Raw genomic sequence first — 57,671 nt, forward strand, 5'->3', positions numbered from 1 at the left:
ATCAATTTACAAATGCAAAATATAAGCTTTGTTTTAATAATTGCTTTAGCAGTATGGTTAAAAACATATCTTATTACAAGATTCAGTTTTGATTTAAAAATTGAATCTTCTACACAAGAGCTTATTTTATTTATTAGCCCACTCGCTACATCATTAGCTTTTGTCGGATTAGCATTATTTGCAACTGGTGAAAAGCGAAATTATATAGCGCTATGTATTAATTTCTTATTAACAATCGTACTCGTTGGGAATGTCATGTTCTATGATTTTTATAGTGATTTCGTAACGTTACCAGTACTTGGGCAAACATCAAACTTTGGCCAATTAGGCGGCAGTATCATAGAAATATTGAACTACAAAATTATTCTCGCGTTCGTAGACATTATTTTCTTCTTTATTTTGTTAAAGAAGAAGGCACTAGTCTTCAAAACAGGACGTGTAACTCATCCGGCACGCTTGGGATATTTTCTCTTAACGATTGGCGTATTTTTTGCAAATCTACACCTTGCAGAAAAAGAACGACCTGAACTATTAACGAGATCATTCGACCGAGTCATGCTTGTTAAAAATTTAGGACTATATACACATCAAGTATATGATTTAACACTGCAAGTAAAAGCAGGATCACAAAAGGCACTTGCTGATAGCAGTAAATTACAAGAAACTGAAAACTACGTAAAAGCAAACCAAAGTGAGCCAAACCCTAATATGTTTGGTGCAGCAAAAGGAAAAAACGTAATTGTCGTTACTCTTGAATCCTTGCAAACCTTCTTAATAGGTGCATCAGTTAACGGTCAAGAAGTTACGCCATTCTTGAATGAATTCATAAATGAAAGCTATTACTTCAATAACTTTTTCCACCAAACTGGGCAAGGAAAAACATCCGATTCTGAATTTCTAATCGATACGTCGTTGTATCCATTAAATCGAGGAGCTGTATTTTTCACACACGGTAACAATGATTATACTGCGACTCCGGAAATTTTACGTCAGCAAGGCTATTTCACTTCTGTATTCCATGCGAATAACGCAACATTTTGGAATCGTAATATCATGTACTCTGCTCTTGGTTATGATCGTTACTATAACGAACTTGATTACAAAATTACGCCCGAAACACATTTAAATTGGGGATTAAAAGATATTGAATACTTCGATCAATCAGTAGATATGTTAAAAACTGTTGATCAACCATTTTACGCTCGTTTCCTTACTTTAACGAACCATTATCCATTTACGTATGATGAAGATACAAAATTCATTGAACCATATAACTCTGGTAATGGCGTATTTGATCGTTATATCGTAACAGCACGTTACTTAGACGAATCCATTAAAAGATTTATTGAGCGTTTAAAAGCCGAAGGAATGTATGATGATTCTATTATTGTGTTGTACGGTGATCATTATGGTATTTCTGAAAAACATAATCGTGCAATGGCACAGTTTTTAGAAAAAGATCAAATAACAGAATTTGATACTTTAAATTTACAACGCACACCTTTATATATTCATATGCCTGGACAAACAGAAGGTCAAACGATTTCAAAGCCTACGGGACAAATCGATATGAAACCTACAATTCTAAATTTATTAGGAATTGATACTACGAACGATATCCGCTTTGGCCATGATATGTTTTCAGATGAATATACCGGTTTTGTTGTTCTACGTGATGGTAGCTTTATTACAGACAAGTATGCATACACAAACAACACTTTCTATGACCGCATAACTGGTGAAATTGTAGATTTACCAAAAAAAGAAGCACAAGCACTCATTAACCGTGCACAAAATGAATTACGAATGTCTGACAAAATTATTGAAGGCGATTTATTACGTTTCTCAGAAAGTAATAAAATGAAAACTGGCGAAGTACAAACTAAAATTAAAGAGACTGAAAAATAATGTAAATATGAAAAGGGAGCAACCCATTATAGTTGCTCCCTTTTACTTTCTTATAACATATAATCCAATTTCATATATTTCCCTTTTATTCTACGGTTGTTTCTAAAGTTACATCTGTATATGTATAATCATCACCTATATTTAAAATTACTTCACATTGACGTAATCTCAATTCAAAGAGCATGATAGAATCATGGTAGACTTCAGGATTTGATTTCATTTTATGTAACATCTCTTGTTTTTCTTGTATTTCTAAATGAGTATTTTCTACAGCTTGTTTCAAGGAGTTAAATGGATTCCTAAAGAATATATGAATATCCCTCTCTTGCGTGTTTTCAAATAGCTCAAATTGCAAGAAAAATTTCTTCATAATAGAAGTTGTTACCTCTGTATAATCTTCATTTTCTACATACTGTTTATATTTGTTATATAGCATACCTTTGTTTTTAGGAAGAACTCCAAACAATTTACCGGCACTTTTCAGTAAAAATTGTGCTGGTGTAAATCGGCGTAAAATATTTACTTCATCCATTTGTATTCTAGTCGTCATTCTGTCAGCATCTCTGCGCCAGTCATCAAGCACTTTAAAATCACATGCTAACTGTATTCGATTTTCTCCAAATAAAGAATTAAGTCCTTCACTCAGTTCTTCAAGATATGATTGACTTTGAAGGAGCTCATGATTAGAAGTTTCAATCCAATTTTGCATAGAAAGAGCAAGTTTAGGTAATACCGTTTGTTCTAAATATTTGTGCACTCTTTCATTCATTGCTTTATTTAGTTCCGTATCCATGTGACCGAAATCGCTTTCTTCACTAATTAAATCTGAACAACTCTGTAATATCTTCGGAATATTTTCAGTAAGGTCGTTCGTAATTTCCGTTTTCATTGTGCGATATGACTGTGTAATGAAATGAATTTTTTCCTTCTCAAAAGCAGTAAGATTATTCATGCTACCATTTAGTTTCACGAGCATATCTTCATTCCAATTAATCGCATCAACTAAATTATTTTCTTTCTCAACGCGCTTATCCAACAGATATGTAATTGTTTTTCGAATGAAAAATAGTAGCTTTTCAGTACGTTCTGCATCGATATTTTTATGATTAAAGTTAAAATGAATAAACTCAGTTAACTCATTTAATTGTTGACTACTTGTATATAGCGAAGAGTAAGGGAAAATTCTCGCTTGCGGGAAATATGTGTTTATTCTTGCTTGCGTATCATATAATACTCTTTTCACTTCTGCTTCACTATATATGTTATCGATTTTATTTAATAAGAAATGAATTTGTAAATTTGGTGTATGTTCTTGAATGCTTAATAGAATGTCACGTTCTTTGTCAGTAAAAGGTGAATCCGCATTCAATACAAATAGTAATTCGTCTACAGAGTTTAAATATTCGAATATCTCATCTCTAGTGTCATTATTCCTATTAAAGCCAGGTGTAACTACAAATGTAAGTTTATTTTCACCTAAAAATTTGCATGGTAATTTAAATTCAACACATGCTCTATCTCTATATGTTTGATGGTGTTGAGACATCATATTATAGTAATCAGAGACATCTTCCGTTGTTGTAATTGCAGAGTCTGTTATGGCGTTAATTTCTGTATGAGCATCATTTTTTAAAACTACTACATTCGAAATTGATTTTTCTACTATATTTTCTCCTAATATAGAGTTAATAAATGTAGTTTTTCCGTTCCCTGAAGTTCCCGTTACTAAAATGCGATTTGTACTTAAATCTGCGAGCTCGCCAACTAACCATCTAAATCGGTGACCCATTTCTATACTATGCTCTTGTGCCCACTCTGTAATAGATTCAAAAAGATGTAAACTATACTCTAAGCCATTCACATGATTAATAGAATATAACAACAGGTTTTCCGCATGTTTTATATTTGCTGAATCTATTTTCGAAGGGAAAATCTCATCCCATGCCAATACAGCTGCTGATGGGAATACAGCATAAGATGGATTGACTACCTTTAACCAATTTGTTAACAAGTTTGGAATGATGTCGTGCAATTGTTTAAGCATATATTGACCTTCAATTAATTCAAAGTACGTTTCTTCGTAAAGAGAAGAAATCTTGTCCCATATATCGGACGAATGTATTTCAATATGTAAGAAAAATTCATTTATTGTGTTAAGCCATAATAAGTAATTTTGTTCATTTTTATAACTGTTCCAAAGTGTTGAAACCATTTGCGTAAATTGTACTTGATCTACATTATTTAACGTAACTAATGCTTCATAGAAATAATCTGGTGCAATATGTTTAGTAAATCTTTTATCGATATATCCTTTTAAAACCTCAAACCACGGATAAGATTCTGTTCGAATTAACTCATTCACAGCAAGCTCTACTGCACTATCAAAATCTTGCTGCTCCTCATAAAAGGAACGGGCGATTTTTGTGACATTTGGATAATCCGGATTTAAAGAAACTGCTTCTTTAATAACAGCGAAAGCTGAATCAACATTATTTTGCTCTATGTAAAGAGAAAGTAATTGTAGTCTAATTTCCGTCATCAATATTATATTATCAGTAGTAATGGAAGTATAAACATTTTCAGCAACTTGTAATTGATTAAGCTCGAAATAAGCATCCGCAATATTTTTTTGTGCCCATGGTGCTAATTCATTATTAACTTTCTCCCATTTAAAAATAGCTGCTTCAAAATCTTGATGCTGATAATAAAACTCACCTTGTGCAAAACGAATGTAAGATCCATCAGAAATCTCATTTCTTTCTTCGTTTACATAAACTTCTCCAAGTACGTCAAGAGGTGGTTTTGTTTCATTCTCCATTAGGAATGTTTCATAATACATCTTTTTTATTAATTGTTTTTCTACTCTCATCTTTTCCCCCACTATATCTTAAAAATACATTTTTAAGATATGTCAATACTTTTTGTATGTATGCTTTTTATCTTAACAAAGAATATCTTTTGGAAAATTTCATTTTCCTTTCATTTTTCAAGTAAGATTGAATTTTTATGAGAAAAGTTTCAGTTTTTTTTCAATTCCCTTTCAGTTATGAAACAGCATTAAATGTTCCTAATAACCTAATAACACTATAATCTCCTGCATTATATTATCAAGAAAAACCTATATAAACCATATTATAAAAACAATTTATAACGAATATATATGCAACATTCCCTTCACGAATAAATGAAAAAAATCATTATCATACACTTCTCACATTGTTTTCCTTTGAAATATTTCAGTAGTTAGGTAATTAATTTGTTCTAACCTATATAAATAACTAGTCCAAAAAAAATCTATATGCATATCATGTTATAGTAAAGAACTCAGGAAATACTAAAAGGAGGCATTTTCATGTTTGAAGATAAATCTAAAATAAACTACCCATATGAATTTACTGAAACTACAACAATCCCTCTAAAAAATCCCATTAATAAAAACTTCAAAAACGGCTCTGGTACACATACCTTCCCAATAAAAAAACACTATAAAGAACAGGTGTTATATACGGAAAAAATTAATAATAATAAAAACAAATAATCTGATAAGCTCTTAAGCAATTAATCAAATAAGTATCTATATTAGACCTTGCATAGTTATCGGTAATATATAAATCTTCCTTATACAACTCATGTACTTTTAAAAAGTGCTGATATACAGCGCTTTTTTATACATAGATAATAGAAGAACAAAAAAGGTATGGATATTTTCCACACCTTTTTTGTTCTTTACTATTTATAAATGGCGTACGTCCATGTTTATTTCACCTAATAGCACTTTAATGGCCCTTCTAGAAGTTATTGGATTGAATTTATACCCCTTCTGATCCCTAGTGTTCTATTATATATATTTTTAAATTTACCAAACGCAGTTTCAAAGCTATTTAATTTTCATAAAATATTTTTTGTATCCGCTGGAACGGATAAGCTTTAATCTCATCTGTATCTAAATTTTCATGAAATAAATGAATGGCTATAATTTGTCTACAATCGTAAGTATGATAATAATATGTTCCGGACTCCATACACATTACGCTTGTATAAATGGTATTATCTAATGCACCTTCTTCTGTTATTACTCCGCCTTTAGGAACCTCGCAATTTGATAAAATATGAAATAGGGCCGATACTCCCTCTTCTTCGCTATCTATACCTTGAATGTTTTGTTTGCCATATGCTGCCCTCACAAACCTTGATGGTGGGGTGAAATCCCCTGGAAGCCCCATTGAGCCTGATCCCTGACCAAAAGCACTTAATGGTAAGTTACTCCACTCAGTTGGCGCGAATGGCTGCGATGTAAGACCTATATATTGTCTTAAATTTTGTAAATGCCAATTAAACTCCGGGCTATTCGTCATCACTCCTAGTGGGTTATCATACAATTTCAATCCTTCGCTTGTCGGCTCCAGTACAATGCAATCTCCCCATTTATCAGCTAAAATCCAATGTAGTGGTGGCGTAAGTCCTAAATCCGGTAATGGTATATCCAAAAAGGTAAGGCTATCTACAGATTCCTTTAACTCTTTGACAGAATTGAATTGTGTCAGACTCCAAGTTACAAAATCAAATGGTGCCAAATTCGTTTTGTTATCATCTATGCTTTGACTATAAGTAGCGAATCCTGGAAAATAGAGTGTTGCACATGTCATACCTGCTTCATTTACTCCGTCCGCCATAATGATCCTTCCTTGATGATTAATTCCCATTCCGACCGTAGCATGTTTCGTATTAATGATTTCACCAGTTATATTACTCCACTGGTAATGTCGAGGAATAATTATTACTTCTTGATTCATATCTAATGTGAAATCCATCGTTCTTGCAAAAAGGTGCTGACCGTTTTTTGTCTGTAATGTCAAACTAGTACACATAAAGAACACCCCGTTTTATGGTTTTATCTACACTTTACATAATTCTGATAAGTCTGTAAATTAAAATCTCTTTCTATGGATTCATATGATTTTTCTACACTTAGTATAAATAAAGAATTTATTAACAAAATGAAAAACTTTTAGACTAAATGCAAACAAAAAAAAAGCGATTTATTTCATCGCTTCTTTTTTATTAAATCATATCCAAAATGACAGTATCCCTACATAACCCTCTTAAACATCTTCTCCAGCTCATAAGTAGAATGATGCACAAGAATCGGTCTTCCGTGTGGGCATGTGTATGGATTTGTTGTTGTACGTAGTTCTTCCAGTAAAGCAAATATTTGATCATTCGTTAAATATTGATTCGCTTTAATGGACGCTTTACAGCTCATCATGATGGCTGCTTCTTCACGTAATTTTTTAATATCAACTTTTTTTAGTTTGACGACTTGTTCCATCATTTCGTCGATAATTTCTGTTTCTTGTCCTTTTGGAAACCACGTTGGATGTGAGCGGACGATAAAGGATTGATGACCGAATTGTTCTAAGAACAGTCCAACTTTTTTCAGTTCTTCTAGTTGCTCTTCAACACGTAAAAATTCAGTAAGAGATAAGTCAATACGGTACGGTACAAGTAGTTCTTGTACTTCTTGCGTTACCCTTCCTACTTTATCACGGAAGTATTCATAATTAATACGTTCCTGCGCGGCATGCTGGTCAATCATATATAAGCCTTTATCATTTTGAGCGAAAATATATGTTCCATGCATTTGTCCAATTGGATAAAGTGGTGGTAAGTCATTACCGTTCATTTCAATATCTTCTATTTTCTGAACTTCTTCTTCCAATTCCTCTAATTCAAAGTCTTCATCGTTACTGTTCCACGATTTCTCTTCTTGAATTGGTTCTTCTATTATCGGCTTAGTAGATGATTGCCAACTTTGTTCTTCTCTTACGAGCGACTGAGGTGGTTGCCATTCTTGCTTCGGCGGTTGCCACAGTTGTGCTGGCTGTTTCACAGCCAGTGGTTCTTCTTGTTTTTCATCCATGCCCGTCGGTAAAATGATATCCGGTATGGATGGTTCTTTCGGCTTCGCATGCTCAAACTGGAACTGTTCTTGCACACTTTCATCTTTTTCTTTTTTCTTCGTTGTTACACCTGCATCTGGAATGAGCTGTATTTTTTTGAATGCTGCTTGCAATGTTTCTTCGATTAGCTTTAGTAATTCTTGTTCTTTACTAAAACGAACTTCCAATTTCGCTGGATGTACGTTAACGTCAACTAGCATTGGATCCATTTCAATCGATAAGAAGCCGATTGGATATCTTCCGACTGGCAGTAATGTATGGTACCCTTGCTGAATAGCTTTCATTAATACGAAATTTCGAACGTAACGACCATTTACGATCGTTGACATATAATTACGAGATGCTCTCGTTACTTCTGGTAATGTTACATAACCTTTAATTGTGAAATCTAAAGATTCCGCTTCAATTGGAATAAGCTTCTTCGCAACTTGAATGCTGTAAATTGATGCAAGTACTTGTCTTACATCACCATTTCCTGATGTATGAAGCAATTTCTTTTCATTATGAAACAGCTTTAACGATACTTCTGGATGTGACATTGCAATACGATACACGATATCTGTAATATTCCCAAGCTCTGTATGAATGGTTTTCATATATTTAAGACGCGCTGGTGTATTAAAGAATAAGTTTTGTACTGTAATATCTGTTCCTTTTCGGCTCGCTGTTTTCTCCTGCTTTATAATGTCTCCACCTTTAATCATAAGGTGTGTACCAGGTGCATCACCTGTGCTAGTGATTAATTCTAATTCACTAACTGAAGCGATACTCGGCAATGCTTCACCGCGGAAACCGAGTGTTCTTATGCGAAACAGATCGTTTTCATCTTTAATTTTACTCGTCGCATGTCGTTCAAAAGCGACGATACAATCTTCTTCTGCAATGCCATCCCCATTATCAATGATGCGAATTTTCGATAAACCAGCTTCTTCTAAGTGGATTTCAATAGATGTACTATTCGCATCGATAGAATTTTCCACAAGTTCTTTTACGACTGAGGCAGGGCGCTCTACTACTTCCCCTGCCGCAATTAAGTTAGAGAGTTGATCATCTAGTTTGCGAATTTTACCCATCTACTTACTCATCCTTTCTTTAACTTTTTTTGTAAGCGATACAGTTCGTTCATCGCTTCTAAAGGTGTCATATCAAGTAAATCAATTTTTTTAATTTGCGTCAGTACTGCCGTTTCTTTTGCATCTAAAACTGGCTTGTCTTGTTTTTTCGAAGACTGTTCTCCACCAAAGAATGATAGTTGTGATTCTTCTTCAGTCTCTACTTTCGTCTCTTCTATTTCTACTGGTTTTTCTTTTACAACTACAGGCTCTGGAATAACTTCTTGCGCCTGTGCTTTCATTTCTACACGCTTTGGAATAATAATTTCTTCCTGTCCTTCAAGTTGTGCTAACACTTCTTTCGCACGAGCGATTAAGCTATCTGGAAGCTCTGCAAGTTGCGCAACGTGAATTCCGTAACTTTTATCAGCTGCACCGTCTTGAATTTTATGAAGGAATACTACTTTTCCGTTCTCTTCAATAGCTGAAACGTGTACATTCTTCAGTTGATCTAAACTTTCTTCTAGCACCGTCAATTCATGATAATGCGTAGAGAATAACGTTTTTGCCCCAATTTGGTCGTGAATATGTTCAATGATTGCTTGTGCAAGTGCCATACCATCATACGTAGATGTACCGCGTCCAATTTCATCGAATAAAATTAAACTTCTTTCTGATGCGTTTGCAATGGCATTTTTTGCTTCTAACATTTCAACCATAAATGTACTTTGACCTGAAATTAAATCGTCCGCAGCACCAATTCTCGTAAAGATTTGATCAAATACAGGTAATACTGCTTCTGTTGCTGGTACGAAACAACCGATTTGCGACATAACAGTTACAAGTGCTAATTGTCTCATATACGTACTTTTACCAGACATGTTCGGTCCTGTAATTAAAAAGACATCCATCTTCTCTGGCATAATACAATCATTCGGTACATACAATTTCCCGTTCAATACTTTTTCAACGACAGGATGACGACCATCTTTAATAAAAATTTCACGCTTCGTTGTTAGTACAGGTTTTACGAACTGTTCTTCTTCACTAACTGTCGCGAAACTTTGCAGTACGTCTAATTCACTAATTACTTTCGCTAAATGCTGTAATTTCGGAATAAATACTTTTACTTCTTCACGAAGCGCTGTAAATAAATCGTATTCTAGTTGTACAATTTTTTCTTCTGCTTCCAAGATTAATGTTTCTTTTTCTTTTAGTTCATCTGTAATGAAACGTTCCGCATTTGCAAGCGTTTGTTTACGCTCATAGCGGCCTTCTGGTAATGCTGCAAGGTTCGCTTTCGTTACTTCAATGTAGTAACCGAAAATACGATTGTACCCGATTTTTAACGATTTAACTCCTGTAATATCGCGCTCTCGTTTTTCAAGCTCAGCAATCCACGTTTTTCCGTTTTTACTAACGTAACGATATTGATCAAGCTTGTCATTATAACCGTCTTTAATAATATCTCCATCTTTAATAGAAAGCGGTGGGTTTTCTTGAATACTTCTTCCTAGTAATTCTGTTAAGCTCTCACATGGATCTGCACCTTGAATTAATCTCGCTGCATACGCGTTATCTAACAGACTAATCGCTTCTAAAATAGCTGGTACTTGAAGTAAAGATCGTCTTAACTGTAATAAGTCACGTGCATTCACATTACCAAATGCAACTTTTCCTGCTAAACGTTCTAAATCATATACTTCTTTTAACTTTTCTTTTAAATCTTCACGTAAGAAGTAATCATTCACAAACGTTTCAACCATTTCTAAACGCTCTTCAATTCGTTCTTTTTGTATAAGCGGACGTTCCATCCACTGTTTTAACATACGACCACCCATAGCCGTTTTCGTCTTATCTAATAGCCATAATAACGATCCTGTTTTTTCTTTCGTTCGAAGTGTTTCTGTCAGCTCTAAATTTCGCTTTGAATGCACGTCAATTTTCATAAACTGATTCGTATAGTAAATTTCCACTGGCTGTAAATGATCTAATGAACGTTTTTGCGTTCTTATTACATAGTTAAATAAGCGTCCAACTGCTTTAATTAACTTTGCTTGTGAAACATTTTTCACAAGGTGTTCTAATCCTTCAGGAATTGTCGTTGCATCTTCATATGAAATCGTCATTTTTAACGTTTCAGTTAACTTGTTTAATTCATCTTTAGAAAATGAAGAATCTACAACAATTTCTTTCGAACCAGTTGCATACACTTCTAATAAAATATCTTCTACTGAACCAGTCAATAACGTTACTGTATTTTGTCCAGTCGTTAAATCATTACAAGCTAAAGCATATGATCCATCTTCAAAATGTGTTAATGCTGCTAAGAAGTTATTTTCTTTCTCATCAATCGTACGCCCTTCCATCATCGTTCCTGGCGTAATTAGTTGTACGACTTCACGGCGCACTACACCTTTAGCTGTTTTGGGGTCTTCTACTTGCTCACAAACCGCTACTTTATATCCTTTTTCAACAAGTTGTTCAATATAGTTTTTAGCCGCATGATGCGGTACACCGCACATCGGTATACGATCACTACTACCACCATCTCGGCTCGTTAATGTAATTTCCAGTTCATGAGCTGCTTTAACCGCATCTTCAAAGAACATTTCATAAAAGTCGCCTAAGCGAAAAAATAAAAAGGCATCTTGATAGTCTGCCTTAACCTTTAAATATTGCTGTATCATAGGCGTATATTGCTTCATACTTATCCTCCATAATTCTTACATAATAATCTATATTCATATATGTCACATTTCACGGACATCCATATCTCCTGTTTCAGGAGTCTTTCTTCATTATAGCACATTTCATAAGGACTCATGTTTATTCAAGCACTACTTATTTGAGACTCCCACGACTAAAGTCGCAAGCCCGAATCCTTACGGAGTTACGGGTGGGATTCTTGAATGACTAAGCGTTCGCAGTCCATTTCTGTTTTGAACAACCTTCAAGATCAGGACATCTCATTGCCCTTCCTAAACCAGACCATATAGGTGCTTAGGCTGATTGACTGTTACCATCAATCACAGTTGCGTAGCGAATATTCATCGCCCCAACGATATCACGATGTGTCTTAAACCCACATGGACACTTGTACTTTCTGTCTTGTGCCCTGTTCTTTTCAGCGCATTTTGGACAACTTTGACTTGTATAAGCTGGATTCACATATTCAACCTGAATACCAGCTAACATTGCTTTATACGCAATAAATCGTGACAAACGATAGAATGACCAAGTGTGTAGATTTTTTTCGTTTTTACGGCTTGTTCTTGCCGTCTGTCTTATATTCGTTAGCTGTTCTAATCGAATGACAGAAATATGATTATCAATCGCAAAATCAATGATTTCACGACTTATTTTGTGATCTTTATCTTGCATCCATCTTTTTTCTTTATCATCCAATCGTCGGATGGCATTCACCTTTTTGTCTTTTCCTAGCTTATTACGAACACTCCGAAACTTACGCTTCCTATATTTGTTTTGCCTACCATTCCCAAAGAAACGAACCTTGTCATCGTCTGTGATCGCTACCGCAGGGACTTTGAGACCTAAGTCTACTCCTAAAATTTTCGTCCCTGCTTTTTCATTTGTAGTAAGCTTGATAGATATTTGGGCGATCCACTTATTCGATTTCTTTGTGATACGAAGTGTACCTAATTTATGTTTTAACAAATTCAAATTGCGATTGTTTTTATCGATTAATAAAGCGCGGACCTTTAAACGAGTGGACTTTCCATTTATCTTAAACGGGATTGAAATATGAGTGGCATCAAATGAGTAATTTTGATTGTTCCATACACAAACAGGTCTCTTTAAAACCGGAATGATTTTATACTTGCTTTTCTTTACTTTTGTAGCGAACAAACTTTTCGCGTCTTTAATCGCCTGATTCTTCACCGCACTTGGGATATTTGCTTCAATATCTTTTGTGCTTTTTTTCGTACTTTTCTTTGCTTCCACCATTTCCGATACAAGCGTATTTATAACTTTGATATATTCGTGACTGCTTTGTTCCAACAAACGGATTTGTTCTCTTGTTGGAATCAATTTCACTTTCACTGTTAGGGTCTGTGACATACCTTTCATCCCCTTATTTTTTGATTTTCAGCATCGTTTATTTGATACATTTCTAGCAATAGAAACAAAATAAGAACTTGTCCATAAACTTTGCAACTACATGAGATGAAGAGATTTTCCTCTCAAACGCTTTGAAACATTCTTCTATTATCATTTATTCTAGCTACAATGTATCATTTATTTTCGAAAAATTACAACAAAAAGATCCGAAGAAACTACCTATAATTTGGATACTTAAAGTACCACGAACCTTGCAATTTTTAGTGGTACTCCGTATCCAACCTCACTTTCATCCCATGCCTAAAGGCAATGGGCTTTCTTGTTAGGGAAAATCTGTAAAGTAAAAAGCTAGGAAGAACTTCTCCCTAGCTTTCTATTACTCTTCTTCTGCATCAACGATAAAGTTCGGATCTAATTCTTCAAACTCATCATCGTCAATTTGGAAATCTTCGTCTGATTCTACACAACCTTCAGGGTTTACACTTACACAAATTTTCGTTTCGCCAACTACTTCTGTTACAAATTCACGTTCTACAGTTACAACAATTTTATTACCATTTGGTGATACAAGAGCTTCTAAACAATTTGGTGGCTGAATGACACGAGCAATAATTTCTAAATCATCACCAGAAAAGTTTTTATCACGATACCCAATGCTTACTTCATCCGTGTAGTTCACACGCTCTGTTACAACTTCTGTCTTTGTATTGCCATCAAATGAATACCAAGTGTTCACATCATAGAAACCTTCAATTTCCACATGCTTTCCATTCTTTCTTGCTTCATACGAGTGGTTAATTACCCAGCACCCTAAAATACTTGTTGGTTCATTATTCGATTCACATGTATGCGTTGACTTTGTATACTTACGTCCTTTTCCAACCACTGCTTTTGTAATAATCTCTCTAAATTCGGACATTCGTAACCCTCCTCAATCACTATTCACTTAATCATATGCGTGACAATAGCGGAATGTGTCATTCTTTTTTTGAGAAGAATTTACGTTTAATCCACTAAAAAAAGAGATGTCAATTCGACATCTCTTTAACAACCACAATTTCCTTTTTTACTTTCTACCGCTGCGCCCGTTTCACCCTTCAATACATCGCCATTAGTTGAAATTAATATTTCATCTGTTACGTTGTTAGAAATCGTACTTGCAACTAGCTGTAGTAAATCATTTACATATGTTTGTGAAGATTTAAATTCTTGTACAACTGGGATACTATCTAACTTATCTTGCAATGCATCAATTTCAACTTCTACTTTTTTCAAAGCTTCCCATTTTCCGTAATGCTGCAAGTTTACTGCTTGTTTTTGCAGTGCTTTAATTTCATCAATTGCGCGTTTTACATTTTCATTTTTATGAATTTGCGCCTCTGCTTTTTTAAAGAAATCAACTTCTTCTGTTTCAGAAATCATTTTTGCTAATTCTTTTGCTTGCTCAACAATTTCATCTTTCGTATATGCTTTCATCTATTATTCCACCTCAATCGGCTCTTCAACTAGTTCTCCGTTAAGAGACCAAGTTTTTGCGTCCGTTACTTTTACTTTCACAAGCTGACCAATTAAAGATTTTGGAGCAACGAAGTTTACAAGTTTATTCGTACGAGTATAACCTGCAAGTACTTCCGCGTTATTTTTACTTTCTCCATCAACTAACACTTCTACAATTTGACCTTTATAACCATCATTCTTTTCAATTGCCAATTTATTTACTAATGCATTTAAACGTTGAAGACGTTCTTTCTTCACATCCATCGGTACATTATCTTTCATTTTTGCAGCTGGTGTACCTTCGCGCGGAGAATAAATAAAGGTAAAGGCAGTATCAAATCCTACTTCACGATATAACGACATCGTTTCTTCAAATTGCTCATCTGTTTCATTTGGGAAACCGACGATAATATCAGTTGTTAATACCGCGTTTGGAATTGCTTCTTTAATTTTTCTTACAAGCTCTAAATAATGCTCACGCGAATATTTTCGCGCCATAATTTTTAACATCTCTGTGCTTCCAGATTGAACTGGTAAGTGAATATGTTCTACTAAGTTCCCACCTTTTCCAAGCACTTCAATTAAGTGATCATCGAAATCACGTGGATGGCTCGTTGTAAAACGAATACGAGCTATATCAACTTTACGGAGTTCATCCATTAAATCGCCAAGACCGTATTCTATATCTTCAAAGTCTTTACCATATGCATTTACGTTCTGTCCAAGTAACGTAATTTCTTTATAACCATTCGCAGCTAAATGACGGATCTCTTGGATAATATCTTCTGGACGTCTGCTTCGCTCTTTTCCGCGTGTATACGGTACGATACAATATGTACAGAACTTATCACAACCATACATAATATTTACCCAAGCTTTAATATCACCCCGGCGTACTTTCGGAAGGTTTTCAATTACGTCTCCTTCTTTTGACCAAACTTCAACTACCGTCTCCTTCGAGAACATTGCATCCTTTAGAATGTACGGTAATCTATGAATATTATGCGTTCCAAACACCATATCTACATGCTGATTTTTTTGCATAATTTTATTTACAACAGACTCCTCTTGAGACATACAACCACATACACCAATTAAAAGGTCCGGATTTCTTCGTTTTAGTGACTTTAAATGACCTAGTTCACCGAACACTTTATTTTCAGCATTTTCACGAATGGCACAAGTATTTAATAATACTACATCTGCATCTTCAGTTGAAAACGTTGGTTCATATCCAAGTGCAGTGAAAATACCAGCCATTACTTCTGTATCATGCTCATTCATTTGACAACCATATGTACGAATATAAAACTTTCTTCCTGTACCAAAATTGCGAAACTCTTCCGGTAAGCCAAAATCCCGTTCAATTTTAACTTCTTCTTTCCCTCGTTTTTTCGCGTCTTTTAAGGAAGGTGGTTGGTATACACTTTCAAAGTATTTGCTATAATCTTTCTCTTCTTTTTTCGTAGAGGAATTTGCTTGCTGACTTGCTAATCGTTGTTGCTCGTTCATCGGTAATCTCCTTTCACCCTTAACTATACACACTCTATAGTCCATTTTAATGCGCTTAGACTCACCTCAAAAATGGTTAGATAGCTTGAGAGATAACTTGTCCTTTGAAACTTGAGTAACCAATCTAATCATTCGTAAGAATGAAGTCTTCCCCACGCAAATAGACATTCCCTTTTATTTGTCCTACCCAAAAGCATATTGCTTTATCTCTATAAACATTACCATAGTATGAAGCGTTTCGCCAATTTAAACAAGAAAGAGGCTCTGTCTGATTTTACATTTCATATGCAATGAACTCACCATTTTCATACAACGATTTATATATTATTTTACCATTCTGAATTTTCTAAGTAAATAAGACTACTCTATATTTTTCTCATTAAAAAAGGTTGCCACATGGCAACCTTTCCTTCTTACATTACATAAATTCAGCAACAAGCTCATCAAACATTTTCTGATCCATATTTAAATCAGATTGCACTAAAGGCTTCTCACTATAGCCTTTTACAAGTTCTTGATATGAAGGTTGCGCTGTATTTTGATAAATTAAACCTGTTACTAACCCGTTATTTTCCATTAACGTTTGCATAGCCATCATGCGATTAGACGGATCATATCCCTCTACTGTACTTAGTTTTGTTAAATTCTCTTTAAACCAATCGTAAGTATTTACTTTATTGTAAGTAACACATGGGCTGAACACGTTAATTAATGAAAATCCTTTATGGTTAATACCAGCTTCAATAATTTGTGTTAATTCTTTTAAATCACTTGAAAAGCTTTGCGCCACAAATGTTGCACCAGCTGTTAAAGCCATTTCCATAACATTTAGTGACGGTTCAATTGAACCTTGTGGTGTACTTTTCGTTTTAAATCCAGCTTCACTACGTGGTGAAGTTTGCCCTTTTGTTAATCCGTAAATTTGGTTATCCATTACGATGTACGTAATGTCGATGTTACGACGAATAGAATGGATTGTATGTCCCATACCGATTGCAAATCCATCACCGTCACCACCTGATGCGATAACTGTTAAATCACGGTTTGCCATTTTTACACCTTGTGCAATTGGAAGAGCACGACCATGAATACTATGCACACCATATGAATTAATATAACCTGAAATACGACCTGAACAGCCGATACCAGAAATAACAGCAAGTTCATCTGGATTTAAGCCAACGTTAGCTGCCGCACGTTGAATTGCAGCTTGCACCGAGAAGTCTCCGCAACCTGGGCACCAGTTTGGTTTTACACTGTTACGAAAGTCCTTAAATGTTGCCATTTAATACAACCCCTTTTTTGCATTCGTTGTAAATCTCTTTCGGCAAGAATGGGTTTCCATCATATTTTAAAAGACTAGAAATTTTCTCACCGTTACCAAGATTCATTTTCATAATGTTAGCAAGCTGACCTGTTGCATTGTTTTCTACCACTACAACACGCTTCGCATTTTTCACAAGTGGATCGATTTCAGCTGTTGGGAACGGGTGAATTAAACGCACATGAGCATGGTTTACTTTCATACCCTCTTGTTCTAATCGCTCCATTGCTTCTTCGATCGCACCACGAGTTGAGTTAAATCCAACAAGCAATACGTCTGCTTCTTCATGCTTAACATTTTTATAAACAGGGGTATTAAATTTCAAGTTCTCCATTTTACGGAAACGTTTGTCCATTTGATCTTTACGGTTTATTGCTGATTCAGATGGTTTACCAGTTTCATCATGCTCTACACCTGTAACATGGTGAACACCATTTTTCATACCAGGTAAAACACGTGGTGAAACGCCATCTTCTGTTACTTCATAACGCTTGAAGTATGCTTTATTTTCACGTTCTGGTAATTCTGCTTCTAAATCAAGCTTACCGCGACGAATTTCCACTTTATCTAACTTAAGTGGTTCTACCGTTTGTTTCCCTAAAGAAAGCTGTAAATCTGTTAAGAAAATAACAGGTACTTGATATTCTTCAGATAAATTAAACGCTTCTACAATATCGTAGAAAGCTTCTTCAACAGTACTTGGCGCCATTACGATTTTTGGAATTTCACCGTGCGTACCGTAAATCATCGCCATTAAATCAGACTGCTCTTGTTTCGTTGGTAATCCTGTACTTGGACCGCCACGTTGTGTATCAACAATTACTAATGGCGTTTCTGTAATACCTGCTAAACCGATCGCTTCCATCATTAAAGATAGACCCGGACCAGCAGATGCAGTTAATGTACGAACACCAGCATAGTTTGCACCGATTGCCATTGTACAAGCTGCGATTTCATCCTCAGTTTGGATTACTGTCCCGCCAACTTTTGGCAATTTTTTAATTAAGTATTCCATAATTTCAGATGCAGGTGTAATTGGATATGCAGACATAAAGCGGGCACCACCAGCTACCGCACCAAATGCGATTGCATCGTTTCCAATCATAAACATGCGTTTCTTACCATCAGCTTTTTCAAGCTGCATCATGTTTACTTTCTCACCTAGCAATTCTTTCATATATTGAGAGCCACGTTTAATTGCGTCCATATTCTTTTGAACGACTTGCTCTCCTTTACGACCAAAGATCTCTTCAACAACATCTAAATAAGCTGTCTCATCTAATCCTAATACCGCACTTGATGCTCCAACAGCAACCATGTTTTTCATTAATGATGTGCCTAATTCTGAAGCAATATCTGTAAACGGTATCACATATAGATTTACATCTGTATTATCAGGTATTGTTGGATTAAATTTCGCATCTGCAACTACAATTCCACCTGGACGTAGTTCGTGGAAGTTAAAATCAATTGTTTCTTGATCAAAAGCAATTAAAATATCTAAATCATCTGAGATCGCGCGTACTTCTGTTGTACTTACACGAATTTTATTATTTGTATGGCCGCCTTTAATACGTGATGAGAAGTGGCGGTAACCGTATAGGTAATATCCTAATCGGTTTAATGCAATACAGAAGATTTCTCCTGTACTTTCAATTCCTTCACCTTGTTGGCCTCCAACTTTCCATGAAAGTTGACTAATCATCTCCTACACCCCTTTTGGCTGCATTCATTGTAGTGTATTTTTTTACAGTAATAGTTTAGCATTTTTTATGCAAATAAACTACAACGGACGCAAATTATGCCTCTTCTGATTTCCCTGAATCTTTAGTATAAAGCTATTTTGTTTTTCATTCTAGTATTAGGTCTTAAAAAAAGCAATAATATCAAATGAATTAATTCTAATTTTTCTGTATTTTCAAAACAAAAATCTTAAAAACTTATACGTTCAACAAAATTATTATATAAAAATCGCTCTACAGTAGATGCAGCATAGTGTTTACAAAGTTCATTCATTACATTTTCATACTCTCGATACGCCGATACATTTACGACCGTTTCTAATATCCCATCAAAATCGGAACCAAATCCTATATTGTTCTCTCCACCTAACGAACAAATATATTCAATATGCCTTACTATATCTGCTATATTCGCTTGTTTTTCACTTGTTAGAAACTGTGGTACGAAAGTGACACCGATTATACTATTTTGCTTTATAAGAGCTTTAAGTTGTTCATCGTTTAAATTACGTGGATGCTGACAAAGTTTCATGCAATTTGAGTGGGAGGCAATCGGATTTGTTGCAACTTCTATCACATCCCAAAAGCTTCTTTCATTCAGATGAGACACATCAGTCCATGCATGCAACGTATTAAGTTCTTGTACAACGTGTTTACCAAAAGTCGTTAAACCCGCCCCACGTGTCTCTAGCGCACCATCAGCTAATAGATTGGCATAATTCCATGTTAATCCAAAGGAACGTACTCCTAGGCGATAAAACAACCGTAATTTCATTGCATCTTTCCCAATTGCTTCGCATCCTTCTAGTGTTAATATCGCTCCAATCTCGTCCTGTTTTAACATGTTAATATCATCTTTTGTCTGAATTAACTTCATACCTGGTAGTGACAAAATTTCATTATAAAAAATATCTATCATTTGTAATGCCGCTTCAAACCTTTTTTCATACGCTATCGTTTCTGGCACATATATAGCAAAACATTGTATACTTCCTTTTCTTCTCTTTAACTGTTCGAATGTAATATGTAATTGCGGATCATTTTTAAAATTCCTTTTCCCCTGTGCACACCATAACTGAAGGAGTACATCACAATGAGCATCAAAAATTTTCATTTCCATTCCTCCATTATAAAAACAACCTGTTTGCATACTGCAAACAGGTTGTTTAAACTTAACGAGGTTCTACAATTAATTTTATTGCTGTACGTTCTTCCCCATCAATCATAATATCTGTAAACGCTGGGATACAAATCAGGTCCAAACCACTAGGCGCTACAAATCCTCTTGCAATTGCTACTGCCTTTACCGCTTGGTTCAATGCACCTGCACCAATGGCTTGAATTTCTGCTGTTCCGCGTTCGCGAATAACACCTGCAAGTGCACCAGCTACAGAATTAGGGACCGACGTTGCTTTAACTTTTAATATTTCCATTCCGCGTTTCCTCCTCGTTTCTCTAAAAAGTATTAGCAATTATTTCACTTTAACTTATATTCACGAGGAATGACACGTATTCCTGCTAAATTTCTGTAATTTTTCTAAAAAATTAAAAAATAATAACTTATCTAAATTTTATTCAAAAATCACTCAAAAAATGGTTGATCATCGTTAATTAAAATACGCTGAATTTTCTTAGCTTTTCCTGTATTAGGGTCCACATCAATTAGCACTGCACTTAATTGTGTTCTACCATTTGTTACTTCAAATCGTACTGGTAAGTTTGTTAAAAACTTCTTCAATACTGCTTCTCGGTCCATACCTAAAATTCCATCGTAAGGTCCTGTCATACCAACATCTGTAATATATGCCGTTCCGCTTGGTAAAATACGATTATCTGCTGTAGGAACATGCGTATGTGTACCTACTACCGCTGTAGCACGACCATCTACATACCAACCTAACGCTTGTTTTTCACTTGTAGTTTCCGCATGGAAATCAACAAAGATAATATTCGTACGTTTTTTCGCAATATCAATTAATTCATCCACTTTACGGAATGGACAATCGATTGGAGGAAGGAATGTACGTCCTTGTAAGTTAATAACTGCAACTTCTGTTCCATTACAGTTCACAAAGATAAGCCCTTTTCCTGGGGTTCCTTCTGGGAAGTTAGCTGGTCTTGCAAGATATTTTGCGTCATCAATAAATTCAAATACTTCACGGTTATCCCAAGCATGGTTTCCAAGTGTAACCGCTTGTGCCCCGCATTCTAAAAAGTTTCGGTATATTTTCTCTGTAATTCCACGTCCACCTGCTGCATTTTCTCCATTAATAATGGTTACTGTAGGTGTATATTTCTTCTTTAATGCCGGTACGTATTGTTGAATCATACCTCTACCAGGAGATCCTACTACATCCCCAACAAATAATATTCTCATATGTCTTACCCTTCCTATGTACTACATTTTTTATTACTATAGCTTCAAGTGATTTCCTTACAATATATTTATTATAAGTTTGTTTCACTTGTATGCTAGGTATAACTAATTTCCTTTATTTTAACCAATTCCAACACAAAAAAATAAAGTGGTGTTTCACCACTTTATTTTGCGTATTCCACTGCACGTGTTTCACGAATAACAGTTACTTTAATATGTCCTGGGTAATCCAGTTCATTTTCAATACGTTTTCGAATATCACGAGCTAAACGATGAGCTTCTAAATCATCGATTGTATCTGGTTTTACCAGAATACGAACTTCTCGTCCTGCTTGAATTGCGAATGATTTTTCTACGCCTTCATAAGACTCTGAAATCTCTTCTAACTTTTCAAGACGACGAATATAGTTCTCAAGTGTTTCACTACGAGCTCCAGGTCTTGCAGCTGATAATGCATCTGCTGCTGCAACTAAAACTGCAATGATTGAAGTTGGTTCTGTGTCTCCATGGTGAGATGCAATACTGTTTATAACTACAGGATGCTCTTTATATTTCGTTGCGAGTTCAACACCAATTTCAACGTGGCTACCTTCTACTTCATGGTCAATCGCTTTACCGATATCATGTAATAGACCAGCACGTCTTGCTAGTTTTTCATCCTCACCAAGCTCTGCTGCCATAAGTCCAGTTAAATATGCAACTTCCATAGAGTGTTTTAAGACGTTTTGTCCGTAACTTGTACGGTATTTCAAACGACCTAAAATCTTAATTAAATCTGGATGTAATCCGTGAACACCCACTTCAAACGTTGTTTGCTCTCCGACTTCGCGAATATACTCGTCCACTTCACGTCTTGATTTTTCGACCATCTCTTCAATACGCGCTGGGTGAATACGTCCGTCCTGTACTAGTTTATCAAGAGCGATACGAGCTGTTTCACGACGAATTGGGTCAAATCCAGAAAGGATAACCGCTTCTGGTGTATCATCGATAATTAGGTCAATACCTGTTAACGTTTCTAACGTACGAATATTTCGACCTTCACGTCCGATAATACGTCCCTTCATTTCGTCATTTGGAAGATTTACAACCGAAACGGTTGTTTCAGCAACATGATCAGCTGCACATCTCTGCATTGCAAGAGATAAAATCTCTTTTGCTTTCTTATCCGCTTCTTCTTTCGCACGAACTTCACTTTCTTTTACCATTACGGCAATTTCATGAGAAACTTCACTTTCTACTTTACCAAGAATAATTGCTTTCGCTTGTTCGCGTGTCAGATTGGAAATGCGCTCTAATTCTGTTTGTTGCTTTTGAACTAACTCTCCCACTTTGCTTTCCAACTCTTCAATCTGTTGTTGTCTCGCTACAAGAGAATCCTCTTTCTTTTCTAACTGTTGCTCACGTTTATCGAGCGTTTCGTCTTTACGATCAAGGTTCTCTTCTTTTTGCATTAAACGATTTTCTTGTTTTTGTAATTCGCTTCTACGGTCACGAATTTCTAATTCAGCTTCTGTACGAAGTGTATGAATTTCATCCTTTGCTTCTAAAAGCGCTTCTTTCTTAAGTGCTTCAGCCTCACGATTCGCTTCATCTATAATACGTTTCGCTTCATTAGCTGCACCATTAATCTTCGCTTCAGCAATAGACTTTCGAACAAAAAAGCCAACAACTGCACCGACTGTTGCAAGCAAAATGGAGATGAGTATCCAAACTGCAGTACTACTCATGATTTCACCTCCCCTTGCTATGAATGAAAAAAGACTGTCGGCATGTACATTGAATACCAACATACAGCAAAGACCGTCGTCCCGCTTTTTTAAGGGACTTTCTTCATTTCACAATTAAAATGTCATATTATTATTTCGGCAAGATTTAAGTCTTACTCCGAATATTACTTCTCTTCTTGAGAAGAGTGTTTCGTATATAAGAAAAAATATACATTCTCATTGTATCTATCGCAATTTTCATTGTCAAGCGTTGTCTACTTTTACTTTCTTTACCTTCAGCCCTAATTCATATATGAATTTAAAAAGCAGATAGCATATTATCCTGGAAAACCTTAGTAAATTCCAGTTTATTCATGTAAAACGTGCATATATCACTCTTTATACATAACCTTTTAGGTAGATTAAATATTTTATCCGCAACGATATACAACGCTTTCATAATGATACAAAAATAAAAGACACGAAGCCGTGTCTTTTATTTTTAATCAAGAAGATTTGAATCTTCCGCGCCTTCAGCACCAGAATCTTCGCTAATTCCGTGATGCTCACGAATAAAGAAGGCAATTTCTTCTCTTAAATCCGTATTTTCTTTTAAGAACTGCTTCGAATTTTCTCGACCTTGTCCTAGGCGCTCTTCATTATAAGAGTACCATGCACCACTCTTTTGAACGATATCAAGTTCAGAAGCCATATCTAAGATTTCGCCTTCTCTTGAAATACCTTCTCCGTACATAATATCAACTTCAGCAACACGGAATGGTGGTGCCACTTTATTTTTAACTACTTTTACTTTTGTTTTATTACCAACGATGTCGTTACCTTGCTTTAATTGCTCAGCACGACGCACTTCAAGACGAACAGTTGAATAGAATTTCAACGCACGACCACCTGGAGTTGTTTCTGGGTTCCCGAACATAACCCCAACTTTTTCACGAATTTGGTTAATAAAGATTGCAATTGTTTTTGATTTATTAATTGCACCTGAAAGTTTACGAAGCGCTTGAGACATTAAACGCGCTTGTAGACCTACGTGTGAGTCACCCATGTCTCCTTCGATCTCAGCTTTAGGTACAAGAGCTGCTACAGAGTCAATTACGATAATATCAACCGCGCCACTTCGTACAAGTGCTTCTGCGATTTCTAAACCTTGCTCCCCTGTATCAGGTTGTGATAATAGTAATTCATCGATATTAACACCTAATTTTTGTGCATATACAGGATCCATTGCATGCTCCGCGTCAATGAACGCCGCTTGTCCACCTTGACGTTGTACTTCTGCAATTGCATGTAATGAAACTGTTGTTTTACCTGAACTTTCAGGTCCATAAATTTCGATAATACGGCCACGTGGGTATCCGCCTACCCCTAATGCCACATCAAGTGCTAAAGAGCCACTAGAAACTGTAGAAACTCTACGCTCCGCTTGTTCTCCTAATTTCATAATTGAACCTTTACCGAATTGCTTCTCTATTTGTTTTAACGCCATATCTAACGCTGCTTGACGATCACTCATTCAAAATTCCTCCTTAACTGAATTGCTAATCTTATTATACCTATTTTCAATTCAATTTGCCAACAAAAATCGAACATTTATTCGATTTTTTTATTTTCCATTAAATAAAACCGCCTTTAACCATGAAAAAAGCTAGAAGAGACTTATATCTCTTCTAGCTTTTTATACAAATGATAAAATCCATATTTTACTGAGCGTTCTCTAATTTGTTGACGACTTCCGCTTAAATGAAGAGGGAAGACTACAGTTGGTTCATCTTTAATCGCCAGTCCAACAAATACTGTTCCCGGCTCTTTATGTTCTGAAGCATCTGGTCCTGCTACCCCAGTGAAACTAACTCCGATATCCGCTTTTAATAATCCTCTAACATTTTCAGCAAGATAACGAGCACATTCTTGACTAACGGCACCGTCAGTAGCCAACACTTCCTCAGGTACATGTAGAACATGCTGCTTCACATCATTATGATAGCAAATGACACCACCTTTAAATACGGAAGACACACCAGCACTTTCTGTTACTTGATTCCCGAAGAGACCACCCGTTAAACTTTCTGCACACGCTAAAGTTAATCCTTTTTTCTTCAATAACTCTATCGCCTTATTATGAAGAAACTCTTGATCATATCCGTAGAAAAATTCTCCTACTCTTTCTAAAATCAAATCTTCCGTATGCTGAATGAGTTTCTGCGCTTCATGAACACTTTGATGCTTAGCAGTTAAACGTAATGTCACTTCTCCATCATTCGCAAGCGGGGCGATTGTCGGGTTCGTTTGTCCATCAATCAAATCTTGAACTTTCACTTCTAATTGAGATTCCCCAATCCCGAAGAAGCGAAGCACACGAGAATAAATGTTTTCTCCTGTTGTAAAGTTACGTAAAAAGGGCTCTACATAACTCACATACATCGGCTTCATTTCTTTCGGTGGTCCTGGTAATAAAATATAAACTTTTCCGTTCTTATTTAACCCCATACCAGGCGCCATGCCGTGATCATTCGCAAATACAGTTGCTCCATTTAAGACGAGCGCCTGCTTTTTGTTATTCTCCGTGAATTCGCGACCTGTACGCTTAAAGTAATCGCTTATTGATGCTAATGCCTTTTCATCATATACAAGCTCTTCCCCTAAGCTAGACGCTATTGTTTCCTTCGTCAAATCATCTTTTGTCGGTCCTAATCCACCTGTAAAAATAAGCATGTCCGCGCGCTCTTCTGCAACTTCAATCGCCTGCTGTAATCGATTGTTATTATCCCCAACTACAGTATGGTAATACACGTTAATCCCAATTGAAGCTAACTTTTCAGATAAAAACTGGGCGTTTGTATTTGCAATTTGTCCAAGTAACAATTCTGTTCCAACCGCAATAATTTCAGCATTCATCCCAATTCCCCCATAAACTTCTATTTTGAGTTTACAAAAGCAGCTCTATTTTTCCAGAAATAATCCCATCCTGAAATAACAGTAAAAATTAATGCAATCCATATAAAGATATCAGCAACTGGAATATGGATTAAATTTAAAGGTACATCGTGTAATAAGTATGCCGCAATCGCGATAATTTGTGTCCATGTCTTAATTTTCCCTAGCTGATTTGCCGCAACTACTTCTCCTGTTCCAGCAAGTACAAGGCGTAAACCAGTTACCGCAAACTCACGGCTTATAATGATAATAACGATCCAAGCAGGTACGTATTGCATCTCAACTAATGTGATCAGTGCTGCTGAAACAAGTAATTTATCAGCTAACGGGTCAAGAAACTTCCCTAAGTTTGTTACAAGATTATACTTTCTTGCGTAATGTCCATCAATCCAATCTGTAGCCGAAGCAACAATAAAGATAAGTGCCCCTACTAAATGTTGAATTGGTAAATCAACATCACCAATTGTGTATGAGCCCCAATCAAATGGCGCTAACATAATTACCATAAAAATTGGAATTAAGAAGATTCTAGATATTGTAATTTTATTTGGTAAATTCACAGCTATTCCTCCATCATATCAAAAACATTTGTTCATTGAAAAAAGTCATCGAAGCGATGACTGTTATTGTGCAGGTTGCTCTATCCCTTGGTTTTTGATCACCAATCTTTGGTGAAGTTCTTTTTCTGGATCCAATGGATAAGCGACCACTTGGCCATTCAGTTTGACTTCAACATTCGTTGCATTTCCAATATTAAGTCGCACTTCTTTTAATGTTGATACATCACGTTTTTCTATTTGGCCCTCTTGTACTGTAGCGTTTAGAATCACATTCCCAGCATCATCTTTAACATCTACATAACTCGCACCTTTACCCGATAATTCCAGTTCTAATGTTTTATTGTTATGAATTTCCAAAGTAGATACTTTACCAGTTGTACCAACTACTTTCACTTCTTGTTGTCCAGTTGGCTGTGCTGGTTGTTCCTCTTTCTTCGGTTCTTCTTTTTTTGGTTCTTCTTTTTTCGGCTCTTCCGCTTTCACATCATCTTTCTTCGTATCTAACGGAGAGTTTTCCGCTTTTTTCACTTCAATTTTCTCGCTTTGAGCATTCGGAACTTTCGCATCATCTTTTCCAGTTAACGCTTGGAAAACAAACCAGATTACCATTCCAAATGCAATTACTAACAGCGCAACTAAAATTTTCGGCATGTGATCTGCAATTGGCCATGATGAAGATTTTTGCATTGTTTCTTGCGTTTTTTGTCCTGTTGATACTTGTGGAACGTCGCGTTTTTCAGATTGTGGTATCGTACTCTGATATTCTACAAGCAATTCCTCTCCATTTAATCCAACCGCATCTGCGTATTGTTTAATGAATGCACGCGCATAAAAAGCTCCTGGCAATACATCATAATTGCCTTCCTCAATCGCTACTAAATGGCGCTTTTGGATTTTTGTAACCTCATGCAGCTGATCAATAGACAAGCCTTTCGTTCCTCTTGCTTCTTTCAGCTTTTGTCCTAATTCTGTCACTACTAACACCTCAATATTTCTTTAAAAGTCAAACATAGAGAAATTATTTTGCGTACCTTGCTCAATTTCATCTACTAAATTATATTGAATTTCTTCATCATAATCGTTACGTAACTCGATAATATAATCAAAATCATCTAATGTGTATTCTGACTGGCTCACAAATACATCAGGATGTTCCACAACTTTCGTTGCAGGCAATCTCATAATTTCACGAACGAGCTGCCAATGCCTTTCGTTAGCACGCTTTGTTGACACGATTCCATCTAAGATGAAAATATTGTCGTCGCTATACTCGTCTTCAATCAATTGACTACGAACCGTTTGCTTAATAAGAGTAGATGATACAAATAACCATCTTTTATTTGCGCAAACACTTGCGGCAACAATGGATTCTGTTTTTCCGACACGAGGCATTCCTCGTATTCCGATTAGTTTATGACCTTCTTTTTTCATTATTTCAGCCATAAAGTCTACAAGTAATCCTAATTCATCACGTACAAATCGAAATGTCTTCTTATCATCTGCATCTCGTTGTATGTACCTACCATGTCTAACCGCTAGCTTATCTCTTAGCTTTGGCGGACGATATTTCGTTACCGTTATGTTATCCATCGTATTTAAAATTGATTCAAGTCTAGAGATTTGCTCTTGATTATCACACATTAGGAGTAATCCACGCCTTGCATTATCTACACCATTAATTGTGACAATATTAATGCCGAGCATACCGATTAACGAAGAAACGTCACCAAGCAAGCCAGGTCGGTTTTTATGTATTTCATATTCAAAATACCATTCAATCATCCAAGATCACTCCCCTTGCTTACTTTACACCTACGTACTATATTATATGATTTCACCTTAATAGGGAAGCTAAATGTATAATCTATCCTGCGTTATTATTATACAAAAAAAATAGAGAGGAGATTCTCCTCTCTATTTTTTACTTATGTTGTACAAACTTCACCATTAAGTTTGCGATTGTATGTTGCTCTTGTTCGTCAGCAACTTTCCAAAGCTCAGATAATAATTTCTCTTGATCGTTGCGCGCTTCTACTTCATTTGCTAAATAGTCTCCAACACGAAATGCCATATCTGATACAGCACCACCATCAAGACCTTTTCCTTGCGCCTGTTCTAAACGTTCTCCTAAAAAGCTCTTCCATTGATCAAAATTATCTAAAACTGACATGTGTAAGCACCTCACTACTTAGTAATAGAATCATGCTTAATTTGTACAGTTTTTCATTTTTTATGTAAGAAATTTTTAGCAATGCCAACCGCCATTTACTCCGATAATTTGTCCCGTTATGTAAGATGCACCTGGTGATGCGAGAAATGATACTGTTTTCGCCACTTCTTCCGGTAATCCTAATCGTCCTAACGGTATCTCTTCAGCAATTTCATTTTTATCCTCTTCTGAAAATACGTTTAACATTTCCGTTTCAATTGCACCTGGCGCCACCGCATTCACTCTTACTCCACTTAATGAAACTTCTTTCGCTAAAGCTTTCACATATGAATTTTGTGCACCTTTCACCATCGAGTAAAGCACTTCACATGATGCGCCAATTTGTCCCCATATAGAAGAAACAAGTACAATATTGCCGCTTCTCCGCTGAATCATAGATGGCAATGCCATTGATAATAATTTATAGATACTCTTCACTTGAAGTTCTACCATAGAATTCAATTCGTCGTTCGTTACATCTGTTACGAGTCCAAATATACTCTTCCCAGCTGCATATACGATAACATCAAGAGGATGTTCAATTTGTTCCCACAATTGCTCTGCTCCATCAGCAGAAGCTAAATTCGCTTGAACGGGAATCACTTCACCGCATTCTTTCTGCAACTCATTCACTTTCTCTTCACCGTTATTATAATGAACATATACTGTATATCCATCTTGAATTAATTGTTTTGAAATAGCAGAGCCAATCCCTCCGCTCCCTCCAGTTACTAATGCATACTTTTTCATAAATTCCCTCTCTTATCTCTACAAACTCATTTTCATACAACTAAATAATACCCTCATCTTATCATTTCTTTATGACAAGATGAGGGTATTTTTATAAAACCTTTTATTTCTTCGGTAAAACCTGACAAACGCTCATTCTTTCTTCTGATAATAATGTTTTCGCTACTTCTTGTAAATCTTGAACAGTTACCCCTTCTAATACCGTTAATGCTTCAAACAGACTCGATTCATTAAATGCATATCGTGTAAACTGATTCGCAATATATTCCGGTGAATTCAATGAGCGTAAAAATCCACCTATTTTCTTTTTCTTCACTCGTTCTAATGCTGCCTCATCTAATTGATCATAATTTGTCTTTAATAATATACCTTTCAAACGCTCTTCTAGCTCATCAGGTTGCTTCGTATCGCCGCCTACCATTGCAAAACCGAAGTTATTCTCTTCCGTATAATCATACGAGAACGAATCATCAATTAGTCCTTCATTATATAAAGATTCGTAATGAACGGAGCTTTTTCCAAATAAATAATCTAAAAGTAACGTAAGCGCAATTTCTTGTTTTAAAAGGGCTTTTCCTTTTTCTTTTAAATTTGTCGCTTTAATACCCACTAAACATTTCGGTGTTTGTACAGGCATTGAAATAATTTTCTTTTTTTCATTTACCGCATCTGGTTCTTCTTCAAATGAACGTACAATTTCCGGCTGATTTTTATAGTCTTTTTTCGCTTGATTTTCACGCACTAAATCCATTGTTTTCTCTGGATCAATTGCGCCCACAACAAATAGTAACATATTGCTCGGATGATAAAATGTTTCATAACACTCGTATAATAGGTCTTTCGTAATTTTACTAATAGACTCGATTGTCCCTGCAATATCAATTTTAATTGGATGTTTTACAAATAAGCTATCAATTAACCCAAAGTATAAGCGCCAATCCGGATTATCTTGATACATTTGAATTTCTTGCCCAATAATCCCCTTCTCTTTCTCAACTGTTTTTTCAGAGAAGTACGGTTCTTGTACGAAGTTTAACAATGTATTTAAATTTTGTTCTACATTTGATGTACATGAAAAAAGGTAAGCTGTTCTTGTGAAAGATGTGAAAGCATTTGCTGATGCTCCTTGTTTACTAAACAATTGGAAAGCATCGTGATCTTCTTTTTCAAATAATTTATGCTCAAGAAAATGAGCAATTCCATCTGGCACACGAATCATTTCTTCTTTACCTAGTGGTACGAATGTATTATCCATAGAACCATATTTTGTCGTAAACGTTGCAAATGTTTTATTAAATCCTTGCTTCGGTAAAATATATACATCTAATCCATTAGGAAGTTTTTCATAATAGAGTGTCTCTTTTAATTGCTCATAAACAATTTTCTCCATTTATTCTCCCTCCGTTCCTTGTAAAAAGTAAATTGTATCTAGTTCAATATTTTTAGCAACTTTCACAATTTCTTCTTTCGTCACACTTTCAATACCTGTAAGCCATTCTTCAACTGGACGCGTACGGTCTGAAATAATGCCATGATACAGCATTTCCACAAATCCGCGCGGTGTATCAATCGCCTCTAATATTTGATTTTGAATGACACTTTTCGTTTGATGCATCTCTTCTTCAGAAAAATCACCATTTTGCATCGCTAACATTTGTTCTTTAATAATCTCAACAGCTTTTTCATAATTTTTCGCTTCGATCCCTGACATGACAAACAATAAGCCTTTATGACTTTCAAAGCGGGATGCTGCATAGTACGCTAAACTATTTTTTTCACGAACGTTAACGAATAACTTCGAATGAGAAAACCCTCCAAACAATCCATTGAACAATTGCAGTGCAAAATAATCTTCATCTTTATACGTAATAAACGTACGATAACCGATGTGTAATTTACTTTGTTTTAATTCTTGTTGTTCAACTACTTCTTTTTCTTCATTATTTCTCTTATGAAGAAGTACATTTCTTTCTCTGACAGGACGCGTTGAAATAGAAAAATACTTACTTACAAGATCCACTGCGTTTTCTGAAATATCACCAATAATGTATAGATCCATTTCATCCTCTGCTAACACTTTTTGATAATATTGATACAAACTTTCATTTGTAATAGAAGAAACACTCTCTTTTTTCCCATTTGCACTTAAACGATACGGTTCTACTTTACACATTTCTTCAATTAAACGCTCGTTTGCATAGCGCATTTTATCATCGTACGTAGCTTCAATTCGTTGCAAGAGTGCTCTCTTTTCACTTTCTACGATAGAAGGTAGAAAACCATTTCCCTCTGTCGCTGGATGCAAAACAATATCCGATAACATAGAAAGTGCTTTTTCAAATAACGGTGGTGCATCATGTAAATAAACTTCATTTGCAATGTCTACATAAATAGAGATAATATGGTCTTCTCCTTTTTTACTTACATCTACTGCCAAAGAAGATCCATATAATTCTTCTAAATATTGACGAAGACGAATTACAGAAGGAAGCTTTTCTGTCGCACTTTGCAATACGTATGGCAATAGGGCACGCTCTGTCACCGTCTCCTCATTTAAAGGTGCCTTAAAACGAAATACAAAAGTATTTGTTTTATATTTATCAGTTGGAATAATATGTACTCGCAAACCACCTAACTCATGTAACTGTTGTTCCATTAGTTTCATTTATAGCCCTCCTTTACGTATGTAGGAATATTCCTCTTCAATATACAGTTTTTAGAAATAAAAAATCAACTTTTCTTCCTCACTATACTTACATTAACCTCTTTCTAAAAACTTGAATATGTAAGGAACATAGTAAAATTCCGTATTAAATATAGTCTATGTAAAAAAGCCCGCACTAATGTGCGAGCTTTTTTATACTTATCGTTTTCCTTTTTCATAAGGAGTTCCTAATGCTTTCGGAGCTTCAGAACGACCTACAAAACCAACAAGCGCTAATATTGTAAATACATACGGTAATATCGTTAAGAATACACTTGGAATTTCCTTTAGTACTGGAATTGTACCACCAGTTATTCCTAATGATTGAGCAAATCCGAAGAACAGAGCCGCTCCAAGAGCACCAAGTGGATTCCATTTACCGAAAATCATAGCTGCTAGCGCTAAGAAACCTTGTCCCGTAATTGTAGCACCTGAGAAGTTACCAGAGATCGACATAGCGAAGACCGCTCCACCAACTCCTGCAAACATTCCAGATATAGCTACTGCAATATAACGCATTTTATATACATTAATACCCATCGTATCTGCTGCCATTGGATGTTCACCAACCGCACGAAGACGAAGACCGAACGGCGTTTTATAAATGACATACCAAACGACAAACGCCAAAATAATAGCAATATATGATGTTAACGGTACATTTGAGAAAAAGATTTTTCCAATTACCGGAATATCCGAAAGACCCGGAACATCGATTTTTTCAATGCGGTATTGAATGAAATCAGTTTGTCCTTTGCCAAAGATTTTCTTAATCGCAAATACTGTTAAACCAAGAGCTAAAAAGTTAATCGCTACCCCGCTCACCACTTGATCTGCACGGAATGTAATAGATGCTACTGCGTGAAGAAGTGCAAATAAGCCACTACCAATCGCTGCAAATAATAGTGCGATCCAAGGTGTCATCGCTCCCCACGTATCACCCATTAATAACGTTGTAACAATACCGATAAATGCACCGAATAACATTAAACCTTCTAACGCTATATTTACAACTCCAGAACGTTCACTGAACACTCCACCTAACGCCGTAAAAATAAGTGGCGCTGCCGTATATAACGTACCCGTCACAAGAATGGCTAAAATATCTAAAAAGCTCATTTATTTTCCCTCCTTGCTCATGCGTGTAAGTGCCCAGCGTAAAACATAACTGCACGCAACAAAGAAAATAATACATGCAATAATAACGTTAATTAACTCAGAAGGTACATCAGCTTCAAAATTCATTTGTGGAGCTGCACTTTTCAAACCACCAAACAGTAAAGCTGCTAATAATATACCAAATGGATTATTTCCTCCTAGAAGCGCTACCGCGATCCCATCAAATCCGATACCAGTAAACGACGACATCGCCGTCATACTTTGGAATGTCCCTAATCCTTCCATAGCTCCACCAATTCCGGCAAAAGCACCTGCAATTGTCATTGATAATACAACATTACGCGATACTTTCATCCCTGCATATTGAGAAGCATTTTGGTTAAAACCAACCGATTTTAATTCATATCCTAACGTTGTTCTATCTAATAAGAACCACATTACAATTGCAACGATAATAGCTACAACAATTCCCCAATGTAAACGAGATCCATCTGTCAATGAAGATAACCAGCCAGAAGCTAACGAAGCACTTGCTTGTACATCATAAGATTTCTCATTACCTTCATGAATAAAACGCTTAATAAGATCATACGTAACATAAAGTGCAATGTAGTTCATCATAATTGTAACAATTACTTCATTTACTTTAAGCTTCCCTTTTAAATATCCAGGTATAAAACCCCATAAACCGCCGGCGATTGCTGCCACTAAAATAGATAACGGAATATGCAAAATTGCTGGTAACGACACTGCATATCCAAACCAAACAGCAGCAAGCCACCCAACTAATAACTGTCCTTCCACCCCAATATTGAAAAGACCTGTACGAAATGCAAATGCTACTGAAAGACCAGCTAGTACAAGCGGAATCATTGTACGCAACGTCTCACCGATAGCTTGTGGATTACCAACCATCCCTTCCCAAAGTGCGGCATATCCAACAATTGGATCATATCCACTAACTAACATTACAATGGCACCAACAAGTAAACCAAAAACTACGGATAACACAGGTACTAAAATATTAATTGTTCGTTCCGTTAAAAATTTTTTAGTCATTTGTGTTCACCTTCTCTTTCCCTGTCCCGCCGGCCATCAATAACCCAAGCTGTTGTTCATTCGTTTCTTTCGCATCAACAATTGCCACGATTTTCCCTTCATATATAACAGCAACTCGATCACTTACATTTAAAATTTCATCCAGCTCTAAAGATAAAAGTAATACTGCCTTACCGTTATCTCTCTGCTCGATTAATTTTTTATGAATAAATTCAATCGCACCTACATCTAAACCACGTGTTGGCTGCGCTGCAATTAATAAGTCTGGATTACGATCTACTTCACGTGCGATAATTGCCTTTTGTTGGTTTCCACCAGATAGAGCGCGAGCTAACGTGTGTTCACCAGGTGTACGTACATCAAACTGTTCAATAAGCGCTTTTGCTTTTTCTGTAATCTTACTAAAATTTAAAATCCCTTTCTTTGAAAATGGATTTTTATAGTATGTTTGTAAAACAATATTGTCCCGAACAGAAAAATCAAGAACAAGTCCGTGTTTATGACGGTCTTCAGGAATATGACCAATCCCCTCTTCTGTTATTCTTCGAACTGGCCAATTCGTTATTTCTTTTCCTTTAATTGCAATAGAACCTGACTCAACTTTTCGTAAACCAGTAATCGCCTCTATTAATTCACTTTGACCATTTCCATCAATCCCTGCAATCCCAACGATTTCTCCTGCACGAACAGTTAAGTCAAGGCCTTTTACAGCAGGTAACTTGCGCGTATCATGAACAATTAGGTTTGCAATAGATAGTACTTCTTCCATTGGTTTAGCTTCTATTTTTTCTGTTTTAAAATTCACTTGACGTCCGACCATTAACTCTGCAAGTTTATGCTCATCCGTTTCCGCTACATCAACAGTACCAATCCCCTTACCTTTACGAATAATTGTACAACGATCGCAAACTTCCATAATTTCTTTTAACTTATGTGTAATAAGAATAATAGATTTCCCCTCTTGCACAAGTTTTTTCATAATTTGAATCAACTCATGAATTTCTTGAGGAGTTAACACCGCCGTTGGCTCATCAAATATTAAAATCTCAGCACCACGATAAAGAGTCTTTAATATTTCAACCCTTTGCTGCATCCCAACAGAAATATCTTCAATTTTTGCATGTGGATCAACAGCTAAACCGTATTGTTCAGATAATTGCTTAATTTCTTTTGCAGCTTCTTCAACAGCAATTTTCCCGTTTTTCTTTGGTTCATTTCCGAGAATAATATTCTCTGTAACTGTAAAATTATGAACAAGCATAAAATGCTGATGGACCATCCCAATACCAAGATCATTTGCTATATTCGGATTCGTAATTTTAACAGGGTTTCCTTTGATTTTAATTTCTCCCTGTTCTGGTTGATACAAACCGAACAGCACATTCATCAGCGTTGATTTCCCTGCACCATTTTCTCCAAGTAAAGCATGTATTTCTCCCTGTTTTACTTGCAGCGTAATATCATCATTCGCTACAATGCCTGGGAATACTTTTGTAATATTGTTCATCTCAATTACGTATTCCATTTTGTTCCTCCTTTTAGCAGGGAACACTCCCTAATTACACTCTATTAAAAGTATTTTTATATATGCAAAGGTTAGTTCTAAGAACTAACCTTTGCTATTTCTCTATTATTATTTCTTTAGAGAAGCTTCATATGTTTTATATTCTTCGTCAGTTGCAGGTACTTTAATTTCACCGTCAGTGATTTTCTTCTCAAGCTCTTCTACTTTTGTTAAGATTTCTGGATTTACTTTTTTCACATTGTCAGTCGTTTTCGCAATACCAACACCGTCATCTTTTAAACCAAACTCTTCTACTTTACCGCCTTTTAGCTTACCATCTTTCGCTTCTTGTGCTACTTTTGCTACTGCAACATCAACACGTTTTACCATCGAAGTTAAAGTTACGTTTTCAGGCATACCTTCTTGATTTTGGTCACGGTCAACACCGATTACCCAAACGTTTTCACCTTTTTTCTTACGGTTTTTCGCTTCTGTGAATACACCGTTACCAGTTGCACCTGAAGCATGATAAATTACGTCAACTCCACCACCGTACATTGCTGAAGCTAATACAGATCCTTTTTCTGGTTTATCAAATGCATCAGCATATTGTGATACGATTTCGATATTTGGATTTACTGCTTTTGCACCAGCTTTGAAACCTGATTCAAATTTTGTAATTAATGGGCTTTTTACACCACCAACAAACCCAACTTTATTTGATTTTGTCGTCATCGCTGCTACAGCACCAACTAAGAATGAACCTTCATGGTCTTTAAATGTAATACTTGTTACGTTTGGCTTCTTTACAACTGTATCTACAATCGCAAATTGTTCTTTCGGATACTGATCAGCTACTTTTTCGATTGATTTTTCCATTAAGTATCCAATACCAAATGTTGTGTTATAATGATCTTTCGCAAATTTCGTTAAATTCGGGATATAATCCGCATCTTTACTAGATTGAAGATAACGATATCCTTCATTTTTCTTTAAGTCATTATCTTTACCGAACTTCGTTAAACCTTCCCAAGCTGATTGGTTAAATGATTTGTCATCAACGCCCCCAACATCTGTAACCATACCAACTTTAAACTCTTTTTTGTCGCTACTCGCTTTATCCGAGTTACCACATGCACCTAAAACCGCACTTGCTGCTAATGTTAATGATAATAAAAGACCTGTTTTTTTCTTCATACTAGAAACCCCTCCTGAAATGAATTGTCTATTTTTTTATACGCTGCTGTCCCTAACTTCTTGCTGTCACCTCCCTAAAATAGAACTCACCTACATACGTTTTCTTAATACATGGAAGCTAAACTTATCAGCTCTAAAGTAATTGATAGAATATAAGATTGGCTCATCATTTTGATCATAGTGCATTTGTTTTAATACTAGCAGTGCTGTTTCTGGTTCACATTCTAAAATCGGTGAAATTTTCGGATGATAGCCAATTGGCTCAATATGAGCAACCGCGTATGTGATACGTTTATGCGTATTGTTATGTATCACCGTTAGCAATGATTCTTCATTGTATCCCGATAAATCCGGCAATATTTCTTTTGCAAGTTTATCGATACAATATACAACAGGTTCCCCATCTGCTGTACGCACACGCTCGATCATCACTGCATTAAAACCATCTTCACTATTAAACTTCTCTTTTTCCTCTTCTGTTAAACTTGTTGTAGATGATGATAGAAAGATAGTTCCTGGTGTTTTCCCCACACTAGAAATCATATCTGTAATACTAGAAAGTTGCTCAATCCCCGAAGAAAATAACGGCTTAGCATTTACAAATGTTCCTACACCATGTCTACGAATGACAACATTTTCTTCTTCTAAAATACGCAGTGCTTCCCTTAAAGTCGCTCTACTTACGCCAAGTTCTTTCGCTAAATCAAACTCTGATGGTAACTTTTGTCTTTCTTTGTAAGCTCCATCTTTAATTTTTTCTTTGATGTGATCAATCACCCGTAAATATAGGTGACGACTATCGGATTTTACTGACATAAGACTCCCCCGCATTTCAATTATTCGACCTCTGATGTAAGACTTCTTTTCTCTTTTTTCAACTTACAACATAATAAAAATTACTAAACACTAAAATAAACGCAATTGTCGAATAAATATTAATAATTTTTTAAGATGAAATTTTCACTCTTTACTGCATAAAAAAAACTTTGCACCATAAACATTCCTCATTTCGAGAAAAAGTTCGGCACAAAGATCTCTTACATCCTTTGTTACACACTTTTCCCCTCATAGTCCAGCAATTCATGGTTGCCAGGTAGAAACTTATGGACCTTATCTCCAAGATTATATGAGGCAGTGATTCTTTTCGAAGTAATCTTACCACTTGCTCCCATACGTGTCAACAAAATTTAACATTTTTCTACATTAAATATCGAACGTTCACAAAAAACCACACCAAAGTATTCGTATTCTAAAGAACCACTTTAAATGTAAGCCCTTTCTTCACTTCTGAACATAGTATATAACAAAACCAGCATATAAAAAAGCCTAATTGTAAAAACAATTAGGCTTTTTTTATGAACTTTTTTCTTGTACATCATTAATGAGCACTTCTCGTGGTTTACTACCTTCATACGGACCTACTACACCATTCATTTCCATTGCATCAATTAAACGAGCAGCTCGCGTATATCCAACTCTAAACCTACGTTGCAACATAGAAACAGATGCCGTTTGCATTTCCACTACGAGCTGAACTGCTTCATCATATAATTCATCTTCTACTTCCTGCTTCGTATCAGGAACATCTTGCGGAATCATATCTTCTTGATATTGCGCTTTTTGCTGACCAATAACATATTCTACAACTCTCTCAACTTCATCATCTGATAAAAACGCACCTTGTACACGTACAGGCTTCGATGCACCAATTGGTATAAACAGCATATCTCCACGACCTAGTAATTTCTCTGCACCACCGCCGTCAAGAATTGTACGAGAATCTGTTTGAGAAGATACAGCGAATGCAATACGTGATGGAATATTCGCTTTAATAACTCCCGTAATGACATCAACTGATGGACGCTGCGTTGCAATAATTAAATGAATACCAGCCGCACGAGCCATTTGTGCTAGACGCATAATTGCATCCTCTACATCTGATGAAGCAACCATCATTAAATCTGCTAACTCGTCCACAATCACGACAATATAAGGTAATTCCGGTTGTTTCGCTTCTGATTGACTATTATGTTCTTTTATATAGTCATTATATCCTTCAATATTACGCGTGCCACTATGAGCAAACAACTCATAACGACGTTCCATCTCACTCACGACTTTTTTCAATGCTTGCGATGCCTTTTTCGGATCCGTTACAACTGGTGTTAATAAGTGAGGAACACCGTTATATACATTTAACTCTACCATTTTCGGATCAATCATCATTAATTTTACTTCATGTGGTTTTGCACGCATTAAAATACTAACAATAATACCGTTAATACATACACTTTTCCCGCTACCCGTCGCACCAGCTACTAGTAAATGGGGCATTTTATTTAAACGGGCTAATACAGCTTCACCTGTAATATCTCGTCCAAGACCAATTAACAACTTCTCTTCTGGATGATTATTAGCCTTAGAATCAAGAACTTCTCTAAGCGTTACCATAGAAACTTCTGAATTCGGAACTTCAATCCCTACAGCTGATTTCCCAGGAATTGGTGCCTCGATACGAATGTCTTTCGCCGCTAAAGCAAGTGCTAAATCATCACTTAAACTAACGATTTTGCTTACCTTTACTCCCATATCAGGATACACTTCATATTTTGTAACTGCAGGACCTCTATGTACTTTTGTTACTTTTGCTTTCACTCCAAAGCTTTGGAATGTACGCTCTAATTTACGAGCATTCTCATAAATTTCCGCATTTTCATTTGTAACTTGCTTATTCTTTGGAAATTTCAATATATCAAGGGCAGGAAGCTTGTAATCTTTATTTTCTACATTTGAAAATTGCATAGGAGGTGCTTGTGTTTCACCCTCTAACGATTCAACGATTTTTTCTCCACGCTTTTTCTTCGGCTCTTCAATTGGCGGAGCCTCTTCGATAAATGGTGAAGTGATTAACTCTTCTTCCTCTACCTCAATTCGTTTATCCTCTTCTTCATTTACTGGATAATTCTCAGTGAAATTTGAAATAATCGGAGGATCAATTGAAATTTCTTCCATCGGCTCAACAATTTCTTCTTGTTCTGCAGCACGTTTGCTCCTTGTGCTTCTCGTTGTTTTTTTCTTTTCTGTTTGTTCAGCCGTTCTTTTCGCTCTCCAATCTTTATAGTCCCCTTGCATCACTTGAAATTGACTTCTAAGGATTCTACCAACTGGAGCTAACACTTCTCCAATATGCTTATTTGTTATACAAAGTATACCGAGAATAACTAAAATAATACCAATAATATAAGCTCCTACTTCATCAAATAAGAAATAACAAGTCGCGAACATAAGCGCACCAAACATGCCACCACCTAAATGAACACTATCTGGCCCTTTTTTCATTTCAAGAAAGAAATTATCTTTCGTACTCACAATAACAGAAGTATTTTGCACTGCTCCATCTTTCGTAAGTAGGTTAAATAATGTAATATGACTAAACATTAATATCGCCAATACTATTAAGTAAAAACCGATTAACCGTTTATTTAAAAGGTTCGGCCATCCACGTTTTATAACAAACGAAACCGATAAAGCTATTACACCTAACACACCAATTATGTACCACTCACCAAAGAAGAAGCGAAAAAATAACACAAACGATTTCCCTACAACGCCTAGCTGTAAAATCGTAATGATTGAAAGTGCAAAAAGAGTTAAACCGACGATTTCATAATACAAAGTTGGCTTTATCGTACGTCTTGCCTTTGCCTTCGTCCCTCTTTGCTTTTGTTTTGCCATTTCTTCACCTCGTGTTCTACATATACGTAAAGCCTCCTAAAAACTCTACTTATATGTCTGTTTTCTCTATTTTTTCAGGTCTTTATATCTTCTATTTTTACACTTCTTGTAAAATGTTAAATAAACAGAAGAAAGCAGCCCTCTCATGGCTGCTCAACCGTCTTGTTTTTTATATTATACCATAGCTTCTAAACAAAATCCTTCTTTTTGCTAAAAGGTTATTTTCTGGCCAGGCTCAAACTCTAAGTAGTGAAACGGATCTGTACTTAACACACGCACAATAGAATAACACCCATGTTCTTCTTCTGAAACCATTAATTCAACACCATTTATATTTACGATTTTTTGACTTTCACATTGCGAATAATCAGCTGGATACACAAGTTGCTCTGGCATAATTGTATATAAAATCATTGTAACATTGTCCCTTCTGTACTATCATCCCCGCGAGCATCTATTAATTCATTTAGTTTTCGAATCGCATTTCCAATACCACCGACATCATCTATAAGACCATACTTCACTGCATCTCCACCAATTACATTCGTACCAATATCTCGCGTTAAATTTCCTTTCGCAAACATAAGCTCTTTAAAACGATCTTCCGTTACTTTCGAATGCTTCGTCACAAATCGAATGACTCTTTCTTGCATTTTATCTAAATACTCAAATGTTTGCGGCACACCTATAACAAGACCTGTTAGGCGAATAGGATGAATTGTCATCGTCGCAGTTTCCGCAATAAATGAATAATCCGTAGAAACAGCAATTGGCACACCAATAGAATGTCCTCCGCCCAGAACAAGTGATACAGTCGGCTTTGAAAGTGAAGCGACCATTTCAGAAATGGCTAGTCCGGCTTCAACGTCACCTCCGACAGTATTTAATATTAAAAGTAAACCTTCTATTTTCGGATTTTGTTCAATCGCAACAATTTGTGGAATGATATGCTCATATTTTGTTGTTTTATTTTGCGGTGGCAATTGGACATGACCTTCCACCTGTCCAATAATTGTTAAACAATGAATACGCGATTCATTCATTTGTGGTATATTCGTTTGTCCAAGCTGTTGAATTTTTTCCACTATTGAAGCTTCTTTTCCAGTTTCTTTCGGCTCAGCCTCTTTTTCTTCATTTGTATAACGATCACGTTCTGTCATATCGCATCCCCTTTCACTCGTATATCACTATTATTTCTTAAGTTATAAATTTCATTCGATAGAGTTAAAAAGAAAAAAGATCACCCGTAAAGGTGACCTTTTTTAAACTTCCATAATAATCGGTAAAATCATAGGTTTTCTCTTTGTCTCTTCGTACAAGAACTGTCCTAATAATTCACGAATATTTTGTTTTAGCATAGACCATTCAATTGAATATTCTTTAATTGATTGCTCAACAATCATACGTACAATCTCTGTAGAGCGGTCAATTAATGCTTCTGATTCACGCACATACACAAAACCACGTGAAATGATTTCTGGACCAGAAACAATTTTCTTTTCATCCTTACCAAGTGTTACAACAACTACTAATATTCCATCTTGAGATAACATTTTTCTATCGCGAAGAACGATATTACCAACGTCACCTACACCTAATCCATCAATTAATACATTGCCAGCTTGGACTTTACCAACTAAGTTCGCTTCATCGTCACCAAAACCGATTACATCGCCTTTTTCTACGATAAAGATATTTTCTCTTGCAATACCTACATCTTCAGCTAAGTATGCATGTGCTTTTTGCATACGGAACTCACCATGTACGGGTACAAAATATTTCGGTTTCATTAAATTTAACATTAACTTTAATTCTTCTTGGCTACCGTGACCTGAAACGTGGACTTTTCTTTCACCGTAATAAACAACTTCAGCGCCCGCTCTAAATAACAAATCGATAATTTTTGATACAGATATTTCATTACCCGGAATTGGAGAAGCCGCAATAATAACCGTATCACCTTTACGAATTGAAATTTGTTTATGAGCTTGCTTCGCCATTCTAGAAAGGGCCGCCATCGGTTCCCCTTGGCTACCTGTCGTTAAAATAGCTACCTTTTTCTCTGGGAAATTGTCTACTTCTTGTAGTGAAATAACCATACCTTCTGGAACATCTAAATAACCAAGACGTCTTGCGATATCTACAACTTTCACCATACTACGTCCTACAACCGCTACTTTTCGCCCTGTTTCAGCAGCTGCATCAAATACTTGTTGAATACGATGTACATTCGATGCAAATGAAGCAACGATAATACGTCCTTCTGCGCCGTAGAACACTTTAGAAATTTCTACACCAACTTCTTTTTCAGAACCTGTATAGCCTGGACGCTCAGCATTTGTACTATCAGATAACAAGCATAGTACGCCTTCATTTCCGATTTGAGCCATTTTTCCAAGATCTGCTCCACTATTTCCAATTGGAGTTTGATCGAATTTAAAGTCTCCTGTATATACAATCGCACCTTTTGATGTATGGAAACAAACACCAACAGAATCTGGAATACTATGTGTCGTTCCAAAGAATGACACCGTTGTAGTATTAAACTCTACTGTTGAATTTGAATCAATTGTTTTTAAGTCTACACGGCCTAACATACCCGCTTCGCCAAGTTTTTCTTGTATAAGTCCTACTGTTAATTTCGTTGCATACACTGGAATAGATAATTTACGAAGTACGTAAACAATACCACCAATATGATCTTCATGACCGTGAGTAATAAATAAACCTTTTACTCGCTCTTGGTTTTCCACTAAATATGTAATATCAGGAATAACGATATCAATTCCAAACATTTCATCTCCCGGGAACATTAACCCTGCATCTACAATAAAGATTTCAGAATCAATTTCAACACAGTACATGTTTTTCCCGATTTCACCTACTCCACCAAGAGCAAATACTTTAACAGACTCATTCTCTTTTCTCTTCATGTTGTTGCCTGGTTTAAAAATCTTTCAAACACTGATTTCACTAAAATTGCAGAGACACCAGGGGAAACTCTACAACCACCATATATTCACCGTCCAAGACGAATGTCCTTACCGTTATGCGATATCATGTCCTTGTTTATTTTTTAAACCAGGTTTCACCTCTCTTTCATTATATAAATCAAATATCTTATTCGATATGATATGAAAATGTAATCAAATTATAATTTTTACCAATTTTGCTAAGCATACCCGTACTAAGCTACTTAGCCATATTATACCTGATACAAGAAATAGAACACAAGTTAAATCGTGCGAAAGAATAGGTAAAAGAATGGAATTATAACAAAAGTAGCGAACGTATTTCCTTTATATTCACTTCGATTTTACACTCCATATTATTTTGAAGAAATAGCCGTACATGCGCTAAATTAATTTCATAATATGGATTTTCAAGACTTATTTTTCTAGAATTGAACAAAAACACTTACAAAATGGAGTTTTTTTATGAATCACATGACATTTGAGGGGATTTCTCTAAAAACAGAATCGGTGGTTTATTACATTTACACAAATGTTTATTCTATAATCACTTTAGTTTTTAATTCATTTCAAGGGTATGATATTTTCTTATACATGTTGCAATACATAATAAAAAATGACCTAGTTCTACACTAGGTCATTTTTTATTAACGAGGGATAGATTGCATAACAGATTGTAACGTTACTCTTTCTTCTTCTGTTAATGGAAGAAGTGGTAAACGTACAGAACCTACATCTAATCCAACCATTTGTAATGCTGTTTTTACTGGTGTTGGGCTTGGTGCCATAAATAATGAATCCGTTACTCTTACAAGTAATTGATGTAACTTTTGTGCCTTCTTAAATTCACCAGCTTGGAATGCTGCAATCATTTCTTGCATTTCATTTCCGATAACATGAGATGCTACAGAAACGATACCTTTCGCTCCAACTGCCATAGCTGGTAACGTTAAACCGTCATCACCGCTGTATACTGCAAAGTCGTCCGTTGTTTTTTCAATGATTTCTGTCATTGTTAACACATCGCCGCCTGCATCTTTAATCGCAACAATGTTTTCTATTTCTGATAAACGAACAACTGTATCCACGGAGATTTGTACAATAGATCGTCCTGGAACGTTATATAGCATAACCGGAAGTGGCGTGCTTTCAGCAATTGCTTTAAAGTGCTGATACATTCCTTCTTGACTCGGTTTGTTATAATACGGTGCTACTAGCATTACTGCATCAACACCAACTTCTGTTGCCTTTTTAGTTAAGTCAATAGAAGCATGCGTATTATTGCTACCTGTTCCAGCGATTACGGGCACCCTTTTATCGACAACAGATACGACATGGCGATATAACGCTACTTTTTCTTCTGAAGTTAATGTAGGAGATTCTCCTGTCGTTCCTCCTACCACGATTGCTGTTGTACCGTTATCTATTAAATAATTTACCAATTTCGTTGTCTTTGCAAAATCGATATTTCCGTTTTTATCAAACGGAGTTACCATCGCGGTTGCAATTGTCCCAAAATCTATCATGGTCTCACTCCTTATTGTTCCAGTTGCTTTTCTTTTGAAAGCTCAAACGCACTATGTAATGCATTTACAGCCTCCACTAAATCCGTTTCTTTTACAAGAACCCAAATTGTCGTATGGCTATCTGCCGATTGCAGAATTTGAATACCTTTTTCAGCTAAAGCTGTAACGATTTTCGCAGTAACCCCTGGGATTCCTGCCATTCCAGCTCCAACGATAGATACTTTCGCGCAATGCTCTGTCACAAGCGGCTCATATCCAAGTTGTTTTAGCACTTCGACAGCACGAGCTGATACATTATCATTTACCGTGTAAGCTACACCTGTAGGGGAAATGTTAATTAAATCAACACTAATACCTTCGTTAGCCATTTCTTTAAATACATGCTGCTGCAAATCGTATGCTGTTTCTTTTGCAAGCACTTTAATTTGCGTTACGTTTGATACGTGAGCAATACCTGTAACAGGACGTTCTTCTACATCCTGCCCTTTTGTAGCACCATCGTACGCCGCAATAAGCGTACCTTCACTATCAGAGTAAGTAGAACGTACACGAAGAGGTACTTTCGCATGCATCGCAATTTCAACTGCACGTGGATGAACGACTTTTGCACCTTGGTAAGCCATGTTACAAATTTCGTTATACGTTACAGTTTGAAGATGACGTGCATCTTTTACAATGCGAGGATCCGCAGTCATAACACCTTCTACATCTGTGAAGATATCAATAAATTCAGCATGAAGCGCAACACCTAACGCTGAAGCTGAAGTATCGCTACCCCCGCGTCCAAGTGTTGTCGTATCGCCTTTTTTCGTTTGCCCTTGGAATCCTGTAACGACGATTACATCTACATTTTCTAGCTCTTCATGTATACGATCGCAGTTCATTTCAATAATCTTAGCATTTGTAAAATCATCATTTGTTACAAAACCAGCTTGTGCACCATTTAATGCAGCTGCTTTTATACCGTTCTCATTTAACATATTAGAGAAAACGATTGCTGAGATTAATTCTCCGCATGATAATAACAAATCTTGCTCACGATTAGAAATGTGAGATTCCTCTTGATTTACAAGGCTCAACAAAGTATCCGTTGCATACGGTTCACCTTTACGACCCATAGCAGATACGACAGTAACTACTTTATAACCCGCATCTAGCGATTTTTTTATATGATGAAGCGCATGCTTACGTCCATTTTCATCACGTACAGATGTGCCACCAAATTTTTGAACAATAATTTTCATATTTTGCACCTTCTCTTAGCCGTTTACACTAATTGTAATTTTACTAAGCGCTCTGCAATTTGAACAGAATTCCATGCAGCGCCTTTTAATAAGTTATCAGATACGACCCAAAGATGGAACCCTTTATCGTTATTTAAATCTTTACGGATTCTTCCAACGAATACTTCGTTTTTACCTACTGCAGTAGCTGGCATTGGATATAATTGCTCTTCTGGGTTATCTTGCAGAACGATACCTTCCGCATTTGCAAGTAAGTTCTTTAATTCTTCTACTGTTACGCCTTCTTTTTCTACTTCGATGTAAACAGACTCAGAGTGACCTGATACAACTGGTAAACGTACACATGTTGCTGCTACTTCTAATTCTGGCATATGCATAATTTTTTTCGTTTCATTAATCATTTTCATTTCTTCAAATGTAAATCCATTATCTTGGAACTTATCAATCTGTGGAATCGCGTTGAAAGCGATTGGGAAATGTTTCTTATCACCTGATACAGGTAAAACATTTGCCTTCACTTCTTCACCATTTAAGATTGCTTGTGATTGTTCATGAAGTTCTTCAATCGCTGCCGCACCAGCACCTGATACAGCTTGATATGTGGAAACGATTACTCGTTTTAAACCATATTGCTGACGAACTGGCTCAAGAGCTACTACCATTTGAATTGTAGAACAGTTTGGATTTGCAATAATACCATTATGTTCTTTTAAGTCGTTTTCATTTACTTCAGGTACAACAAGTGGCACGTTTTCTGTCATACGGAATGCACTTGTATTATCAACAACAATCGCACCGCGCTTTGCTGCTTCTGGCGCTAATTGTTTTGATACAGATCCACCAGCACTAAATAGTGCGATATCTACTCCTTCAAAACTTTCAGGAGTTGCCTCTTGAACTGTAAATTCTTCGCCTTTAAATACAAGTTTCTTACCTGCAGATCGTTTAGATGAAAGTAACGTTAATTTCCCGATTGGAAATTCTCGTTTCTCTAAAGTATTTAACATTTGTTCACCAACTGCGCCGGTTGCTCCAACTACAGCGACATGAAAAGTTTTTTGCTTTTCCATCACTATGCCCCTTTCTAGATACCAATCCTTCTATAACTTAGAATCAGAAGGAGTATACAATACCCCTTCTAATCTTAATAACGTTAATTTTATCATATTCTACAGTAAGAATGATGGTTTCATCAAAAATTGTCCGTTTTTTTTCGTTTTTTAATTCATATATCTGAATTTTTCTACGACAACCGGTTGCAATTGCTTTCCTTGCAGCGCTTCTAATACTGTATCTTCCAGCAGCTCCATGCGAGCTACCATTGAGTTCGGTTTTTTCTCTGGTGCATCTTGGCCGAATGGGACGAAATAGATGTTTTTTGTTGCCATTAGTCGCATGAGATTTACCCCATTAAGCCCTAAAGCATCATTCGTCGAAACAGCTAATACGACAGGCTTGCCATTTCTTAGCGTCGCTTTCGCTGCCATTAATACTGGAGAGTCTGTCATTGCATTTGCAAATTTACTCATAGAATTCCCTGTTAGTGGTGCAATCACCATACAATCTAGTGGAATTTTAGGTCCTAGTGGTTCTGCGCCAACAATTGAATTAATTGCTTTAAAGCCTGTTACTTCTTCAATCTTTTTAATCCACTCTGCTCCTTCTCCAAATCTCGTATTTGTTGATTGAACAGTGTAAGAAACAACGGGGCGTACTTCTGCTCCCTCAGCAATTAACTTTTCTAAATGAGGCATTACTTCTTCGTACGTACAATGTGAGCCAGTAAAACCAAACCCTATTCTTTTCCCCTTTAAATTCATTCCCCATTCTCCTTTCTTGCGATTACGTCTTCTGCCAGTAACTGAGAAAGAACATTCGCTAAAATTTGTCCTGCTGTTTTTGGAGCAACAATACCTGGTAGCCCAGGTGCTAATAGCGCTTTGACTCCTCTTTTTTCCGCATATCTAAAGTCGGTACCACCTGGTTTAGAGGCTAAATCAATTACTAACGTATGAGCTGGCATTTTTGAAATGACATTCGCTGTCACAACGAGATGCGGAATTGTATTAATGACAATATCGATATCCCCTACTTCTTTCTCAATATTCTGCATATGAAAAGGAGTAAACATCATTTCTGTAATACGCGCAATATGTTCCGATCGTCTTGCTCCAACTTTGACATGGGCTCCTAATGATTGAAATGCTCTGGCAACACTCATCCCTGTTCTACCAAATCCTAAAACCATCACATTAGAACCATGAATCGTATAGTCGGTATGTTGAATTACCATCATTAATGTACCTTCTACAGTTGGTATAGAATTGTAGATTGCCACATCATCACGATCAAATAATTTAATAAGTTTACGGTTTGTAGTAGATACGAGATTTTCCAAGTAAGGCGTACCAATACCTGAATATATAGTAAAATGTTCTGGTGTCTTTTCAATTTGTTCTTTCGTTATAGAAACTTTTTCGTTTGAAAAAATAGTATCTACTTCTCCCTTGGCATTTGTACCTGCAACTGGCAAAATAATTGCATCTACAGAAGTGAAATCTAAATTTTGTATACTTTCTTTTGCTGCCCCTGTGAAGCCATGATCTAACTGATCAAACCCTATCAATGAAAGTTTCGCATCCAATTCAACTAGTTTGCGAATTACTTCTAGCTGTCTTGCATCTCCTCCTATGACAGCAATATGCATCTCAGTCAACATTCCCTAATTCACCTTCTTTTTCTGTCATTTATAAGAAAAGTGCCTACTTTTTCTTTTTCCTCCACATCATATGTAATGTACGAGTTTTAGGTGATTGAAAAACAAAAAGCACGTATGATTTATCCCGCTATTTGTATGCAGTAAGACCCCAAAGTCAAATCTTAATTCAAATAAACTAATACTCAAAAGGGAATGAACAAAAAAAGATGACCAAAATGGCCATCTTTCACTTCGAATTGGAACGATCCGTAATATCACAAAGGATCATATCATGCCCCACTTTTTTAATTTGGTTCCAACCTACTCTTATTTCTTGTGGTTCCTTTTTAAAACCTCCCCATTTCCCAGCAGGTATGATAAGAGCATCTATTTGACCATCCTTCTCATCAATTTCTAAATCCACATAACCTAGAACCCCCATCTTTTCTGCTCTTTCTAAATTTACAATCTCTTTTCCACTTAATTCACTTAATCGCATATACTCTCCCCCTACCGAATTTATGAATGTAAATTATCTATAATTAGTACCTATTCTGCATATCCAAAAAAAATAACTGTATCTCATTTAAAAGAGATACAGTTATTTTTACATACTTCATATAAAGTAATTATAGTTTTATTCCTTTTGGAAGTTTTCCATCTGGACTAATTAAGGCTGCAGAGAATTCATCTGTAAACATGTTACGAATTAACCCATCTACATTTTCTTTTGTTACAGTGTTTACACTTTCGATAATCTCATCAAGTGAACGATGCTTACGAAGTAGCAATTCATTTTTACCATTACGGCTCATACGACTATTCGTACTTTCTAAACTTAACATTAAGTTTCCTTTTAATTGCTCTTTACTATTAATAAGCTCTTTTTCTGTAATACCTGTATTTTTCAATGTTTCTAATGTTTCTTGCATTGTTTCATACAGTGTATCTAATTGTTGACTACCTGTTCCACCATATAGTGTTAACATACCTGTATCTTCATAAGAAGAATGGTAAGAAAATACTGAGTAAGCTAACCCGCGTTGCTCACGTACTTCTTGGAATAAACGGCTACTCATGCTACCGCCTAAAACGTTATTTAATACGATTAAGTTATAAATATCTTCGTGTCCCATTTGTAAGCCTTTATATCCTAAACATAAATGAGCTTGTTCTGTTTCTTTTTTACGTGCTACCTTATTAAAATGGAAAATTGGGCTATGTACTTGTTCACGGTTTGTTGTTCCTTCATAACTACCGAAATATTGCTCTACCGTTTGTAAGAAGGCTTCATCAATATTTCCTGCAACTGAAACAACTACATTTTCAGGTGTGTAATGATCCTTAATATATTGGCGTAGCGTATCACCTGTAAACGTATCAAGTGTTTCTTCTGTTCCTAAAATAGGATATCCAAGCGGATGCGTTTCATATGTTGCTTTCGTTAACATATCATGTACAATATCATCTGGCGCATCTTCGTACATTTTAATTTCTTCACATACGACATTCTTCTCTTTTTTCAATTCTTCTTCATCAAATGTTGAATTAAAGAACATGTCTGCTAATACATCTAAAGCATATTTAGCATGCTCATCTAGCACTTTTGCATAGTAACAAGTGTATTCTTTTGAAGTAAAAGCATTCACTTGCCCACCAATGCTATCAAATGATTCTGCAATTTCTCGTGCACTACGTGTCTCCGTCCCCTTAAAGAACATATGCTCTAAAAAGTGAGAAATCCCGTTATTTTTTTCATTTTCATTTCTTGATCCCGCATGGATCCAAATACCAATCGCAACTGATCTTACAGTTGGTATATTCTCCATAACTATTCTTACACCATTTTTACAAGTATATTTTTTAATCAAAAACTTTCCTCCTACTGCCAGTTTCGCTAAATAAGTGCTATTATTTAATGATAACAAGTTTAAGGATGAATGTCATGCAAATGTATTTAATCCACACGTTTTTCATCCAGTAATTCTGTTATATTCCCTACTTTATATCCTAGTTCCTTCAATTTTGTAATCATTGTATCTAATGCTTCTGCCGTTGACGAAGTAGGATGCATTAATACGATAGCACCTGGGTGTATTTTTCTCATTACTCTCTGCAACAGTACATCTGGCTCAGGTCGCTTCCAATCGATTGTATCGACAGTCCACATAATCGTTCCCATTTGAAAATCATCAGCGATTTTCACGACTTCATCCCGAAAACTTCCACTCGGCGGAGCAAACCATCTTACCTTTTGATTCGTAGCAGCTTCAATCATTCGATTGGTTTTTTGTAACTGTTCTCGTATTTCATCAGACGATAGCGTTTTCATATTAGGGTGCGTATAAGAATGATTTCCGACTTCTTGATTTGCATCGACAATCATTTTTGCAAATCGTAAATTTTCTTTCACCCAACGTCCTTCTAAAAAGAAAGTCGCCTTCACATCATGCTTTTTCAATATTTCTAATATACGAGGCAAATACTCGTTTCCCCATGCCACATTTATTGTTAATCCCACCATCTTTTTATTCGGATGTCCCCTATAAATTGGAGCGGGTGATAAATCTTCTAAGTGGACACTCGGTGATACTTCCTTGAATTCAAGGTGTTTTTGATCAAATTCCTTTTGCTTCTTCATATTGTTATAAGATGCTTCCATATCAACTTGTCTTCCATTATATCCTGGTGTTGCTTTCCATATCTTATCAATCATCGCATTTTGAGGTGCAATCTCATATTGTTTTGCATGCTTTTGAATTTCTTCATATAAGTTATCCTGTGCAAAAACGGAATAAGAGCCTACACTGACATATAATAAAAATATACATATGTATGCCAATATACGAGCTTTCATATAAACCCTCCCATTAACTATATAAAAACCATTTTTCTTCTTATCTTTGTTAATTTGAGCGTTATAATGAAAACTATACCTATGCTGACATAAAAATATATATAAATCATATTTTTACATAACAAAAAAAGCCAGTTAAACTGGCTTTTGCTTATTGCTGCTCTTGTTTGTTTTCTTCTTTAGCAGCTTCTTTTTCTTGCTCTTCTTTTAGCAATACTTTTCTAGATAGATTCACACGACCTTGCTTGTCAATCTCGATAACTTTAACCGTAATTACGTCACCGATTTTTACAACGTCTTCTACTTTACCTACACGCTCAAGTGCAAGTTCAGAAATGTGAACTAATCCATCTTTACCGCTGAATAATTCAACGAAAGCACCGAATTTCTCAACACGTTTCACTTTTCCTTCGTAGATTTCACCTACTTGTACTTCGCGAACGATATCTTCGATAATTTTCTTAGCTTTGTCGTTCATTTCTTGGTTTATTGAAGAAATGAATACTGTGCCATCTTGCTCGATGTCAATTTTAACACCAGTTTCTTCAATAATTTTATTGATTTGTTTACCGCTCGGTCCGATAACGTCACGGATTTTATCTGGATTAATTGTCATTGTAATAATCTTTGGAGCGTACGCTGATAATTCAGTGCGTGGCTCTGCAATAACAGATAACATATGATTTAGAATGTGCACACGACCAACTTTCGCTTGTTGTAATGCCTCTTCTAAAATTTCACGAGATAGACCATCAATTTTAATGTCCATTTGTAGTGCAGTTACACCTTGTGCTGTACCTGCTACTTTAAAGTCCATATCACCTAAATGATCTTCCATACCTTGAATATCAGATAAAATTGTGTAATGCTCACCAGTTTTAACTAGACCCATTGCAATACCTGCAACTGGAGCTTTAAGTGGAACACCAGCATCCATCATTGCTAAAGTACTACCACAAATACTTGCTTGTGAAGTAGAACCATTTGATTCTAAAACTTCAGATACAAGACGTACTGTGTATGGGAAATCTTTTTCAGATGGAATTACAGGCTCAAGAGCACGTTCTCCTAGTGCACCGTGACCGATTTCACGACGACCTGGTCCACGCATTGGTCTAGTTTCACCAACACTAAATGATGGGAAATTGTAATGGTGCATAAAGCGTTTTGATTCTTCTACACCAAGACCATCTAAAATTTGCACATCGCCTAATGCACCTAATGTACAAATACTTAATGCTTGTGTTTGTCCACGTGTGAATAAACCAGAACCGTGTGTACGAGATAAAATGCCAACCTCTGATGCTAATGGACGGATTTCGTCACCTTTACGGCCATCTGGGCGGATTTTTTCAACTGTAATAAGACGACGTACTTCTTCTTTTACAATTTTATATAAAATCTCATTTACTTGTCCTAATGTGTCAGCGTCAGCTTCCTCAGCTTCGTAATGCTCAATTACACGCTTTTTCACTTCGTTAATTGCATCTTCACGTGCATGTTTCTCATGTACTTGAATTGCAGAATGCATATCCTTCTCAGCCATTTCACGTACAGCTTGGTTAAGATCAGCGTCAACTTCATAAAGTTTCACTTCTGATTTTTCTTTACCTACAGCTTGTACAATCTCTTCTTGGAATGCAATTAGACGTTTAATTTCGTCATGACCAAACATAATTGCTTCTAACATTGTTTCCTCAGGCACTTGATCTGCTCCTGCTTCAACCATGTTAATTGCATCTTTCGTACCAGCTACAACAAGGTGAATATCACTTTGTTCTTGCTGTTCTACTGTTGGGTTGATAACGAATTCGCCGTTAATGCGACCAACTGTTGCACCCGCGATTGGACCTTCAAATGGAATGTCTGAAATCGATAACGCTAATGAAGAACCAAGCATAGCTGCCATTTCAGAAGAACAATCTTGATCAACACTCATTACAATGCTGACAACTTGTACTTCGTTACGGAAACCATCTGCGAAAAGCGGACGAATTGGACGGTCAATTAAACGACTTGCCAAAATTGCTTTTTCACTTGGACGACCTTCACGTTTAATGAAACCGCCAGGAATTTTTCCGACTGCATATAAACGCTCTTCATAGTTTACTGTAAGTGGGAAGAAATCTACATTTTTTGCTTCTTTTGATGCAGTTGCTGTAGATAGAACCGCTGTATCGCCATATCTTACTAATACTGCTCCGTTCGCTTGCTTTGCAAGCTGACCTGTTTCAACTGTTAGCTGGCGACCAGCTAAATCTATCGAGAAGACTTGCTTTTCTTGACTCATTTAAGTACCCCTCTCAATTTAAAGTATTCAATTCTTCTATGTAAATGGATAGTATATCACAATATTCTACCTCTAGTATTACCGAAAATTCAGTAAGATATAAAGAGTAGAAGATATATTTTTACCTAACAAAAAAGCGGGAATATTCCCGCTTCTTTGACTATCGACGTAAGCCAAGCTTTGTGATTAATTCACGGTAACGTGTGATATCGCTATTACGAAGGTAAGTTAGTAAGTTACGACGTTTACCAACCATCTTTAATAGACCACGACGTGAATGATGATCTTTCTTGTGAGTACGTAAGTGCTCGTTTAGAGTGTTAATTTGCTCCGTTAGGACAGCAATTTGAACCTCTGGAGAACCAGTATCAGTCTCATGAGTTCTAAATTGTGCAATGATTTCATTTTTACGCTCTTGTGTTAAAGCCATCCTATTTCACCTCCTATTAATTAAACCCCCGATTACCTAGCAAGCGTCGGTGAGTCGCAATGCCAAGCAATGGTTGTCATAAAGTACATAACATAGAATACTACTTTTCACTTGAAAAAGCAAGTATATTCTTTTCGTTCGCAAAATATTCTTGTGCTGTTTTCTTATCTTTTGCAATTTGTTCAACTAACTCGTCAATGCCATTGAATTTCTTCTCTTCTCTTATACGCATATGCCACTCTACTGTAACATTTTGATCATATATGTCTTTGTTAAATTCAAACAAGTGCACTTCAATAGAAAGTTGACGCTCATCTTCTTTAAAGGTTGGCTTATATCCAATATTACATACACCATCGTACCATTCATCGTGAACTTTTAATCTCACTGCATAAACACCTACAGGTGGTAATAGATACTCATCACTTAAACCTACATTAGCTGTCGGGAAACCAATTTGACGTCCACGTTTATCACCGTGTACAACCGTTCCCCCTACTGTATATGCTCTACCTAAAATAGATGGAATTTGTTCCATTTCGCCATTTCGAATTAACTTTCGTAATGCTGTAGAACTTACTTTCTCTTCTTGAAATTCAACTTTTTCAATCACAGTCTGTGTAAACTCCCCTCTTGCATGAAATGGTAAAGTCTCCATCTTTCCTTTTCCTAAACGTCCATATGAATAATCAAACCCTGCTACTACATGCTTTACATTTAAACCAATAATATAATCATCAACAAATTGTTGTGGTAACAAACCTGCAAATGATTCATCAAATTTAACAACATATAATATATCGATTCCTAAGTCCTCGACTATTTTTTCTTTATCACACATCGGTGTAATATACTCGGCATGCGCTTCTTTTTTACCTAAAACAACAGATGGATGTGGATAAAATGTCATCACTGCACTTTTATATCCTCGTTCATCCGCTATTTGTTTCGCAGTTCGAATCACACATTGATGTCCTAAATGAATGCCATCAAAAAATCCTAATGCCATTACAGTAGGTGGTAATTCTAATTTATTTTGTTCATGTGGATGAGTTAAATGAATAAGTTTCACGCTTGAATTCACCTTTTTCTGTAATAATCCTTCCAATAATTCATTATAGCTTTAGTTCTTGATTATTCACAAGTACTTTCATCGGCTTTAGCATACCAGGGTGTTTTGGATGGTGCTCATAAATTGCAAGGCAGCGATCGTTTTTATTAAACACAGTTATAAAGGGCGCCGTTATTTGCAATTCATTTTTTAAGAACATACCATTCTTTATTTTTTCTGCCTGCTTTTCATCTACAACCATTTTCGGGAACTTACTTAATGCTTCATCAATTGAAATGAAGATAGACTCTACTGTTCCATTTTGCACGTTTTCTTCAATTTCTTCAAATGATATGCAATCTTCTAATAAAAATTCACCAGAAGCCGTTCTTACAAGGTGAGACATATGTGATGGAAAACCAAGTTTTTCACCGATCATTACTGCTAATGTTCTTACATATGTTCCTTTACTACACGTTACACGGAAACGGAATGAAATATTTTCACCTTCAAACACTTCACGGTCATCTAGTAATACAAATTCATGAATTGTAATTGTACGCACTGGACGTTCAACCTCTTGCCCGGCTCTTGCGTATTCATATAATTTTTTTCCGTTAACTTTTACAGCCGAAAACATCGGAGGCATTTGCTCAATCGTACCTGTTAATGCCACAAGAGCCTCTTCCACTTCCTTACGAGTAATAACACGATCTACATGTTTCGTTTCCACAACTTCACCAGAAGCATCTTCAGTTGTTGTTGAAAACCCTAATGTTACTTCACCTTCATATGTTTTCGTTTCGCTTGTTAAAAATTGTGCAATCTTTGTTGCTCGTCCCACACAAATAGGTAATACTCCTGTTACATCTGGATCTAATGTTCCTGTATGACCAATTCGTTTCTCACGCAATATCTTTCTTAATTTAAATACACAATCGTGTGATGTCATGCCTTTTGGCTTATGTAATAATACTACACCTTCCATATATGTTCACCTCATCATAATTCTTTCATAGTAATTATCCAAAATTTATTTTGCATTGAAAAAATGGATAGACAAATGTCTATCCATTATTCTTCACGTTTATCGTCTTTATTAATTTGATGTAAAAGTGTATCAATTCGATGACCATATCCGATAGACTCATCAAACTCAAAGGAAATTTCCGGCGTTTTACGAAGACGAATACGTTGGCCAATTTCTGAACGAATGAAGCCTTTTGCCTTCGCTAAACCTTTTAATGTACTTTCTTTCTGTTCTTCATCACCTAAAACAGAAATATACACTGTAGCAATTTGTAAATCTCCACTCACTTGTACATCTGTTACAGTAACAAATCCGACACGTGGATCTTTAATTTTACGACTGATAATGTCGCCTAATTCTTTTTTCATTTGCTCGCCTACACGGTTTGCACGTAATTTCATAACTCTTCACCTCATTCAATACCATTCCAATTGTGTTATCGTACGTTCAATTTCAGGAAATGAATCGATGTACTCAAGTACACGATTCATTTCTTTTTCACAAATAACACGACTGGAGGATACAGAAACAATTGCAATTTCTGTACGTTGCCATACATCTTGATGCCCCACTTCTGAAACAGCTACGTTATAACGCTGTTTCACACGAGTTAGCAC

Annotated in this window: 48 protein-coding genes and 1 riboswitch (2 of these 49 cut by a window edge); of the genes, 2 read left to right on the top strand and 46 right to left on the bottom strand. The window is 36.0% G+C overall.

Annotated elements, in window-relative coordinates:
- Positions 1–1,908, top strand: partial view of an LTA synthase family protein gene (locus AC3WVA_RS00300; RefSeq protein ID WP_098520146.1) — the 3' portion only. It extends 12 nt beyond the left edge of the window; only the last 1,908 of its 1,920 coding nucleotides appear in the window; its start codon lies off the left edge, out of view; its stop codon occupies positions 1,906–1,908.
- 85 nt (positions 1,909–1,993) lie between these two features.
- On the opposite strand, the gene AC3WVA_RS00305 is transcribed toward AC3WVA_RS00300, so the two are convergent.
- Positions 1,994–4,777, bottom strand: coding sequence for a dynamin family protein (locus AC3WVA_RS00305; protein WP_492321743.1), 2,784 nt, complete (start codon positions 4,775–4,777; stop codon positions 1,994–1,996).
- Positions 4,778–5,260: 483 nt separating this feature from the next.
- Between AC3WVA_RS00305 and AC3WVA_RS00310 the strand changes: the two genes are divergently transcribed.
- Positions 5,261–5,446, top strand: a complete 186-nt coding sequence (locus AC3WVA_RS00310; RefSeq protein ID WP_000461128.1) for a hypothetical protein — start codon at positions 5,261–5,263, stop codon at positions 5,444–5,446.
- Between the two features lie 343 nt (positions 5,447–5,789).
- Here AC3WVA_RS00310 and AC3WVA_RS00315 read toward each other — a convergent pair whose 3' ends face one another.
- The 45 genes from AC3WVA_RS00315 to AC3WVA_RS00535 form a co-directional block, all read right to left on the bottom strand.
- Positions 5,790–6,776, bottom strand: a complete 987-nt coding sequence (locus tag AC3WVA_RS00315; protein WP_048530435.1) for a choloylglycine hydrolase family protein — start codon at positions 6,774–6,776, stop codon at positions 5,790–5,792.
- Between the two features lie 221 nt (positions 6,777–6,997).
- Positions 6,998–8,941, bottom strand: coding sequence for a DNA mismatch repair endonuclease MutL (mutL, locus tag AC3WVA_RS00320; RefSeq protein ID WP_417902496.1), 1,944 nt, complete (start codon positions 8,939–8,941; stop codon positions 6,998–7,000).
- A gap of 8 nt (positions 8,942–8,949) precedes the next feature.
- Positions 8,950–11,628 carry a DNA mismatch repair protein MutS gene (mutS, locus tag AC3WVA_RS00325; RefSeq protein WP_098881486.1) on the bottom strand — a complete coding sequence of 893 codons (2,679 nt, stop codon included), beginning with the start codon at positions 11,626–11,628 and terminating at the stop codon, positions 8,950–8,952.
- Positions 11,629–11,923: 295 nt separating this feature from the next.
- Entirely contained in the window at positions 11,924–13,003 is a 1,080-nt protein-coding gene (locus AC3WVA_RS00330; RefSeq protein WP_098345295.1) for an RNA-guided endonuclease TnpB family protein, read from the bottom strand.
- Positions 13,004–13,379: 376 nt separating this feature from the next.
- Positions 13,380–13,922: an outer spore coat protein CotE gene (cotE, locus tag AC3WVA_RS00335; RefSeq protein ID WP_001288800.1), complete on the bottom strand. Its 543-nt coding sequence runs from the start codon at positions 13,920–13,922 to the stop codon at positions 13,380–13,382.
- Between the two features lie 125 nt (positions 13,923–14,047).
- Positions 14,048–14,479, bottom strand: coding sequence for a YlbF/YmcA family competence regulator (locus AC3WVA_RS00340; protein ID WP_098345294.1), 432 nt, complete (start codon positions 14,477–14,479; stop codon positions 14,048–14,050).
- Between the two features lie 3 nt (positions 14,480–14,482).
- Positions 14,483–16,012: a tRNA (N6-isopentenyl adenosine(37)-C2)-methylthiotransferase MiaB gene (gene miaB, locus AC3WVA_RS00345; RefSeq protein WP_048530443.1), complete on the bottom strand. Its 1,530-nt coding sequence runs from the start codon at positions 16,010–16,012 to the stop codon at positions 14,483–14,485.
- A gap of 418 nt (positions 16,013–16,430) precedes the next feature.
- Entirely contained in the window at positions 16,431–17,297 is an 867-nt protein-coding gene (locus AC3WVA_RS00350) for a 2-oxoacid:ferredoxin oxidoreductase subunit beta (RefSeq protein WP_000190154.1), read from the bottom strand.
- Positions 17,284–19,041: a 2-oxoacid:acceptor oxidoreductase subunit alpha gene (locus tag AC3WVA_RS00355; RefSeq protein WP_087958638.1), complete on the bottom strand. Its 1,758-nt coding sequence runs from the start codon at positions 19,039–19,041 to the stop codon at positions 17,284–17,286. The genes AC3WVA_RS00350 and AC3WVA_RS00355 overlap by 14 nt, the downstream gene beginning before the upstream one ends.
- 227 nt (positions 19,042–19,268) lie before the next feature.
- Entirely contained in the window at positions 19,269–20,228 is a 960-nt protein-coding gene (locus AC3WVA_RS00360) for a dipeptidase (protein ID WP_141539446.1), read from the bottom strand.
- Between the two features lie 22 nt (positions 20,229–20,250).
- Positions 20,251–20,511: a stage V sporulation protein SpoVS gene (gene spoVS, locus AC3WVA_RS00365; protein ID WP_000404341.1), complete on the bottom strand. Its 261-nt coding sequence runs from the start codon at positions 20,509–20,511 to the stop codon at positions 20,251–20,253.
- A gap of 149 nt (positions 20,512–20,660) precedes the next feature.
- A complete protein-coding gene (locus AC3WVA_RS00370) occupies positions 20,661–21,455 on the bottom strand; it encodes a TIGR00282 family metallophosphoesterase (protein WP_048530450.1) in 795 nt (264 codons plus the stop codon).
- Between the two features lie 164 nt (positions 21,456–21,619).
- Complete coding sequence (rny, locus tag AC3WVA_RS00375) at positions 21,620–23,185, bottom strand: ribonuclease Y (protein ID WP_000099355.1); 1,566 nt, start codon at positions 23,183–23,185, stop codon at positions 21,620–21,622.
- Between the two features lie 481 nt (positions 23,186–23,666).
- Positions 23,667–24,698, bottom strand: a complete 1,032-nt coding sequence (gene recA, locus AC3WVA_RS00380) for a recombinase RecA (protein WP_048530451.1) — start codon at positions 24,696–24,698, stop codon at positions 23,667–23,669.
- Positions 24,699–24,841: 143 nt separating this feature from the next.
- Complete coding sequence (gene cinA, locus AC3WVA_RS00385; RefSeq protein WP_048530452.1) at positions 24,842–26,080, bottom strand: competence/damage-inducible protein CinA; 1,239 nt, start codon at positions 26,078–26,080, stop codon at positions 24,842–24,844.
- A gap of 20 nt (positions 26,081–26,100) precedes the next feature.
- Positions 26,101–26,679, bottom strand: a complete 579-nt coding sequence (pgsA, locus tag AC3WVA_RS00390; protein ID WP_001052973.1) for a CDP-diacylglycerol--glycerol-3-phosphate 3-phosphatidyltransferase — start codon at positions 26,677–26,679, stop codon at positions 26,101–26,103.
- 63 nt (positions 26,680–26,742) lie between these two features.
- Entirely contained in the window at positions 26,743–27,654 is a 912-nt protein-coding gene (locus AC3WVA_RS00395) for a helix-turn-helix domain-containing protein (RefSeq protein WP_087958634.1), read from the bottom strand.
- Positions 27,655–27,675: 21 nt separating this feature from the next.
- Positions 27,676–28,461 carry a DUF3388 domain-containing protein gene (locus tag AC3WVA_RS00400; RefSeq protein ID WP_000574107.1) on the bottom strand — a complete coding sequence of 262 codons (786 nt, stop codon included), beginning with the start codon at positions 28,459–28,461 and terminating at the stop codon, positions 27,676–27,678.
- A gap of 139 nt (positions 28,462–28,600) precedes the next feature.
- Entirely contained in the window at positions 28,601–28,849 is a 249-nt protein-coding gene (locus tag AC3WVA_RS00405) for a DUF3243 domain-containing protein (protein ID WP_048530457.1), read from the bottom strand.
- A gap of 75 nt (positions 28,850–28,924) precedes the next feature.
- The gene (ymfI, locus tag AC3WVA_RS00410; RefSeq protein WP_098345292.1) at positions 28,925–29,638 is read right to left on the bottom strand and encodes an elongation factor P 5-aminopentanone reductase; all 714 of its coding nucleotides are present in this window, start codon (positions 29,636–29,638) and stop codon (positions 28,925–28,927) included.
- 103 nt (positions 29,639–29,741) lie between these two features.
- Positions 29,742–31,028, bottom strand: a complete 1,287-nt coding sequence (gene yfmH / locus AC3WVA_RS00415; RefSeq protein ID WP_048530459.1) for an EF-P 5-aminopentanol modification-associated protein YfmH — start codon at positions 31,026–31,028, stop codon at positions 29,742–29,744.
- Complete coding sequence (gene yfmF, locus AC3WVA_RS00420) at positions 31,029–32,303, bottom strand: EF-P 5-aminopentanol modification-associated protein YfmF (protein ID WP_071758851.1); 1,275 nt, start codon at positions 32,301–32,303, stop codon at positions 31,029–31,031.
- Positions 32,304–32,501: 198 nt separating this feature from the next.
- On the bottom strand, positions 32,502–33,461 hold the full coding sequence (locus AC3WVA_RS00425; RefSeq protein ID WP_078419111.1) for an ABC transporter permease: 960 nt from the start codon (positions 33,459–33,461) through the stop codon (positions 32,502–32,504).
- Complete coding sequence (locus AC3WVA_RS00430; RefSeq protein WP_048530465.1) at positions 33,462–34,520, bottom strand: ABC transporter permease; 1,059 nt, start codon at positions 34,518–34,520, stop codon at positions 33,462–33,464.
- Positions 34,513–36,045 (bottom strand): ABC transporter ATP-binding protein, encoded by a 1,533-nt coding sequence (locus AC3WVA_RS00435; RefSeq protein ID WP_048530466.1) that lies wholly within the window; start codon positions 36,043–36,045, stop codon positions 34,513–34,515. The genes AC3WVA_RS00430 and AC3WVA_RS00435 overlap by 8 nt, the downstream gene beginning before the upstream one ends.
- Positions 36,046–36,153: 108 nt before the next feature.
- Positions 36,154–37,221, bottom strand: a complete 1,068-nt coding sequence (locus AC3WVA_RS00440; protein ID WP_048530467.1) for a BMP family lipoprotein — start codon at positions 37,219–37,221, stop codon at positions 36,154–36,156.
- A 90-nt stretch (positions 37,222–37,311) separates the two neighbouring features.
- Entirely contained in the window at positions 37,312–38,037 is a 726-nt protein-coding gene (locus AC3WVA_RS00445) for a GntR family transcriptional regulator (protein WP_000114176.1), read from the bottom strand.
- Between the two features lie 232 nt (positions 38,038–38,269).
- A riboswitch (purine riboswitch) is annotated at positions 38,270–38,371 on the bottom strand.
- Between the two features lie 203 nt (positions 38,372–38,574).
- Positions 38,575–40,956 (bottom strand): DNA translocase FtsK, encoded by a 2,382-nt coding sequence (locus AC3WVA_RS00450; protein ID WP_048530468.1) that lies wholly within the window; start codon positions 40,954–40,956, stop codon positions 38,575–38,577.
- 210 nt (positions 40,957–41,166) lie between these two features.
- Positions 41,167–41,370, bottom strand: coding sequence for a YlzJ-like family protein (locus AC3WVA_RS00455; RefSeq protein ID WP_048530469.1), 204 nt, complete (start codon positions 41,368–41,370; stop codon positions 41,167–41,169).
- Positions 41,367–42,116 carry a translocation-enhancing protein TepA gene (tepA, locus tag AC3WVA_RS00460; protein ID WP_048530471.1) on the bottom strand — a complete coding sequence of 250 codons (750 nt, stop codon included), beginning with the start codon at positions 42,114–42,116 and terminating at the stop codon, positions 41,367–41,369. The genes AC3WVA_RS00455 and tepA overlap by 4 nt, the downstream gene beginning before the upstream one ends.
- A 102-nt stretch (positions 42,117–42,218) precedes the next feature.
- Positions 42,219–43,889 (bottom strand): ribonuclease J, encoded by a 1,671-nt coding sequence (locus AC3WVA_RS00465; protein ID WP_000823086.1) that lies wholly within the window; start codon positions 43,887–43,889, stop codon positions 42,219–42,221.
- Between the two features lie 686 nt (positions 43,890–44,575).
- The gene (gene dapA / locus AC3WVA_RS00470) at positions 44,576–45,454 is read right to left on the bottom strand and encodes a 4-hydroxy-tetrahydrodipicolinate synthase (protein ID WP_098345290.1); all 879 of its coding nucleotides are present in this window, start codon (positions 45,452–45,454) and stop codon (positions 44,576–44,578) included.
- Positions 45,455–45,465: 11 nt separating this feature from the next.
- Positions 45,466–46,698, bottom strand: a complete 1,233-nt coding sequence (gene dapG, locus AC3WVA_RS00475) for an aspartate kinase (RefSeq protein WP_048530475.1) — start codon at positions 46,696–46,698, stop codon at positions 45,466–45,468.
- Positions 46,699–46,721: 23 nt separating this feature from the next.
- Positions 46,722–47,768 (bottom strand): aspartate-semialdehyde dehydrogenase, encoded by a 1,047-nt coding sequence (gene asd, locus AC3WVA_RS00480; protein ID WP_000414848.1) that lies wholly within the window; start codon positions 47,766–47,768, stop codon positions 46,722–46,724.
- 150 nt (positions 47,769–47,918) lie between these two features.
- Positions 47,919–48,518, bottom strand: coding sequence for a dipicolinate synthase subunit B (gene dpaB / locus AC3WVA_RS00485; protein WP_001049480.1), 600 nt, complete (start codon positions 48,516–48,518; stop codon positions 47,919–47,921).
- Positions 48,515–49,417, bottom strand: coding sequence for a dipicolinic acid synthetase subunit A (gene dpaA, locus AC3WVA_RS00490; protein WP_048530477.1), 903 nt, complete (start codon positions 49,415–49,417; stop codon positions 48,515–48,517). The genes dpaB and dpaA overlap by 4 nt, the downstream gene beginning before the upstream one ends.
- Positions 49,418–49,643: 226 nt before the next feature.
- Positions 49,644–49,895, bottom strand: coding sequence for a YlmC/YmxH family sporulation protein (locus AC3WVA_RS00495; RefSeq protein ID WP_048530479.1), 252 nt, complete (start codon positions 49,893–49,895; stop codon positions 49,644–49,646).
- Positions 49,896–50,025: 130 nt separating this feature from the next.
- Positions 50,026–51,267, bottom strand: a complete 1,242-nt coding sequence (locus tag AC3WVA_RS00500; RefSeq protein WP_000592989.1) for a M16 family metallopeptidase — start codon at positions 51,265–51,267, stop codon at positions 50,026–50,028.
- A gap of 86 nt (positions 51,268–51,353) precedes the next feature.
- Positions 51,354–52,253, bottom strand: coding sequence for a polysaccharide deacetylase family protein (locus tag AC3WVA_RS00505; protein ID WP_071758789.1), 900 nt, complete (start codon positions 52,251–52,253; stop codon positions 51,354–51,356).
- 151 nt (positions 52,254–52,404) lie between these two features.
- The gene (gene pnp / locus AC3WVA_RS00510; protein ID WP_048530482.1) at positions 52,405–54,543 is read right to left on the bottom strand and encodes a polyribonucleotide nucleotidyltransferase; all 2,139 of its coding nucleotides are present in this window, start codon (positions 54,541–54,543) and stop codon (positions 52,405–52,407) included.
- A 160-nt stretch (positions 54,544–54,703) separates the two neighbouring features.
- A complete protein-coding gene (gene rpsO / locus AC3WVA_RS00515; RefSeq protein ID WP_001229392.1) occupies positions 54,704–54,973 on the bottom strand; it encodes a 30S ribosomal protein S15 in 270 nt (89 codons plus the stop codon).
- Positions 54,974–55,073: 100 nt separating this feature from the next.
- Complete coding sequence (gene ribF / locus AC3WVA_RS00520; protein ID WP_048530483.1) at positions 55,074–56,045, bottom strand: bifunctional riboflavin kinase/FAD synthetase; 972 nt, start codon at positions 56,043–56,045, stop codon at positions 55,074–55,076.
- Positions 56,046–56,088: 43 nt separating this feature from the next.
- Entirely contained in the window at positions 56,089–57,012 is a 924-nt protein-coding gene (gene truB, locus AC3WVA_RS00525; protein WP_098345018.1) for a tRNA pseudouridine(55) synthase TruB, read from the bottom strand.
- 86 nt (positions 57,013–57,098) lie between these two features.
- Positions 57,099–57,455, bottom strand: coding sequence for a 30S ribosome-binding factor RbfA (rbfA, locus tag AC3WVA_RS00530; RefSeq protein ID WP_000776444.1), 357 nt, complete (start codon positions 57,453–57,455; stop codon positions 57,099–57,101).
- Positions 57,456–57,470: 15 nt separating this feature from the next.
- On the bottom strand, positions 57,471–57,671 hold the 3' portion of the coding sequence (locus AC3WVA_RS00535) for a DUF503 domain-containing protein (protein ID WP_071758788.1). The gene runs 81 nt beyond the window's last position; only the last 201 of its 282 coding nucleotides appear in the window; its start codon lies off the right edge, out of view; its stop codon occupies positions 57,471–57,473.

The organism is Bacillus sp. EB106-04-02-XG92 (genome assembly GCF_058791995.1).

Coding starts and splice junctions, on each gene's coding strand:
- AC3WVA_RS00435 (WP_048530466.1), bottom strand. CDS start 36,045: ATGGAATACGTAATTGAGATGAACAATATTACAAAAGTATTCCCAGGC.
- AC3WVA_RS00440 (WP_048530467.1), bottom strand. CDS start 37,221: ATGAAGAAAAAAACAGGTCTTTTATTATCATTAACATTAGCAGCAAGT.
- AC3WVA_RS00370 (WP_048530450.1), bottom strand. CDS start 21,455: ATGAGAATATTATTTGTTGGGGATGTAGTAGGATCTCCTGGTAGAGGT.
- dpaB (WP_001049480.1), bottom strand. CDS start 48,518: ATGAATTTAAAGGGGAAAAGAATAGGGTTTGGTTTTACTGGCTCACAT.
- cotE (WP_001288800.1), bottom strand. CDS start 13,922: ATGTCCGAATTTAGAGAGATTATTACAAAAGCAGTGGTTGGAAAAGGA.
- rpsO (WP_001229392.1), bottom strand. CDS start 54,973: ATGGCTTTAACACAAGAGCGTAAAAATGAAATCATTGCACAATTTAGA.
- yfmF (WP_071758851.1), bottom strand. CDS start 32,303: ATGAAACTAATGGAACAACAGTTACATGAGTTAGGTGGTTTGCGAGTA.
- tepA (WP_048530471.1), bottom strand. CDS start 42,116: ATGACAGAACGTGATCGTTATACAAATGAAGAAAAAGAGGCTGAGCCG.
- spoVS (WP_000404341.1), bottom strand. CDS start 20,511: ATGGAAATATTAAAAGTTAAAGCAACGTCGGTCCCTAATTCTGTAGCT.
- truB (WP_098345018.1), bottom strand. CDS start 57,012: ATGGAAGGTGTAGTATTATTACATAAGCCAAAAGGCATGACATCACAC.
- AC3WVA_RS00450 (WP_048530468.1), bottom strand. CDS start 40,956: ATGGCAAAACAAAAGCAAAGAGGGACGAAGGCAAAGGCAAGACGTACG.
- miaB (WP_048530443.1), bottom strand. CDS start 16,012: ATGAACGAGCAACAACGATTAGCAAGTCAGCAAGCAAATTCCTCTACG.
- dapA (WP_098345290.1), bottom strand. CDS start 45,454: ATGATAGATTTTGGGACAATTGCAACCGCGATGGTAACTCCGTTTGAT.
- AC3WVA_RS00360 (WP_141539446.1), bottom strand. CDS start 20,228: ATGCAAACAGGTTGTTTTTATAATGGAGGAATGGAAATGAAAATTTTT.
- ymfI (WP_098345292.1), bottom strand. CDS start 29,638: ATGAAAAAGTATGCATTAGTAACTGGAGGGAGCGGAGGGATTGGCTCT.
- yfmH (WP_048530459.1), bottom strand. CDS start 31,028: ATGGAGAAAATTGTTTATGAGCAATTAAAAGAGACACTCTATTATGAA.
- AC3WVA_RS00400 (WP_000574107.1), bottom strand. CDS start 28,461: ATGATTGAATGGTATTTTGAATATGAAATACATAAAAACCGACCTGGC.
- mutS (WP_098881486.1), bottom strand. CDS start 11,628: ATGAAGCAATATACGCCTATGATACAGCAATATTTAAAGGTTAAGGCA.
- AC3WVA_RS00305 (WP_492321743.1), bottom strand. CDS start 4,777: ATGAGAGTAGAAAAACAATTAATAAAAAAGATGTATTATGAAACATTC.
- AC3WVA_RS00425 (WP_078419111.1), bottom strand. CDS start 33,461: ATGAGCTTTTTAGATATTTTAGCCATTCTTGTGACGGGTACGTTATAT.
- AC3WVA_RS00315 (WP_048530435.1), bottom strand. CDS start 6,776: ATGTGTACTAGTTTGACATTACAGACAAAAAACGGTCAGCACCTTTTT.
- AC3WVA_RS00455 (WP_048530469.1), bottom strand. CDS start 41,370: ATGATTTTATATACAATTATGCCAGAGCAACTTGTGTATCCAGCTGAT.
- cinA (WP_048530452.1), bottom strand. CDS start 26,080: ATGAATGCTGAAATTATTGCGGTTGGAACAGAATTGTTACTTGGACAA.
- AC3WVA_RS00430 (WP_048530465.1), bottom strand. CDS start 34,520: ATGACTAAAAAATTTTTAACGGAACGAACAATTAATATTTTAGTACCT.
- AC3WVA_RS00445 (WP_000114176.1), bottom strand. CDS start 38,037: ATGTCAGTAAAATCCGATAGTCGTCACCTATATTTACGGGTGATTGAT.
- asd (WP_000414848.1), bottom strand. CDS start 47,768: ATGGAAAAGCAAAAAACTTTTCATGTCGCTGTAGTTGGAGCAACCGGC.
- AC3WVA_RS00465 (WP_000823086.1), bottom strand. CDS start 43,889: ATGAAGAGAAAAGAGAATGAGTCTGTTAAAGTATTTGCTCTTGGTGGA.
- AC3WVA_RS00350 (WP_000190154.1), bottom strand. CDS start 17,297: ATGGCAACATTTAAGGACTTTCGTAACAGTGTAAAACCAAACTGGTGC.
- recA (WP_048530451.1), bottom strand. CDS start 24,698: ATGAGTGATCGTCAAGCAGCGTTAGATATGGCGTTAAAACAAATAGAG.
- AC3WVA_RS00405 (WP_048530457.1), bottom strand. CDS start 28,849: ATGTCAGTTTTAGATAATTTTGATCAATGGAAGAGCTTTTTAGGAGAA.
- dapG (WP_048530475.1), bottom strand. CDS start 46,698: ATGAAAATTATTGTTCAAAAATTTGGTGGCACATCTGTACGTGATGAA.
- AC3WVA_RS00495 (WP_048530479.1), bottom strand. CDS start 49,895: ATGCGATTAAGTGAATTAAGTGGAAAAGAGATTGTAAATTTAGAAAGA.
- pnp (WP_048530482.1), bottom strand. CDS start 54,543: ATGAGTCAAGAAAAGCAAGTCTTCTCGATAGATTTAGCTGGTCGCCAG.
- mutL (WP_417902496.1), bottom strand. CDS start 8,941: ATGGGTAAAATTCGCAAACTAGATGATCAACTCTCTAACTTAATTGCG.
- AC3WVA_RS00505 (WP_071758789.1), bottom strand. CDS start 52,253: ATGAAAGCTCGTATATTGGCATACATATGTATATTTTTATTATATGTC.
- AC3WVA_RS00310 (WP_000461128.1), top strand. CDS start 5,261: ATGTTTGAAGATAAATCTAAAATAAACTACCCATATGAATTTACTGAA.
- AC3WVA_RS00355 (WP_087958638.1), bottom strand. CDS start 19,041: ATGATTAGTCAACTTTCATGGAAAGTTGGAGGCCAACAAGGTGAAGGA.
- AC3WVA_RS00330 (WP_098345295.1), bottom strand. CDS start 13,003: ATGTCACAGACCCTAACAGTGAAAGTGAAATTGATTCCAACAAGAGAA.
- rny (WP_000099355.1), bottom strand. CDS start 23,185: ATGAGTAGTACTGCAGTTTGGATACTCATCTCCATTTTGCTTGCAACA.
- dpaA (WP_048530477.1), bottom strand. CDS start 49,417: ATGTTGACTGAGATGCATATTGCTGTCATAGGAGGAGATGCAAGACAG.
- AC3WVA_RS00340 (WP_098345294.1), bottom strand. CDS start 14,479: ATGAAAGCATATACGAAAGATGAAATTGTTGAGCAAGCAAAAGAATTA.
- rbfA (WP_000776444.1), bottom strand. CDS start 57,455: ATGAAATTACGTGCAAACCGTGTAGGCGAGCAAATGAAAAAAGAATTA.